At 66.6% G+C, this 51,841-nt stretch carries 60 protein-coding genes (2 of these 60 cut by a window edge); 29 read left to right on the forward strand and 31 right to left on the reverse strand.

The features are described from left to right. The 5 genes from HMPREF3014_RS16475 to HMPREF3014_RS35155 all read left to right on the forward strand — a co-directional run. Positions 1 to 198 carry the 3' end of an N-6 DNA methylase gene (locus HMPREF3014_RS16475; RefSeq protein WP_017001536.1) on the forward strand. It extends 1,278 nt beyond the left edge of the window, so only the last 198 of its 1,476 coding nucleotides appear in the window; its start codon lies beyond the left edge, outside the window; the stop codon is at positions 196 to 198. Positions 199 to 463: 265 nt separating this feature from the next. Beyond that, entirely contained in the window at positions 464 to 1,453 is a 990-nt protein-coding gene (locus HMPREF3014_RS16480) for an Abi family protein (protein WP_017001537.1), read from the forward strand. A 467-nt stretch (positions 1,454 to 1,920) separates the two neighbouring features. Then, positions 1,921 to 3,042, forward strand: a complete 1,122-nt coding sequence (locus tag HMPREF3014_RS16485; RefSeq protein ID WP_003113218.1) for a Fic family protein — start codon at positions 1,921 to 1,923, stop codon at positions 3,040 to 3,042. 127 nt (positions 3,043 to 3,169) lie between these two features. Beyond that, entirely contained in the window at positions 3,170 to 3,469 is a 300-nt protein-coding gene (locus HMPREF3014_RS16490) for a nuclease-related domain-containing protein (RefSeq protein ID WP_003113219.1), read from the forward strand. After that, positions 3,466 to 3,591, forward strand: coding sequence for a hypothetical protein (locus tag HMPREF3014_RS35155; protein ID WP_003160853.1), 126 nt, complete (start codon positions 3,466 to 3,468; stop codon positions 3,589 to 3,591). Before HMPREF3014_RS16490 ends, HMPREF3014_RS35155 begins: the two co-directional genes overlap by 4 nt. A gap of 204 nt (positions 3,592 to 3,795) precedes the next feature. Here HMPREF3014_RS35155 and HMPREF3014_RS34670 read toward each other — a convergent pair whose 3' ends face one another. Further along, positions 3,796 to 3,939, reverse strand: a complete 144-nt coding sequence (locus HMPREF3014_RS34670) for a hypothetical protein (RefSeq protein ID WP_152959728.1) — start codon at positions 3,937 to 3,939, stop codon at positions 3,796 to 3,798. 99 nt (positions 3,940 to 4,038) lie between these two features. Between HMPREF3014_RS34670 and impA the strand changes: the two genes are divergently transcribed. The 5 genes from impA (at position 4,039) to HMPREF3014_RS16515 (ending at position 8,910) form a co-directional block, all read left to right on the forward strand. Further along, a complete protein-coding gene (gene impA / locus HMPREF3014_RS16495) occupies positions 4,039 to 6,810 on the forward strand; it encodes an ImpA family metalloprotease (RefSeq protein WP_025982301.1) in 2,772 nt (923 codons plus the stop codon). A gap of 190 nt (positions 6,811 to 7,000) precedes the next feature. Further along, positions 7,001 to 7,615 carry a DMP19 family protein gene (locus HMPREF3014_RS16500; protein WP_016852402.1) on the forward strand — a complete coding sequence of 205 codons (615 nt, stop codon included), beginning with the start codon at positions 7,001 to 7,003 and terminating at the stop codon, positions 7,613 to 7,615. Beyond that, positions 7,605 to 7,952, forward strand: a complete 348-nt coding sequence (locus HMPREF3014_RS16505) for an SMI1/KNR4 family protein (protein WP_009875770.1) — start codon at positions 7,605 to 7,607, stop codon at positions 7,950 to 7,952. The genes HMPREF3014_RS16500 and HMPREF3014_RS16505 overlap by 11 nt, the downstream gene beginning before the upstream one ends. A gap of 13 nt (positions 7,953 to 7,965) precedes the next feature. Beyond that, complete coding sequence (locus HMPREF3014_RS16510) at positions 7,966 to 8,436, forward strand: hypothetical protein (protein ID WP_003084993.1); 471 nt, start codon at positions 7,966 to 7,968, stop codon at positions 8,434 to 8,436. A gap of 15 nt (positions 8,437 to 8,451) precedes the next feature. Continuing rightward, complete coding sequence (locus tag HMPREF3014_RS16515; protein ID WP_003084991.1) at positions 8,452 to 8,910, forward strand: DUF6985 domain-containing protein; 459 nt, start codon at positions 8,452 to 8,454, stop codon at positions 8,908 to 8,910. Positions 8,911 to 8,919: 9 nt separating this feature from the next. Here HMPREF3014_RS16515 and HMPREF3014_RS16520 read toward each other — a convergent pair whose 3' ends face one another. Then, on the reverse strand, positions 8,920 to 9,078 hold the full coding sequence (locus HMPREF3014_RS16520; protein WP_003084988.1) for a YqaE/Pmp3 family membrane protein: 159 nt from the start codon (positions 9,076 to 9,078) through the stop codon (positions 8,920 to 8,922). Between the two features lie 187 nt (positions 9,079 to 9,265). Here HMPREF3014_RS16520 and HMPREF3014_RS16525 point away from each other — a divergent pair, with 187 nt between their 5' ends. Next, positions 9,266 to 9,781 (forward strand): hypothetical protein, encoded by a 516-nt coding sequence (locus HMPREF3014_RS16525; protein ID WP_009875769.1) that lies wholly within the window; start codon positions 9,266 to 9,268, stop codon positions 9,779 to 9,781. Here HMPREF3014_RS16525 and HMPREF3014_RS16530 read toward each other — a convergent pair. Further along, positions 9,771 to 10,109, reverse strand: coding sequence for a carboxymuconolactone decarboxylase family protein (locus HMPREF3014_RS16530; protein ID WP_003084980.1), 339 nt, complete (start codon positions 10,107 to 10,109; stop codon positions 9,771 to 9,773). The genes HMPREF3014_RS16525 and HMPREF3014_RS16530 overlap by 11 nt on opposite strands. 117 nt (positions 10,110 to 10,226) lie before the next feature. On the opposite strand from HMPREF3014_RS16530, the gene HMPREF3014_RS16535 reads away from it, so the two are divergent. The 3 genes from HMPREF3014_RS16535 (at position 10,227) to HMPREF3014_RS16545 (ending at position 12,493) form a co-directional block, all read left to right on the forward strand. Beyond that, positions 10,227 to 11,138 (forward strand): AraC family transcriptional regulator, encoded by a 912-nt coding sequence (locus tag HMPREF3014_RS16535; RefSeq protein WP_009875768.1) that lies wholly within the window; start codon positions 10,227 to 10,229, stop codon positions 11,136 to 11,138. 177 nt (positions 11,139 to 11,315) lie between these two features. Beyond that, a complete protein-coding gene (locus HMPREF3014_RS16540; protein WP_003084974.1) occupies positions 11,316 to 11,669 on the forward strand; it encodes a DUF805 domain-containing protein in 354 nt (117 codons plus the stop codon). A gap of 128 nt (positions 11,670 to 11,797) precedes the next feature. After that, on the forward strand, positions 11,798 to 12,493 hold the full coding sequence (locus HMPREF3014_RS16545) for an HAD family hydrolase (protein WP_009875766.1): 696 nt from the start codon (positions 11,798 to 11,800) through the stop codon (positions 12,491 to 12,493). A gap of 7 nt (positions 12,494 to 12,500) precedes the next feature. Here HMPREF3014_RS16545 and HMPREF3014_RS16550 read toward each other — a convergent pair whose 3' ends face one another. Continuing rightward, the gene (locus HMPREF3014_RS16550) at positions 12,501 to 12,989 is read right to left on the reverse strand and encodes a M48 metallopeptidase family protein (RefSeq protein WP_003084971.1); all 489 of its coding nucleotides are present in this window, start codon (positions 12,987 to 12,989) and stop codon (positions 12,501 to 12,503) included. A 112-nt stretch (positions 12,990 to 13,101) separates the two neighbouring features. Here HMPREF3014_RS16550 and HMPREF3014_RS16555 point away from each other — a divergent pair, with 112 nt between their 5' ends. After that, positions 13,102 to 14,280 (forward strand): BaiN/RdsA family NAD(P)/FAD-dependent oxidoreductase, encoded by a 1,179-nt coding sequence (locus HMPREF3014_RS16555; protein WP_023083929.1) that lies wholly within the window; start codon positions 13,102 to 13,104, stop codon positions 14,278 to 14,280. Here HMPREF3014_RS16555 and HMPREF3014_RS16560 read toward each other — a convergent pair. Then, positions 14,277 to 15,044, reverse strand: a complete 768-nt coding sequence (locus tag HMPREF3014_RS16560) for a class I SAM-dependent methyltransferase (RefSeq protein WP_009875764.1) — start codon at positions 15,042 to 15,044, stop codon at positions 14,277 to 14,279. The genes HMPREF3014_RS16555 and HMPREF3014_RS16560 overlap by 4 nt on opposite strands. Before the next feature lie 229 nt (positions 15,045 to 15,273). Between HMPREF3014_RS16560 and HMPREF3014_RS34675 the strand changes: the two genes are divergently transcribed. Continuing rightward, entirely contained in the window at positions 15,274 to 15,699 is a 426-nt protein-coding gene (locus tag HMPREF3014_RS34675) for a YybH family protein (protein ID WP_003084968.1), read from the forward strand. Between the two features lies 1 nt (position 15,700). Here the strand turns inward: HMPREF3014_RS34675 and HMPREF3014_RS16570 are convergent, their stop codons facing one another. The 6 genes from HMPREF3014_RS16570 to epd form a co-directional block, all read right to left on the reverse strand. Beyond that, entirely contained in the window at positions 15,701 to 16,183 is a 483-nt protein-coding gene (locus tag HMPREF3014_RS16570) for a hypothetical protein (protein WP_009875763.1), read from the reverse strand. Positions 16,184 to 16,248: 65 nt separating this feature from the next. Then, entirely contained in the window at positions 16,249 to 17,313 is a 1,065-nt protein-coding gene (fba, locus tag HMPREF3014_RS16575; RefSeq protein WP_003084964.1) for a class II fructose-bisphosphate aldolase, read from the reverse strand. Positions 17,314 to 17,432: 119 nt separating this feature from the next. Next, the gene (locus HMPREF3014_RS16580; RefSeq protein WP_003113229.1) at positions 17,433 to 17,774 is read right to left on the reverse strand and encodes an MliC family protein; all 342 of its coding nucleotides are present in this window, start codon (positions 17,772 to 17,774) and stop codon (positions 17,433 to 17,435) included. Between the two features lie 159 nt (positions 17,775 to 17,933). Beyond that, positions 17,934 to 18,134, reverse strand: coding sequence for a hypothetical protein (locus HMPREF3014_RS16585; protein ID WP_003084961.1), 201 nt, complete (start codon positions 18,132 to 18,134; stop codon positions 17,934 to 17,936). A gap of 72 nt (positions 18,135 to 18,206) precedes the next feature. Then, positions 18,207 to 19,370, reverse strand: coding sequence for a phosphoglycerate kinase (locus HMPREF3014_RS16590; protein ID WP_003084960.1), 1,164 nt, complete (start codon positions 19,368 to 19,370; stop codon positions 18,207 to 18,209). A gap of 5 nt (positions 19,371 to 19,375) precedes the next feature. After that, complete coding sequence (gene epd, locus HMPREF3014_RS16595; protein ID WP_003084958.1) at positions 19,376 to 20,437, reverse strand: erythrose-4-phosphate dehydrogenase; 1,062 nt, start codon at positions 20,435 to 20,437, stop codon at positions 19,376 to 19,378. A 202-nt stretch (positions 20,438 to 20,639) separates the two neighbouring features. Between epd and otnI the strand changes: the two genes are divergently transcribed. Beyond that, positions 20,640 to 21,437 carry a 2-oxo-tetronate isomerase gene (otnI, locus tag HMPREF3014_RS16600; protein ID WP_003113230.1) on the forward strand — a complete coding sequence of 266 codons (798 nt, stop codon included), beginning with the start codon at positions 20,640 to 20,642 and terminating at the stop codon, positions 21,435 to 21,437. Here otnI and HMPREF3014_RS16605 read toward each other — a convergent pair. Further along, positions 21,418 to 22,482 carry a hypothetical protein gene (locus tag HMPREF3014_RS16605; protein ID WP_003101600.1) on the reverse strand — a complete coding sequence of 355 codons (1,065 nt, stop codon included), beginning with the start codon at positions 22,480 to 22,482 and terminating at the stop codon, positions 21,418 to 21,420. The two genes, otnI and HMPREF3014_RS16605, sit on opposite strands and share 20 nt — an antisense overlap. Continuing rightward, positions 22,482 to 24,479, reverse strand: coding sequence for a transketolase (gene tkt / locus HMPREF3014_RS16610; protein ID WP_023086923.1), 1,998 nt, complete (start codon positions 24,477 to 24,479; stop codon positions 22,482 to 22,484). Before tkt ends, HMPREF3014_RS16605 begins: the two co-directional genes overlap by 1 nt. A gap of 246 nt (positions 24,480 to 24,725) precedes the next feature. Between tkt and HMPREF3014_RS16615 the strand changes: the two genes are divergently transcribed. Both HMPREF3014_RS16615 and metK read left to right on the forward strand, forming a co-directional pair. Then, a complete protein-coding gene (locus HMPREF3014_RS16615; RefSeq protein WP_003113231.1) occupies positions 24,726 to 25,727 on the forward strand; it encodes an ArsR/SmtB family transcription factor in 1,002 nt (333 codons plus the stop codon). A 15-nt stretch (positions 25,728 to 25,742) separates the two neighbouring features. Continuing rightward, positions 25,743 to 26,933, forward strand: coding sequence for a methionine adenosyltransferase (metK, locus tag HMPREF3014_RS16620; RefSeq protein WP_003084948.1), 1,191 nt, complete (start codon positions 25,743 to 25,745; stop codon positions 26,931 to 26,933). Positions 26,934 to 26,989: 56 nt separating this feature from the next. Here metK and HMPREF3014_RS16625 read toward each other — a convergent pair whose 3' ends face one another. Further along, a complete protein-coding gene (locus tag HMPREF3014_RS16625; protein ID WP_009875759.1) occupies positions 26,990 to 28,294 on the reverse strand; it encodes a ferredoxin reductase family protein in 1,305 nt (434 codons plus the stop codon). A 204-nt stretch (positions 28,295 to 28,498) separates the two neighbouring features. Here HMPREF3014_RS16625 and HMPREF3014_RS16630 point away from each other — a divergent pair, with 204 nt between their 5' ends. Beyond that, on the forward strand, positions 28,499 to 29,242 hold the full coding sequence (locus HMPREF3014_RS16630) for a metallophosphoesterase (RefSeq protein ID WP_009875758.1): 744 nt from the start codon (positions 28,499 to 28,501) through the stop codon (positions 29,240 to 29,242). Between the two features lie 3 nt (positions 29,243 to 29,245). Here HMPREF3014_RS16630 and HMPREF3014_RS16635 read toward each other — a convergent pair whose 3' ends face one another. Beyond that, positions 29,246 to 30,214 carry a CE1 family esterase gene (locus HMPREF3014_RS16635; protein WP_003084939.1) on the reverse strand — a complete coding sequence of 323 codons (969 nt, stop codon included), beginning with the start codon at positions 30,212 to 30,214 and terminating at the stop codon, positions 29,246 to 29,248. Between the two features lie 249 nt (positions 30,215 to 30,463). On the opposite strand from HMPREF3014_RS16635, the gene HMPREF3014_RS16640 reads away from it, so the two are divergent. Next, entirely contained in the window at positions 30,464 to 30,883 is a 420-nt protein-coding gene (locus tag HMPREF3014_RS16640) for a DUF1090 domain-containing protein (RefSeq protein ID WP_009875757.1), read from the forward strand. Between the two features lie 191 nt (positions 30,884 to 31,074). On the opposite strand, the gene HMPREF3014_RS16645 is transcribed toward HMPREF3014_RS16640, so the two are convergent. The 3 genes from HMPREF3014_RS16645 to HMPREF3014_RS16655 all read right to left on the reverse strand — a co-directional run bounded on the left by HMPREF3014_RS16645 (position 31,075) and on the right by HMPREF3014_RS16655 (position 32,932). Continuing rightward, positions 31,075 to 31,533: a c-type cytochrome gene (locus HMPREF3014_RS16645; protein ID WP_009875756.1), complete on the reverse strand. Its 459-nt coding sequence runs from the start codon at positions 31,531 to 31,533 to the stop codon at positions 31,075 to 31,077. 112 nt (positions 31,534 to 31,645) lie between these two features. Further along, positions 31,646 to 32,032 carry an MAPEG family protein gene (locus HMPREF3014_RS16650; protein WP_003101585.1) on the reverse strand — a complete coding sequence of 129 codons (387 nt, stop codon included), beginning with the start codon at positions 32,030 to 32,032 and terminating at the stop codon, positions 31,646 to 31,648. A 69-nt stretch (positions 32,033 to 32,101) separates the two neighbouring features. Beyond that, on the reverse strand, positions 32,102 to 32,932 hold the full coding sequence (locus HMPREF3014_RS16655) for a DMT family transporter (protein WP_009875755.1): 831 nt from the start codon (positions 32,930 to 32,932) through the stop codon (positions 32,102 to 32,104). A 228-nt stretch (positions 32,933 to 33,160) separates the two neighbouring features. Here HMPREF3014_RS16655 and HMPREF3014_RS16660 point away from each other — a divergent pair, with 228 nt between their 5' ends. The 3 genes from HMPREF3014_RS16660 (at position 33,161) to HMPREF3014_RS16670 (ending at position 35,395) form a co-directional block, all read left to right on the forward strand. Beyond that, positions 33,161 to 33,670 carry a disulfide bond formation protein B gene (locus HMPREF3014_RS16660; protein WP_003121803.1) on the forward strand — a complete coding sequence of 170 codons (510 nt, stop codon included), beginning with the start codon at positions 33,161 to 33,163 and terminating at the stop codon, positions 33,668 to 33,670. Between the two features lie 87 nt (positions 33,671 to 33,757). Continuing rightward, on the forward strand, positions 33,758 to 34,366 hold the full coding sequence (locus HMPREF3014_RS16665; RefSeq protein ID WP_003084923.1) for a LemA family protein: 609 nt from the start codon (positions 33,758 to 33,760) through the stop codon (positions 34,364 to 34,366). Between the two features lie 3 nt (positions 34,367 to 34,369). Further along, a complete protein-coding gene (locus HMPREF3014_RS16670) occupies positions 34,370 to 35,395 on the forward strand; it encodes a TPM domain-containing protein (RefSeq protein ID WP_009875753.1) in 1,026 nt (341 codons plus the stop codon). Between the two features lie 110 nt (positions 35,396 to 35,505). Here HMPREF3014_RS16670 and HMPREF3014_RS16675 read toward each other — a convergent pair whose 3' ends face one another. The 3 genes from HMPREF3014_RS16675 to HMPREF3014_RS16685 form a co-directional block, all read right to left on the reverse strand. Beyond that, positions 35,506 to 36,060, reverse strand: a complete 555-nt coding sequence (locus tag HMPREF3014_RS16675) for a helix-turn-helix domain-containing protein (RefSeq protein WP_003101576.1) — start codon at positions 36,058 to 36,060, stop codon at positions 35,506 to 35,508. Between the two features lie 17 nt (positions 36,061 to 36,077). Next, a complete protein-coding gene (locus HMPREF3014_RS16680; protein ID WP_023086922.1) occupies positions 36,078 to 37,367 on the reverse strand; it encodes an NAD(P)/FAD-dependent oxidoreductase in 1,290 nt (429 codons plus the stop codon). A 337-nt stretch (positions 37,368 to 37,704) separates the two neighbouring features. Beyond that, entirely contained in the window at positions 37,705 to 39,195 is a 1,491-nt protein-coding gene (locus tag HMPREF3014_RS16685; RefSeq protein ID WP_003084906.1) for a helix-turn-helix transcriptional regulator, read from the reverse strand. Between the two features lie 285 nt (positions 39,196 to 39,480). Here HMPREF3014_RS16685 and HMPREF3014_RS34805 point away from each other — a divergent pair, with 285 nt between their 5' ends. Then, positions 39,481 to 39,744: a hypothetical protein gene (locus HMPREF3014_RS34805; protein ID WP_003084903.1), complete on the forward strand. Its 264-nt coding sequence runs from the start codon at positions 39,481 to 39,483 to the stop codon at positions 39,742 to 39,744. A gap of 74 nt (positions 39,745 to 39,818) precedes the next feature. Here HMPREF3014_RS34805 and HMPREF3014_RS16695 read toward each other — a convergent pair whose 3' ends face one another. From HMPREF3014_RS16695 to HMPREF3014_RS16710, 4 genes are read right to left on the reverse strand one after another with little or no spacing between them, the layout of a single operon-like run. Then, positions 39,819 to 40,535: a type 1 glutamine amidotransferase gene (locus HMPREF3014_RS16695; RefSeq protein WP_023086921.1), complete on the reverse strand. Its 717-nt coding sequence runs from the start codon at positions 40,533 to 40,535 to the stop codon at positions 39,819 to 39,821. Next, entirely contained in the window at positions 40,535 to 41,716 is a 1,182-nt protein-coding gene (locus HMPREF3014_RS16700; RefSeq protein ID WP_003459342.1) for an aspartate aminotransferase family protein, read from the reverse strand. The genes HMPREF3014_RS16695 and HMPREF3014_RS16700 overlap by 1 nt, the downstream gene beginning before the upstream one ends. Further along, entirely contained in the window at positions 41,709 to 41,945 is a 237-nt protein-coding gene (locus tag HMPREF3014_RS16705; RefSeq protein ID WP_003101561.1) for a hypothetical protein, read from the reverse strand. Before HMPREF3014_RS16705 ends, HMPREF3014_RS16700 begins: the two co-directional genes overlap by 8 nt. Then, positions 41,942 to 42,643, reverse strand: a complete 702-nt coding sequence (locus HMPREF3014_RS16710) for an MOSC domain-containing protein (protein WP_003084895.1) — start codon at positions 42,641 to 42,643, stop codon at positions 41,942 to 41,944. Before HMPREF3014_RS16710 ends, HMPREF3014_RS16705 begins: the two co-directional genes overlap by 4 nt. Before the next feature lie 101 nt (positions 42,644 to 42,744). On the opposite strand from HMPREF3014_RS16710, the gene HMPREF3014_RS16715 reads away from it, so the two are divergent. From HMPREF3014_RS16715 to HMPREF3014_RS16725, 3 genes are all read left to right on the forward strand, one after another. Continuing rightward, positions 42,745 to 43,623, forward strand: coding sequence for a LysR family transcriptional regulator (locus HMPREF3014_RS16715; protein WP_003084893.1), 879 nt, complete (start codon positions 42,745 to 42,747; stop codon positions 43,621 to 43,623). A 353-nt stretch (positions 43,624 to 43,976) separates the two neighbouring features. Then, a complete protein-coding gene (gene dnr, locus HMPREF3014_RS16720; protein ID WP_016263892.1) occupies positions 43,977 to 44,660 on the forward strand; it encodes a transcriptional regulator Dnr in 684 nt (227 codons plus the stop codon). An 83-nt stretch (positions 44,661 to 44,743) separates the two neighbouring features. Continuing rightward, positions 44,744 to 44,938, forward strand: coding sequence for a hypothetical protein (locus HMPREF3014_RS16725; protein WP_003101553.1), 195 nt, complete (start codon positions 44,744 to 44,746; stop codon positions 44,936 to 44,938). 6 nt (positions 44,939 to 44,944) lie between these two features. On the opposite strand, the gene HMPREF3014_RS16730 is transcribed toward HMPREF3014_RS16725, so the two are convergent. The 6 genes from HMPREF3014_RS16730 to nirQ all read right to left on the reverse strand — a co-directional run bounded on the left by HMPREF3014_RS16730 (position 44,945) and on the right by nirQ (position 50,321). Continuing rightward, positions 44,945 to 46,783: a nitric oxide reductase activation protein NorD gene (locus HMPREF3014_RS16730; RefSeq protein ID WP_003117939.1), complete on the reverse strand. Its 1,839-nt coding sequence runs from the start codon at positions 46,781 to 46,783 to the stop codon at positions 44,945 to 44,947. 1 nt (position 46,784) lies between these two features. Then, on the reverse strand, positions 46,785 to 48,182 hold the full coding sequence (gene norB / locus HMPREF3014_RS16735; protein ID WP_003084883.1) for a nitric-oxide reductase subunit NorB: 1,398 nt from the start codon (positions 48,180 to 48,182) through the stop codon (positions 46,785 to 46,787). Continuing rightward, complete coding sequence (norC, locus tag HMPREF3014_RS16740) at positions 48,182 to 48,622, reverse strand: nitric oxide reductase subunit NorC (RefSeq protein WP_003084881.1); 441 nt, start codon at positions 48,620 to 48,622, stop codon at positions 48,182 to 48,184. Before norC ends, norB begins: the two co-directional genes overlap by 1 nt. 89 nt (positions 48,623 to 48,711) lie before the next feature. Further along, positions 48,712 to 48,969 carry a cytochrome C oxidase subunit IV family protein gene (locus HMPREF3014_RS16745; RefSeq protein ID WP_023086920.1) on the reverse strand — a complete coding sequence of 86 codons (258 nt, stop codon included), beginning with the start codon at positions 48,967 to 48,969 and terminating at the stop codon, positions 48,712 to 48,714. 7 nt (positions 48,970 to 48,976) lie between these two features. Next, positions 48,977 to 49,504 carry a cytochrome c oxidase subunit 3 gene (locus tag HMPREF3014_RS16750; protein WP_003118864.1) on the reverse strand — a complete coding sequence of 176 codons (528 nt, stop codon included), beginning with the start codon at positions 49,502 to 49,504 and terminating at the stop codon, positions 48,977 to 48,979. A gap of 34 nt (positions 49,505 to 49,538) precedes the next feature. Beyond that, positions 49,539 to 50,321 (reverse strand): transcriptional regulator NirQ, encoded by a 783-nt coding sequence (gene nirQ, locus HMPREF3014_RS16755; RefSeq protein ID WP_003113240.1) that lies wholly within the window; start codon positions 50,319 to 50,321, stop codon positions 49,539 to 49,541. A 215-nt stretch (positions 50,322 to 50,536) separates the two neighbouring features. On the opposite strand from nirQ, the gene nirS reads away from it, so the two are divergent. Next, positions 50,537 to 51,841 carry the 5' portion of a nitrite reductase gene (gene nirS / locus HMPREF3014_RS16760; RefSeq protein ID WP_003111532.1) on the forward strand. The gene runs 402 nt beyond the window's last position, so 1,305 of the gene's 1,707 nt are visible here — the first part of the coding sequence; it begins with the start codon at positions 50,537 to 50,539; its stop codon lies beyond the right edge, outside the window.

A 51,841-nucleotide genomic window follows, 5' to 3' on the forward strand; every position in this document is an offset into this window, starting at 1 on the left:
TATTCGAAGCTGGCGTCTCAGACTGAGGTAGCTGGCAACGACTACAACCTCTCAGTCGCGCGCTACGTAGAGATTCTTGAGGAAGAAGAAGAACTTGATCTTGCGAGTTTGAGGGCTGAGCGCGCCGTACTCAGATCTGAGTTGGAGCGCCTGGAAGAAAAGCTTGCGATCCTGCTGAAGGAGATCGGCCATGCCTAGAGCACAGGCAATTGGTCGCTGCCACGATCGCTTCCACTTGTGTGTGTCTCGACGCCTGATCTCCGTCCAAACCTGGCGTCACGAACCATCTAGCCCAAGCGCCTGCGAGGCAAATACAACAAGCATGCTCGATCAGAACCTCACCAATACAGCCGCGACTCAAACGTGCACTCAGGCCCCGTCAAAGCTGTCCCCAGGCAACAATCGAAGCTTCTTCGGTGCTGCCGATAGTGCTGTGGAAGAAGTAGGCAAAAGGAAGTAGTTAATGGCGGGATACCTCAAACCCTGGATGAGCTTCGAAGACCAGTTGAACCAGTTGATTCAGCGAGGCATGACCATCACCGACCGGGCGCTGGCACTGGAATGCCTTAGCCGAATAGGCTACTACCGGCTGAGCGGGTACTGGTATGCCTTCAGAGAGCGAAACGACGTGATCATGCTCGATGGCGGGAAGAAACCGAGCAAGCTGAAGGTAACGAAAGTCCCCACGGACGATTTCAAGCCGGGCGCTACCTTCCAAAATGCCGTGGACCTTTACGTCTTCGATAAACAGCTGCGCCTCCTAGCAATGGATGCCCTGGAGCGAATCGAAATCGGCTTGAGGGTAGATATTACCCACGGCCTCGGCGTCCTGGATCCGTTCGCCTACATGCAACCTGGTCTGCTCCATAAGGACTTTTGCGGGAGGATCCTTGCGAGTACGGGAATCAGCCGGCATCAAGATTGGCTGACCCGCCATAACCAGCTGATCTCCCGCTCCAAAGAGGACTTCATTCAGCACTGCAAGGCAAAGTACGGACTTCCGCTACCGCTCTGGATTGTTGCGGAGGTCTGGGACTTTGGCACGATGTCCACTCTGTTCAGCGGGATGCGAGAAGCCGACCAAGATGCAATCTCGGCAAAGTACGGCATCTCAAACGGGCGAACCTTTGCGTCCTGGCTGCGAAGCCTTAACTACCTTCGCAACGTCTGTGCTCACCACAGTCGGCTATGGAATAGAAACATTATCGACCAGCCGAAGCTGCCGCCGGTGGGAGAGGTTCCCTGGGTCGCTCCCTTTGTAGGGAACGCCCATGCCCTGGCACGGTGCTACCTGCTACTTTGCATAACGCGCCATCTGTTGCGAACGGTAAATCCTCGTTCCACTTGGCCGCAGCGGATGAAGCAGCACCTGCAGCAGTTCCCACAGTTGTCCCACTTGGGGCTCAACGATGCTGGTATGGGGACGCACCCAGGCTGGGACACCGCCTGGTGAAAATCTCAGGCAATAAAAAACCCCTCAGCAGCTTCATCACCAAAGTGAGTCAGCCGAGAGGGGCCGTGTTGGGTTCAATACTAGAGATCGAGTTAGGTGACGTCAACTCCATTGACAGCCTGCCAAATCGATTGCGCCCCAAAGCGTAGCGGCTTTGCGCGAGTGGTAAGACGACCTAGAGGCTTATGCTAGAGCTGCTTTCAAGGTGACCTGCCCCCATTTTGTAGCCCGAGAGCTACATGTCCCTGCATCAAATTTTATCGATGCCCAAGGGGTACGGCCGACCTCTGTCCACAAGGTTTTTGACGTGCTGAAACAGGCGCTTTAGCTGACTCAGTCACCCTGAACAGGCATGCTCATCAAGCTATCAACCCAGCTTGAGAATTAGACAGTGAGCCGAATAGTTGCCATTATCGGCTCACAAAATGAGCCGAATAGGCTCTCTAATCGGCTCATGAATATCCCTTATGAACGACCCACTTTGGATCTGGCAGCAGCCCGACTGGCCGCAGTTCAACTGGCAAGCCGAAGCGCTTGCACCACTGCTGCGCTCCTGTAGCCAGGCTCAGGGTCGTTTGTTAGGAATGCTCGGTGCCGTGGGGAGTGACACCGAAGTGCAGAGCAGCCTGGATGCCATGCTGCAGAACATCGTCACCTCTTCAGCCATTGAGGGAGAGCAACTGAATGTCGGTTCGGTGCGCTCATCACTGGCACGGCGACTGGGATTGCACGAAGAAGGTCGAACCACCTCTCGCTCCGAAGGCCTGGCGGAACTGCTGCTCGATGCCACCCACGCACATCAAGAGCCGCTAGACGAACAGCGACTGTTCACCTGGCACCGTTGGCTATTCCCCACTGATGAGCAACTGCTGACTCGACCGCTACACATCGGTGCACTGCGTGGCGAAGAGCCCATGCAGGTGGTTTCCGGTCGCATCGACCGCCCGACAGTCCATTTCGAAGCCCCTCCCCGCGCGGGGCTGGAAGCGCAACTGGCGGACTTTCTCGCCTGGTTCGAGAGCAGCCGCCGCGATGCCAGCCTCGATCCCTTTCTGCGCGCCGGCATCGCCCATTTCTGGTTCGTGACCCTGCACCCCTTCGACGACGGCAACGGTCGCCTCACCCGCGCTATCACCGATCTGGCATTGGCTCAGGGTGAGCAGCAAGCCATTCGCTTCTACGCCATGTCTGCGAGCATCCTCGACGACCGCGCCGGTTACTACCGCATTCTCGAAGCAAGTCAGAAAAGCACGCTGGATATCACCAACTGGCTGCAATGGTTTCTCGCGACGTTGCTCAACAGCCTGGAGCAGGCTCTTGCTCGTATCGACCGCGTGCTGGTCAAGGCGCGCTTCTGGCAGGCACACCGCAGCCAAACCCTATCGGCGGAGCAAGTCAAAGTGCTTAACCGCCTGCTCGATGGCGGCGAAAGGGGGTTCGAGGAGGGCATCAGTGCGGCGCAATACCAAGCTGTGGCCAAGGTTTCCAAAGCCACCGCGACCCGCCACCTGAGCGACCTGCTGGAAAAGGGCTGCATCGAGCGACTGCCCGGCAGAGGGCGTAGCACCCGTTACCAGATAGCACGCTGAGCGCCTGCACCGGGCTCATCAGTCCTTGATGCGTCATCGCGCCATAGGACAATGGTCGCCTCTCCATTAAGCAGCTCGGCTCAAGGAAGAAAGTGGATTACAGCCGATAGTCGCCCAGGTCTGGGGCATGCTGACCTGGTTTATCCCGGCAGCCCTGCTGATCGGCCTGCTCAAATCGCCTTGGGCCAAGGGGCAGATCGGTGAACTGCTGGTGCGCCTGTTCGCCCATTGGCAACTGGACAGGCACACCTACCGCCGCCTGCACAACGTCACCCTGAACACGCCGGACGGCACGACACAGATCGACCACGTATTTCTCTCACCCTACGGCATCTTCGTGCTGGAAACGGCAGGTTTCCAGCACCTGCCGATAGGTCTCTACCGTTGCATCGGCGAGCCGTGCTGCAGGTCACAGGCTTTGGCATGAATCGCCCGCCACTGCGCGATCAATCGCAGGGTGTCGGCGGCAGCAGCGCAAGTTTCGGCGAAGGCGAACTGGCGCTGGCGGAGCGGAATCCGATGGACGTGGCGGCTCTGTTCGCCGCCTGAGCGTGGGAAGGCACTTATCAGGCACTTCCGAAGGCACTACCGGACGATATCGATTCCATTGCCAACGCGGTAACTTCGAAGTACCTAAACCTTCATGAAACTGCAACTTCCAACTCCATCGACAGCTCTGGAAGTACATCCTCGGTATTTTCCAAGCCCCTAACCAAAGTCTGGATCGTTTCGTCACAGGAAACGCTGGAGCGCCTATTCCAGAGCGCTTCGAACAATCGGTAAAAATAAAATCAAAATAATCAGACGCAGTTCAAAAACAACCAGAACAGATAGTTTTTCCGCCTTTCCCAACATGCTCCTCTCGCCTTGACTCGTTCGATGCAGCGGATCGCCCATGCGTATTTCCGGCATTGTCCGAGGCCCATTCCCTGTTCGACGCGATACCCGGCGCACCCATAACAATATGCCGCCCTCCACGGGCCGATAGCGCCAGTTGTGAGCCTGTCCACCACTGCATTTCCCTCACTGCAAGGAGAGAACATGAGTCGCTCACCCATCCCTCGCCACCGAGCGTTGCTGGCCGGTTTCTGCCTGGCTGGCGCGCTGTCCGCCCAGGCGGCCACCCAGGAAGAAATCCTCGATGCGGCACTGGTCAGCGGGGATTCCTCGCAACTGACCGACAGCCACCTGGTCGCCCTGCGCCTGCAGCAGCAGGTCGAGCGCATCCGCCAGACCCGCACCCAGTTGCTCGACGGTCTCTACCAGAACCTCAGCCAAGCCTATGATCCTGGCGCCGCCAGCATGTGGGTCCTGCCGGCCAACCCGGACAATACCCTGCCCTTCCTCATCGGCGACAAGGGGCGCGTGCTCGCCAGCCTGAGCCTGGAGGCCGGCGGCCGCGGGCTGGCCTATGGCACCAACGTGCTCACCCAGTTGAGCGGGGCCAATGCCGCCCACGCGCCGCTGCTGAAGCGGGCGGTGCAGTGGCTGGTGAACGGCGACCCGGGCGCGGCCACTGCGAAGGACTTCAAGGTCAGCGTGGTCGGGGTGGACAAGACCGCCGCCCTCAACGGCCTGAAGAGCGCCGGCCTGCAACCGGCGGACGCCGCCTGCAACGCGCTGACCGACGCCAGTTGCGCCAGCACCAGCAAATTGCTGGTACTGGGCAACGGCGCCAGCGCCGCTAGCCTGAGCGCCACGGTGCGCGCACGGCTACAGGCCGGGCTGCCGATCCTCTTCGTGCACACCAATGGCTGGAACCAGAGCAACACCGGCCAGCAGATCCTCGCCGGCCTGGGCCTGCAGGAAGGCCCCTACGGCGGTAACTACTGGGACAAGGACAGGGTGCCATCCAGCCGCACCCGGACGCGTTCGGTCGAGCTGGGCGGCGCCTATGGCCAGGACCCGGCGCTGGTGCAGCAGATCGTCGACGGTAGCTGGCGCACGGACTACGACTGGTCGAAATGCACCTCCTACGTCGGTCGCACCACCTGCGACGACGTGCCGGGACTGAGCGACTTCAGCAAGCGCGTCGATGTATTGAAAGGCGCCCTCGACGCCTACAACCAGAAGGCGCAGAACCTCTTCGCCCTGCCCGGCACCACCTCGCTGCGGCTCTGGCTGCTGTGGGCCGACGCGGTGCGGCAGAACATCCGCTACCCGATGGACAAGGCCGCCGACACGGCGCGCTTCCAGGAAACCTTCGTCGCCGACGCCATCGTCGGCTACGTGCGCGAGGCCGGCGCGGCGCAGAAGGAACTGGGCAGCTACGCCGGCCAGCGCCAACAGTCGATGCCGGTATCGGGCTCGGAGGAAACCCTGACCCTCACCTTGCCGTCGGCCCAGGGCTTCACCGCCATCGGCCGCATGGCGGCGCCGGGCAAGCGCCTGAGCATCCGCATCGAAGACGCTGGCCAGGCCAGCCTGGCGGTCGGCCTGAACACCCAGCGCATCGGCTCGACGCGGCTGTGGAATACCCGCCAGTATGACCGCCCGCGCTTCCTCAAGAGCCCGGACATCAAGCTCCAGGCAAACCAGTCGGTGGCGCTGGTATCGCCCTACGGCGGCCTGTTGCAACTGGTCTACAGCGGCGCCACGCCGGGTCAGACGGTAACCGTCAAGGTAACCGGCGCGGCCAGCCAGCCGTTCCTCGACATCCAGCCGGGCGAGGACAGCAGCCAGGCGATTGCCGACTTCATCCAGGCGCTGGACGCCGACAAGGCCGACTGGCTGGAGATCCGCAGCGGCTCGGTGGAGGTCCACGCCAAGGTGGAGAAGGTCCGTGGCTCGATCGACAAGGACTATGGCGGCGACGTCCAGCGCTTCATCCGTGAGTTGAACGAGGTGTTCATCGACGACGCCTACACCCTGGCCGGCTTCGCCATTCCCAACCAGGCGAAGACTCCGGCAATCCAGCAGGAATGCGCGGTGCGCGGCTGGGACTGCGACAGCGAGACCCTGCACAAGCTGCCCGGCACCCAGCACATCAACGTCGACCAGTACGCCCAGTGCGGCGGCGGTTGCAGCGGCAACCCCTACGACCAGACCTGGGGCCTGAACCCGCGTGGCTGGGGCGAAAGCCATGAGCTGGGCCACAACCTGCAAGTGAATCGACTGAAGGTCTACGGCGGGCGCTCGGGCGAGATCTCCAACCAGATATTCCCGTTGCACAAGGACTGGCGCGTGCTCCGCGAGTTCGGGCAGAACCTCGACGATACGCGGGTCAACTACCGCAACGCCTACAACCTGATCGTCGCCGGACGCGCCGAGGCCGATCCGCTGGCAGGCGTATACAAGCGCCTGTGGGAAGACCCGGGCACCTACGCGCTGAACGGCGAGCGGATGGCCTTCTATACCCAGTGGGTGCACTACTGGGCCGACCTGAAGAACGATCCGCTGCAGGGTTGGGATATCTGGACCCTGCTCTACCTGCACCAGCGCCAGGTGGACAAGTCCGACTGGGACGCCAACAAGGCCGCTCTCGGCTACGGCACCTACGCCCAGCGCCCGGGAAACAGCGGCGATGCCAGCAGCACGGACGGCAACGACAACCTGTTGCTCGGCCTGTCCTGGCTGACCCAGCGCGACCAGCGGCCAACCTTCGCGCTATGGGGCATCCGTACCTCGGCAGCGGCCCAGGCGCAGGTGGCGGCCTACGGTTTCGCCGAGCAGCCGGCGTTCTTCTATGCCAACAACCGGACCAACGAATACAGCACGGTGAAGCTTCTGGACATGAGCCAGGGGTCGCCGGCGTGGCCGTTTCCGTGAGTCGTAGCTGAGGGGGCTGGCGCGGGGTGATGCTTCTCGCTCCGCGCCGGTCCTCATGCCCCTCTCCCCGACGGGAGAGAGGGTCGGCCATGCCAGCGGGCAATGCCGTGCCAGGCTGGCAAGCCAAACTGTCGTTCAAGCTGAACGATCCTGCGCAATAATGAGCCCCTTCCACCAGCAAGGACCGCTCATGACCGACCGCCTTCCCTGCCGCGCCTGCGGCCATCTCATCCTCGCGACCACGGCGGCGAGGAACGACGGACTGTGCATGCCCTGCAAGGGCGGCTACCGGCAGAACATCGAGGATGGCAAGCGTTTCCACACGGAGCGACGGCGCTACCTGGCGAGTCCGCAGGCGCTGTACTGGAGCGCGCTGGTGAATCGCGTCTACGATGGCCGCGAGGGATTCGCCGGGCTGTCGCCGGCCGAACGGAGCTACTACGCAGTGAGCGTGCTCAGCGGCGAAGTGCACAACGGCGGCTTCGACCAGTACTTCGGCAACTCCTCCGGCGACCAGTACCAGGCGGCGCGCGCGGGTCTTCGCGAGTTGGAGGCGGAGGACGCCCTGGCCCTGCTGGAGCGAGCCGCCGCCCTGCTGTTCGGCGACGGTCCGGTGCCAGTCTCCCAGGCCGAACGCCAGTTGCGCATGCCGACCTGGGCCGATGAACCCGACCGCGACTGCGAAGCGGCCCTGGATGCGCTGGACACGCGCTTCTACGCCCTGGCCGACGCGCTGGGCGAACGCCTGCTGGCCCATGCCCGCCACCATGCATTGTTCGCCCTGGACGAGCCCGATGAAGCCTGAATTGGATGCCCTAGAGGCCTGGCTCGGACAACCGCTGCCGGCTGCCTTCGTCGCCGCTCTGGAGCAGCACGGCGGCCGCCTCGTCGAGCCGGACCTGCTGCTCTACGCCGCCGACGAGTTGCTGGAACGCAACCGGGCCTTCGAAACCTCTCTCTACTGCCCCGGTTACCTGGCCATAGGCGACGACAGCGGCGGCCGCGCCGTGGTGATGGCCCTGGACGACCACTGGCAGGCGCTGTTCCTGGTCGACCATGGCGCGATGACGCCGGACTGCTTCGAACCCCTGACACCCAGCCTGGAGGCCTGGCTGGAAGCCGGGCCCTGCCTGCCCGAATGACGGAGAAACGCCCATGATTCCTTTCGGCCTCAGCCCCGAACAATTCCGCGAGCGCTACCGCCGCGACCTGCAACGCGCCGCGCCGGGCGTGATCCAGCACCTGCGCGAGCTGCTCCGGCAACCCTTGGAGGAAGGACTGCGCGACGGCGAGATCCAACTGTTCCTCGGCGAGGACGGACGCGACGCAGCGGAAGCGTGGTTGTACCTGAATGGCGCCAGCAACCGGGTGGACGCCAGCGACCCGCGCCTGTTTCCCGGCAAGGCGCTGGACCTGGCGCTCGGCCTGGGACATGCCCCGGATTTCGACGAAGCCTATTTCGCCGACGGCTTCGGCGGCGTCGATCTGCTCGCCGATACGCTGCAAGCCTGGTTCGCCGAGTGCTGGTGGAAGGCCGGCGGCTGGGCCTGGCCGATCCCGCTATGGCTGCACGTACACGATGGCTTCGGCGACGGCCGTGGCATCGCCCTCACCGAACGCTGCTGAACAGGGAGACCACGCATGGAACTGATCCGCAACCTGGACGATGCGAACATGGGCGAAGTGTATTGGCGCCTGTACCGGCGCTACATCAGCCTGTTCATCGAGAACGAGGCCGACGACGCCTACGCCTGGCGCTGCGCCCGAGCCCTCGACGAACTGGATGACGCCGTGGTCGAGCGGCTTTGTGCCGCCAGCCTGCGCTACCGCGCCGCGCGCCTGGAGCGGCTGGGCGAGTCTGCGGAGGAAGTCGCGCCGGCGCGCGGGGTGCTGGAACGGATCGAACCGGGCGAGCTGATCGTGCCCGACCCGGAACAGGGCGACGAAGCGGTGATCCACCTGTCGCTGAACTGCGAATGGGACCGCGAACACGGTATGGAATGGATCGTCCGGGGCGGCGAGGTGCTCTATGTCGGCCCCTTCCACGGCGAAGACCCGTGGCGGGACTTCACCGTGAAGGAACCATGGAACTACGCCTGAGCAGGGGCCTCAACGCTTGGCGATGATGTACACCGCGTGGACGATGCCCGGGATGTAGCCGAGCAGGGTGAGCAGGATGTTCAGCCAGAAGGCGCCGCCGAAGCCGACTTGCAGGAACACGCCCAGCGGCGGCAGGAGGATGGCGATGAGGATGCGGATCAGGTCCATGAACGGAACTCCTTGGTCCAGGGTCGATACGGTGTCCGGCGCGTGAGCCGGCGTTTTTTCGCGTCACCCTATGACTGACTCCCGCCATTCGCGGAGGGTTCAACCGCAACGGTACTCGCCGCCTGTCACGCGCAGCGGTACGCTTGAGCCTACGCTCATGCGAGCGGACAACCCGCAAGGAACATCCATGTCCGACCTGCCCCCGCGTCCCGCCTTCTGGCCGTACCTGCCGGGCTACGCCCTGTTGCTGCTTTCGGTGCTGCTCTGCGCCAGCGGCAGCTACCGTTTCGTCACCCCGATGGCGCTCGCCGACGGCGTCGACCTGGTCTACCTCAGCCAGGGCCTGGCGCTGCTACCGCTGGGTACCGGGCTGGTCGGCCTGCTCGCGGCCTTCCTCCTGCATGTCCGCGGGCGCTGGCTCGGCGCGCTCCTGGCGCTGCTGCCGGCGGCGCTGATCTGCGCCTGGAACCTGTACAACTATGCCGCCCACGGCGACGAGGCGTTGTCGCCGAGTTTCGCCCAGTACACCCAGGCGCTGCTCGGCCTGCTGCTGCTCGGCGGCGTGCTGAGCCTGGTCGACCTGCTCCACGGCAGGCCCTCGACGCTGCTGCGCAAGGGCCTGCTGGGGCTGGGCTGGCTGGCCCTGGTGGCCTGGCTGGGGTTGCTGTTCTACCTGCAGCGCCTGTACGGCCTCACTTCTTGAACTGGTCGTAGGCTTCCAGCGCGCGCAGCGAATAGACATAGGCGGCGCCGGCATTCAGGGAGATGGCGGTAGCCAGGGTCTGGGCGATTTCCGCCTCGCTGGCGCCGGCCTTCAGCGCGGCCTCGGTGTGCACGCCGATGCAACCGTCGCAACGGGTGGTAATGGCCACGGCGATGGAGATCAGTTCGCGGGTCTTGGCATCCAGGGCGCCCTCGGCGCTGGCTTCCTCCAGCGCGCCATAGGCGGCGAGCATCTTCGGGTGTTGCTTGCCCAGGGCACCGAAGGCTTTTTTCACGGCGGGGACGAACTCGGTCCAGTTGTTCAGCATGGTGATATTCTCCGTTGCTTTCGCGCCGGGAGTGGCGCGTCGGGTTACCAGTCTCGACCAGTCTGGACCGCGCCGCCTGCCCATGCGTCTCTACTTTCGACCTGATCGGCTCATCCCATGGACCCACTCGACCGGCTCATCCAGCTCGCCAACCTGCAGGGCCGCCTCGACCAGCGCTGCCAGCTACAGGGCAGCTGGGCGCTGGAGCACCCGCAAGCGGTGCCCGGCGAGGCGACCTTCCATATCGTCATGGCCGGCACCTGCTATTGCGAATTCCTCGATGGCGCTCGCCTCGACCTGCATCCCGGCGACCTGATTCTGTTGCCACGCGGCACCCCGCACCTCCTGCGCAGCGACAGCCCGGCGCAACCCTGCGAACCCACCGTGGAGCACCGCGGCAGCATCCCGCTGTACCAGTTGAACGGCCCCGGCGAGGCCCTCGACATGCTTTGCGGCAGCTACCGCTATCACGCCGGTGCCAGCCTGTTCGGCGCGCTCCCCGAGCGCCTGCTGGTGCATATGGACGAGTCGACCCAGCAGCCCCTGCGCGCGCTGATCGGGTTGATGCGCGAGGAAGCCGAGAGCACCCGCAGCGGCGCCCGCTCGATCATCGACGCGCTGGCCACCGCGCTGTTCGCCCTGGCCCTGCGCGCCTACCTGGACCGCCAACCGCTGGGCGACGGCCTGTTCGGCCTGCTGGGCGACGCCCGCCTGGGACGAGCCCTGCGGGCCATGCTGGAACGCCCGGAGCATGCCTGGACCCTGGAACAGCTTGCCCAGCAGGCGGCGATGTCGCGGGCCAGTTTCGTCCGCGCCTTCTCCGCCCTCGGCGGGACCTCGCCGTGGAACCTGCTGACCCGCATCCGCATGGAGAAGGCTCGCGGCCTGCTGCGGCAAACGCAGAAGAGCCTGCTGGATATCGCCGCCGAGACCGGCTACCAGTCGGAGGCAGCGTTTTCCCGCAATTTCCGCCAGGCCTTCGGCGAATCGCCCGGCCGTTTCCGCCGCCAGGCCGACCCCGCTCGCTGAAAGCGCTACCGGCGCACATTTCGGCGATCCGCTGCTATGCAATGTGAATGATTTTCGCAACATCCTGTACGAATTCACTGACAGTACGGCTACACTGTGCTTTCCCGGCAAGGAGGCGCGGGGGTACTTGTCGCGGCACCCACTCTCCCGCTTTACCAGTACGCCCAGGAGGCAAACATGGAATGGTTTCTGAAATGCGTGAAGGAACACTACTTCGACTTCAACGGGCGTGCCCGTCGCAAGGAATACTGGATGTTCACCCTGGTGAACATCATCATCTCCGTCGCGCTGAGCGTCGTGCTCGGCCTGATCAGTGAAAAGCTCCTGCCGATCGCCAATCTCTACTCGCTCGCCGTGCTGCTGCCGGCCCTGGGCGTCACCGCCCGGCGTCTGCACGACATCAACAAGAGCGGCTGGTGGATGCTGATCGCGCTGATCCCGATCGTCGGCCTGTACCTGATCTACCTGCTGGCCAAGGACAGCGACGCCGGCCAGAACCAGTACGGCCAGAACCCGAAGGGCATCGCCTGATTCCTTCCCGCCGGGCCGCACGGCCCGGCGTTCTCCCTCTCCCTGTTTCCCTTCCCGCCCCTGACCGGGGTTAGAATGCCTCGCTCCCACTCCGGCGCCCTGCGCCAACGCCCGCAGCGAGGTAGCCCATGCCCCACCCCATCGACGCACTGATTTCCGACTGCGACGGCGTCCTGGTCGACAGCGAGGTCATCGCCGAGCGCGTGATGTACGAGGCGCTCAGCGCCTACGCGCCGCTGGAGGAGCTGCAGCGCCTGCTGGAAGGCACCTTCGGCCTGACCAGCCGCGACATCCTCGATCGCGTCGAGAAGCACTTCGGCCTGCGCATCCCCGACAGCTTCAACCGCGAGGTGCGCCAGCGCAGCGAGGAGATGGTCGCCCAGGTCCAACCCATTCCCGGCGCACGCGAGGCGCTGCTGGCCCTGGACCTGCCCGTCGCGGTGGCCTCCAACAGCCGCCGCCACAGCCTGGAGCGCTCGCTGGCGCGCGCCGGGCTCAGCGAACTGATCGGCGAACGCCTGGCCAGCGCCGATATGGTCGCCCTGCCCAAGCCCGCACCCGACGTCTACCTGCACGCCGCCAGCCTGCTCGGCGTCGCCCCCGAGCATTGCCTGGTGGTGGAAGACAGCAGCACCGGCACCCGCGCCGCCCTCGCCGCGGGGATGCGGGTGATCGGCTTCGTCGGCGCCGGGCACATTCCCGCCGGGCACGCCGAGGTACTGCGCGAGCTGGGCGCCATCGCCATCGTCGAGCACATGCGCGAACTGCCGGAGACCGTGGCGCGCCTGCGCCGCGAGAGCCGAGTGGCGCTGGGAACGCCGTAACCGGGCGTCAGAGACTCTTCCAGGTCAGGTACACCCGCAGGTCGAACTCCAGCTGGTGATAGTCCGGCAGCATGTACTGGCAGAGCTGGTAGAACGCCTTGTTGTGCTCGCTCTCCTTCAGGTGGGCGAGTTCGTGGACGACGATCATCCGCAGGAACTCCGGGGCGGCGTCCTTGAACAGGGAAGCCACGCGGATTTCCTTCTTCGCCTTGAGCTTGCCGCCCTGCACCCGCGAGATCGCGGTGTGCAGGCCGAGGGCACGCTGGACCACGTCGAGCTTGTTGTCGTAGAGCACCTTGTCCAGGCCCGGCGCGTTGCGCAGGTGTTCCTGCTTGAGGTTCATGGTGTAGGCGTACAGCGCCTTGTCACTCTGCACATCGTGACGCCCCGGGTAGCGGCGCTCGAGGTACTCGCCCAGGCGGTTCTCGGCGATCAGCTGGCGGACCTGGTCCTGCAGCGATGCGGGATAGGCCTGGAGGTACTTGAGGGGGATCATGCACGGGTCCGGCGGTTCGCGGAAAACGCCCAGTGTACCGCGTCGGGAGCTCCGGCGGCCGACCGCCGCTTCGGGTAATATGCGCGCCGTTTCCGATGAGCGGAGTGGGACAGTGGCAAGTACAGATGTGCTGATCGTTGGCGCCGGGGCGGCCGGGCTGATGTGTGCGATGACGGCGGCCGGGCGCGGGCGCCGCGTGCGGGTACTCGACCACGCCAACAAGGCCGGCAAGAAGATCCTCATGTCCGGCGGCGGGCGCTGCAATTTCACCAACCTGTACACCGAGCCGGCCAACTTCCTTTCGCGCAACCCGCACTTCTGCAAGTCGGCGCTGGCCCGCTACACCCAGTGGGACTTCATCGGCCTGGTGGCCAAGCACCAGGTGCCGTACCACGAGAAGAAACTCGGCCAGCTGTTCTGCGACAACAAGTCCAGCGACATCCTCGAGATGCTGCTGCGCGAATGCGCCGAGGCCGGAGCGGAAATCCTGCTGGACACCTCGATCGAAGAGATCGCCCGCGACGACGACGGCTACCGCCTGCGTACCAGCGCCGGCGAGATGCGCTGCGAGTCGCTGGTGATCGCCAGCGGCGGCCTGTCGATCCCGACCCTCGGCGCCAGCGGTTTCGGCTACCAGGTGGCGCGCCAGTTCGGCCACGAGGTGCTGCCGACCCGCGCCGGGCTGGTGCCGTTCACCATCACCGACCAGCTGAAGGAGCTGTGCGCCGAGCTTTCCGGCACCTCCGTGGATTGCCGGGTGAGCTGCAACGGCCAGGCGTTCCGCGAGAACCTGCTGTTCACCCATCGCGGCCTCAGCGGCCCGGCGATGTTGCAGATTTCCTCCTACTGGCAACCGGGCGATACCCTGGAAATCGACCTGCTGCCGGACCACGACGCCAACGAATGGCTGGCGCAGCAACAGCGCGAGCGTCCCAACAGCGAGCTGAAGACTTTGCTCGCCGAGCTATTCACCAAGAAGCTCGCCGGACTGCTGGCCGACCGCTGGTTCGTCTCCAAGCCGATGAGGCAGTACACCCCGGCCGAACTGGCGGGTATCGCCGGGCAGCTTTCGGCCTGGCGGGTCACGCCCTCGGGCACCGAGGGCTACCGCACCGCGGAAGTGACCCTGGGCGGGGTGAGCACCGACGAAGTGTCGTCGAAGACCATGGAGTCGCAGCGCTCGCCGGGGCTGTATTTCGTCGGCGAAGTACTGGACGTCAGCGGCCACCTCGGCGGCTTCAACTTCCAGTGGGCCTGGGCCTCGGGTTATGCGGCGGGACAGTACGCCTAGCGCGCCTCGGCCAGATAGACCTCGGTGCGATAGGGCAGCGCTACCTGCTCCTTCCCCTTGAGCGCCGGGTGGCTGGCGACCAGCTCGCGCAATTGCGCCGCCACGGCGTTCTTTTCCGTCTCCGGCAAGGCGGCGATGAAGCTCACCGAAAGGAAGCGCGAGACGATCACCTGCTCCGGCGGGCCGACATGCTCGTAGGCGAAGGTGGAAAGTCGCAGCGGTCCGAAGGGCGCGCGCTCGAACGGCCGACGCCAGTCGCCCTTGTAGAAACGCGGCGCATCGCCTTCGTAGGGGGTGATGATGCGGGTGATCTCGGCGACCCAATCCAATGACTCGTCACGCACGTTCCACACCAGCCCCAACCTGCCTTCCGCCGTCAGCACGCGGCGCATTTCCTCCAGCGCCTCCACGGTGGCGAACCAATGGAAGGCCTGTGCGCACACCAGGGCGTCGGCGAAGCCGTTGGCCAGCGGAATCGACTGGGCGCTACCGGCCAGCGCCTGGACCTGCGGCAAGGCTTCGGCAAGCTGGGCGCGCATCGCATCCACCGGTTCCACCGCGACCACTCGCGCGCCGGTACGGGCCAGCAGGCGGGTGAACTTGCCGGTGCCGGCGCCGAGGTCCACCGCGACGGTCTGCGGACGCAGGCCAAGGGCATCGCGCAGCCAGTCGGAGAGCGCTTCCGGGTACTCGGGCCGGCCCTGGGCGTAACGCTGGGCCTCGGCGCTGAAACCTTGCTGGGCGGCGCTGTGTACGGACGACATGAGGGACCTCCTGGGCGGCAGGGAAAGCCCGAGGTATAGCACAGCGGTTTTCCTCCGAATTCCAGACGAACGGTTCAAAGCCTTGCGCGGCGTGGCTCGCAGCCATTGGTCAGGGGCTTCGTGGACCTCTCGGGGAAGAGGCTATTGTCGATCCGAAGGCCCACCCGACGACCAGGGTAAAAGCATTCCGGCACACGCCGGCATCCCCCGCCACAACCAGGAGTCAGCCATGAGCAGCGAAGTCAGCGCCATCCGCCAATTGATCGAAGACTGGCGAGCCGCCGTCCGCGCCAGCGACGTTCCGCGCATCGTCTCGTACTACGCGGAGGACATCGTCGCCTTCGACGCCATCCTGCAATTGCAATTCAAGGGGCGCGACGCCTACCAGAAGCACTGGCAGGCCTGCACCGAGATGTGCAAAGGACCGATGACCTTCGATATCGCCGAACTGCAGATCCATGCCGACCAACAGGTCGCCTTCGCCCACTACCTCTGCCACTGCGGCGGCACCGGCCCGGACGGCAAGCCGCACTCCTCGTGGATGCGGGTCAGCGCCGGCTACCGCAAGCAAGGCGACGGCTGGAAGGTGATCCACGAGCATTTCTCGGCGCCGTTCGACATGGACGGCAAGGCGCTGTTCGACCTGCAGCCCTGACTCAGCGCCGCGCGGCGGTCGTCGCCGGGTCGCCGCAGCGTTTCACTGCGCGAGGGCTGAGCAGCGAGCAAGGCTTGCCGACCAGGTAGCTGCGGTAGACCTTCAGCAGCATAGCCTGGCTGTAGCGGCAACCCTTGCCGCTCTTGCGCAGGCAGGGGCTCTCGAACTCGAAGCGACCGTTGACCGGCTCGGCCAGCTGGATGCGCAACGCCGGCCAGGTGGAGCGTTGCGGCGCCGGCGGGGTTTCCAGTTGGCGGCCGTCGCGCACCACCAGTTCGCCGCCGGCCTCTGCATAGTCGAAGACGAACAGCAGGGTGCGCGAAGTCTTGGTCGTGCAGTCGCTGCGCGCCAGGCAATCCTGCGGGTCGGCGGGATCGCGCGCTACGCTCGGCGACGCGGCCTCCTCGACGTCGCGGGACGGCGCGTGCAGGCCAGCGCAACCGGCCAGCAGCAGGAACGGCAGGGTAAGGAGCCAGCGGCGCATCGGATTTCCCCGGGGCGGATCTGCAAGAGCCCCGACCAGCGGGGCTCCCGTTCGAACGAAGGCGCTTAGTTGACCTTCGGATCCAGCTCGCCGCGAGCGTAGCGCTGGAACATGCCTTCCAGGGAGATCGGCTTGATCTTGGAAGCGTTGCCGGCGGTGCCGAAGGCTTCGTAGCGAGCGATGCAGATGTCGCGCATGGCCTCGACGGTCTTGGAGAAGTATTTGCGCGGGTCGAACTCGCTCGGGTTCTGCGCCAGGAAGCGGCGGATGGCACCGGTGGAAGCCAGGCGCAGGTCGGTGTCGATGTTCACCTTGCGCACGCCATACTTGATGCCCTCGACGATTTCCTCGACCGGCACGCCGTAGGTCTCTTTGATCTCGCCGCCGTACTCGTTGATGATCGCCAGCCAGTCCTGCGGTACCGAGGAAGAGCCGTGCATCACCAGGTGGGTGTCCGGGATGCGCGCGTGGATTTCCTTGATGCGCTGGATCGACAGGGTGTCCCCGGTCGGCGGCTTGGTGAACTTGTAGGCGCCGTGGCTGGTGCCGATGGCGATGGCCAGGGCGTCGACCTTGGTCTTCTTCACGAAGTCGGCGGCTTCTTCCGGATCGGTCAGCAACTGGCTGTGGTCCAGCACGCCTTCCGCGCCGACGCCGTCTTCCTCGCCGGCCATGCCGGTTTCCAGGGAACCCAGGCAGCCCAGCTCGCCTTCCACGGACACGCCGCAGGCATGGGCGAACGCCACGGTCTGCTGGGTCACGCGGACGTTGTAGTCGTAGTCGGCAGGGGTCTTGCCGTCTTCACGCAGGGAGCCGTCCATCATCACCGAGCTGAAGCCCAGCTGGATGGAACGCTGGCAGACGTCGGGACTGGTGCCGTGATCCTGGTGCATGACCACCGGGATGTGCGGGAATTCTTCGATCGCGGCGAGGATCAGGTGGCGCAGGAAGGGCGCGCCGGCGTATTTGCGAGCACCGGCGGAAGCCTGGACGATCACGGGCGAATCGGTCTTGTCGGCCGCTTCCATGATGGCGCGCATCTGCTCGAGGTTGTTGACGTTGAAGGCCGGCACGCCGTAGCCGAATTCGGCGGCGTGATCCAGCATCTGGCGCATGCTGATGAGTGCCATGGTTCTCGTATCTCCCAATCGCGGGGTCGTTCAGTGATTCAGAAGCCTGCCGCAGGGGCAGGCCCGGTTCAAGTTCCTTGCGAGGAGCGGTCGCGGCGCCGCGCCCCTGCCGGCGCGACTCAGCGCGCCTTGCAACCGCGACCGATGAGGTCGTCGGTTTCGACCCAGTACACCAGGCCTTCGTCGTTCTCCAGGTGGAAGCCCAGGCGTCCGTCGCTATAGAAAGCGCCGACGGCCGCAGGTTCCTGCTCCAAGTGGTGGACCACGTCGTCCTCGTCCTTCAGGCGCAGGTCGACGATGTTCTTGCTGCCGTCGATATAGCGCCATTCGATCACCGCCTTGCTGTCGCAGGTCCAGCGGGTCCAGTCCTTGCCGCCCGGCTTGCCGGAGGAAGCGGAGCAGCCGGCCAGCAGCGCCGCGGCGGCGAAGCCGCCGAACAGGGCGATACGCGAGTAGTTCATGTCCATCCTCCATCCGTGCGGAACGCTCCACCGCACCTCGCCGGGCCGCAAGCGGCCCGCGCGGCGGCCGGCTGGCCTTGCCTGTCACAGGAAAGGCGCAATGCTACTGCGTACGCTGGCGAATCCCCAGCCCTTTCCGTAGAAACTGGCAGAAAAGCACTACGGGCATTCCACCGGCTTTTGTCCGGCGGTCGGATCGCCGCTGCTCTGCTGCTCGACCCGCTGGCGGTTCTGCTCGGTCGGCACCATCACGTCCGGCGGACTGATCACCTCGCAGGTGCTCGGGCGTCGACCGCCATCGCCGCTACAGGCGGCCAGGCCCAGGCAGAACATCAGGAGTGGCAAGGTTACGGAACGCATGGGGCACCTCCTTTTTTCGTCGTCCTCAAAGGTGTGACCCCCGAGGACGGCGAATGGTTTGCCCCGTCTGCGTCAGCCCTTGGCGCGCTGCTCCAGGATTTCCACGGCCGGCAGGACCTTGCCCTCGACGAACTCGAGGAACGCGCCGCCACCGGTGGAAATATAGGAGATCCGCTCGGCGATGCCGTACTTGTCGATCGCCGCCAGGGTATCGCCGCCGCCGGCGATGGAGAACGCCGCGCTATCGGCGATGGCATTGGCCAGGGTACGGGTGCCCTCGCCGAACTGGTCGAACTCGAACACCCCGACCGGACCGTTCCACAGGATGGTCTTCGAGGTCTTCAGCAGCTCGGCGAACTGCGCGGCGGTCTGCGGGCCGATGTCGAGGATCATGTCGTCGTCGGCGACCTCGGCGATGGCCTTGACGGTCGCCACGGCGCTCTCGGCGAATTCCTTGGCCACCACCACGTCCACCGGCAGCGGCACCTTGACCTTGGCGGCGATAGCCTTGGCGGTCTCGACCAGGTCGGCCTCGTACAATGACTTGCCGACCTTGTGTCCGGCCGCGGCGAGGAAGGTGTTGGCGATGCCGCCGCCGACGATCAGTTGGTCGCAGATGCCGGCCAGGCTGTTCAGCACGTCGAGCTTGGTGGAAACCTTGGAGCCGGCGACGATCGCCGCCATCGGCCGCGCCGGGTTGCCCAGCGCCTTGCCCAGCGCGTCCAGTTCGGCGGCCAGCAGCGGGCCGGCGGCGGCGACCTTGGCGAACCTGGCCACGCCGTGGGTCGACCCCTCGGCGCGGTGGGCGGTACCGAAGGCATCCATCACGAACACGTCGCACAGTGCGGCGTACTTCTGCGCCAGCTCGTCAGCGTTCTTCTTCTCGCCCTTGTTGAAGCGCACGTTCTCGAACAGCACCAGGTCGCCCGCCTTGACCTCGACGCCGTCGAGGTAGTCGGCCAGCAGCGGCACTTCGCGGCCCAGGGCCTTGGACAGGTACTCGGCCACCGGCTTCAGGCTGTTCTCGGCGGAGAACTCGCCCTCGGTCGGACGGCCCAGGTGCGAGCAGACCATCACCGCCGCGCCCTTCTCCAGGGCCAGCTTGAGGGTCGGCAGGGCGGCCTTGATCCGTGCATCGCTCTGCACCTGGCCGTCCTTCACGGGCACGTTGAGGTCCTCGCGGATCAGCACGCGCTTACCTTTGAGGTCGAGGTCAGTCATCTTCAACACGGTCATGACAATCAGTCCTTGGGTACTTGTTGATCAGGCACGGCGGCGCGCAGGTAGTGTCCGGCGACGTCGAGCATACGGTTGGCGAATCCCCATTCGTTGTCGAACCAGGCCAGCAAGTTGACCAGGCGAGGCCCGGAAACGCGGGTCTGGCTGCCATCGACGATGGCCGAATGGGGGTCGTGGTTGAAATCGCAACTGGCGTGCGGCAGCTCGGTATAAGCCAGCAGTCCGCGCAGCGGGCCGCTTTCGGCAGCCTCGCGAAGCACCCGGTTGATCTCGGCGGCGGAGGTGTCGCGGGAAGTCTGCAGGGTGATGTCCAGCGCCGAGACGTTCACCGTGGGCACGCGTATGGCTTTGGCCTGGATGCGCCCGGCAAGTTCCGGCAACAGGCGTTCGATGCCGCGCGCCAGACCGGTGGACACCGGGATCACCGACTGGAACGCCGAACGGGTACGGCGCAGGTCCTCATGGTGGTAGGCGTCGATCACCGGCTGGTCGTTCATCGCCGAGTGGATGGTGGTGATCGACACGTATTCCAGGCCGATCGCCTCGTTCAGCAGCTTGAGCAGCGGCACCCCGCAATTGGTCGTGCAGGAGGCGTTGGAGACCAGCGTTTCGCGGCCGCTGAGGTCCTGCTGGTTGACCCCATAGACGATGGTGGCGTCGATGTCCGCCTCGCTCGCCATCGGCTGCGAGAACAGCACCCGCGGCGCGCCGGCGCGGAGGAAACGCTCGGCCTGGGCGCGGTTGGTGTACTGGCCGGAGCACTCCAGCACCAGGTCGACCCGCAGCGCCTGCCAGTCGATGGCCTCCGGAGTCGGGCTACGCAGCACCTTCACGCAATCGCCGTTGATGTGCAGGCAGTCGCCGTCGACCTTCACTTCGCCGGGAAAGCGGCCATGGGTGGAGTCGAAGCGGGTCAGGTACTCGACGCTGGCCTGGTCGGCCAGGTCGTTCAGCGCGACGATCTCGAAGCCCAGTTGCTCCGGGCGCTCGTGCAGCGCGCGCAGGACGCAGCGGCCGATACGGCCATAGCCATTGAGCGCGACGCGAAAAGGCGGGGTGGACATCGGCAGGGATAGCTCCGGCAAGGGGCCAGTGAAAGGCGCCAATTATGCGGGGGATGGGCCCGCCTGGGAACCGTCCGCGACCCGCGCGCCGCGGCGACGGCTCGCGTGCAGGCGCTGAAACGATTCATGCGACACCTGGCTGGCGCGACCGCGTTCCGTTGTGCAAGGCTCGCCCGCATCTACCGACCGCCAGGAGCGCCAGATGCCCCGCTTCGCCGCCAACCTCAGCATGCTCTACCCCCGCCACGACTTCCTCGAACGCTTCGCCGCCGCCGCGGCGGACGGCTTCGAGGGCGTGGAGTACCTGTTCCCCTATGCCTACCCTGCGGCCGAACTGAAGGCCCGGCTGGACGACCACGGCCTGCGCCAGGTGCTGTTCAATGCCGCACCCGGCGACTGGGACAAGGGCGAGCGCGGCCTGGCCAGCCTGCCGGGGCGCGAGGCCGAATTCCGCCGCGCCATCGCCCAGGCCATCGACTATGCCCAGGTCCTCGGCAACCGCCACATCCATGTCATGGCCGGACTGCTGCCGGCCGGCGCCGACCGCATCCGCCACCGCGAGACCTACCTCGACAACCTCGCCCATGCCGCCCGCGAGGCCGCCGGTGCCGGGCTGACGGTGCTCATAGAGCCGATCAACAACCGCGACATGCCGGGCTTCTTCCTCACCCGCCAGGACGACGCCCAGGCCATCTGCCGCGAGGTCGGCGCGGACAACCTGCAGGTACAGTTCGACTGCTACCACTGCCAGATCGTCGAGGGCGACCTGGCCACCACCCTGCGTCGCGACATCGGCAATATCGGCCACGTCCAGATCGCCGGGGTACCCGACCGCCACGAGCCGGATGACGACAACGAAGTGAACTACCCCTACCTGTTCGAGCTACTCGACCGGCTCGGCTACCAGGGCTGGATCGGCTGCGAGTACCGTCCGCGCGGCGACACCTCGGCAGGCCTGGAATGGCTGCGGCGCTGGCGCGCTACTCGACGCGACGGATGATCGGCTCCAGCGCGTCCAGACGCTCGCGGGCGGCCAGCCAGTCGCGCACTTCCGCGCACCACTGTTCTTCCTTCAGCACCGCGCGGGCACGGGTCAGCACTCGCGGCCAGGGACGGTCGTCGAACAGGCGCAACAGCACCTGGTTGAGCTGTTCGCTATCCAGCGGCCGGCGTCCACGGCGCACCGGCGCGTCGACCCGCTGCGCCAGCGATTGCAGCACCCGTTCGCGCTGCGCCGTATCCACCGGCATCGGCTGCTCGTCGTAGGCACAGAGCACCAGGATCTCCGGCGCGACGTTCTCCAGCAGGCCGGCGCGCAGCCGGCAGTGGCCATCGAGGATCACGCAGGCATCCAGGCAGTTCAGGCGCAGCGCCAGCACCGGCGGCAGCTCGCCTTCGCGGGCCTTCTTGCGCCACCACTTGACCCGCCCCTCGTCATCCTCGACCCGGCGCAGGGCGATCAGGGCGTCGTTGTCGCGCCCCCACCAGTCGAGCCACTGCACCCAGTCGTCGTCGAGGACCTTCTCCAGGCTGTAGAAGCGCCAGTCCGGCAACAGTGCGTCGCGCCCGACGCTGCGGTAGCGCCAGCGTTCCAGCACCCGTTCGCGCGGATCGTGGCTCTGCGGTGGCTGCCAGGCGGGCACCTGCTCGGCGAGCGACAGGCGCAGCAACCAGCGCCCGGCCTCCAGGCAACTGCCCGGGCTGGTACGCAGGGTCTCGACGAAATAGCGGCTCCAGGCCTTGTAGCGGGCCTCGCCGCGCAGGCCGCGCAACGCTTCCAGGGTCGGCGAGTCGATGGGCGGCACGCTGGCCTGCGCCGGGCTCGCCGCGACCAGGCTCTTCACCAGCCAGATGCCATCGTGGTACGGCAACTGGGTGGCCCAGAGCAGCGGCTGATCGCCACGCATCAGGCGAATGCGGGCCTGGCCGCCGGATTGCAGATGAAGGAAAGAGGGCGCCCGATGGGCGCCCTCCACCTGGACCGCGAGGCCCAGCCATTCGCCATTGGCGGGGCTTTCGAGGTCCCGCCAGTAGAGCGTGTGCATCAGTCTTCCAGCAGCTCCTCGGCCACCGCCAGGACGTTGTCCAGGGTGAAGCCGAAGTGCTCGAACAGCGCCGGGGCCGGCGCCGACTCGCCGAAGCTGGTCATGCCGATGATGCGCCCGTCGAGACCGACGTACTTGTACCAGTAGTCGGCATGGGCGGCCTCGATGGCGATGCGCGCGCCGACTTCCACCGGCAGCACGGACTGCTTGTAGGACTCGTCCTGCTGCTCGTAGACGCTGGTGCATGGCATCGATACCACGCGGACCTTGCGGCCCTGCTCGCTGAGCTTGTCGTAGGCCTGCACGGCCAGGCCGACTTCCGAACCGGTGGCGATCAGGATCAGTTCCGGCTCGCCTTCGCAGTCCTTCAGCACGTAGCCGCCGCGGGCGATGTCGGCCACCTGGGCGACGTCGCGCGCCTGGTGCGGCAGGTTCTGGCGGGAGAAGATCAGCGCGGACGGACCGTCGGCGCGCTCGATGGCATGCTTCCAGGCCACCGCCGACTCGACCGCGTCGGCCGGGCGCCAGGTGTCCAGGTTCGGGGTCAGGCGCAGGCTGGCCAGTTGTTCGATCGGCTGGTGGGTCGGGCCGTCCTCGCCGAGGCCGATGGAGTCGTGGGTGAACACGTAGAGCACGCGCTGCCTCATCAGTGCGGACATGCGCACGGCGTTGCGCGCGTATTCCATGAAGATCAGGAAGGTCGCACCGTAGGGAATGAAACCGCCGTGCAGGGCGACGCCATTCATGATCGCGCTCATGCCGAATTCGCGCACGCCGTAGAACACGTAGTTGCCGGCAGCGTCGTCGGCGCTGACGCCCTTGCAGCCCTTCCACAGGGTCAGGTTGGAGCCGGCCAGGTCGGCGGAACCGCCGAGCAGCTCCGGCAGCAGCGGGCCGAAGGCGTTCAGCGCGTTCTGGCTGGCCTTGCGGCTGGCGATGGTCTCGCCCTTGTTGGCGACGTCGGCGACGTAGGCCGCGGCCTTCTCGGCGAAGTCGGCCGGCAGCTCGCCCTTCAGGCGGCGCAGCAATTCGGCGGCCAGTTCCGGATGGGCAGCCTGGTAGGCGGCGAAACGCTTGTTCCACTCGGCTTCCTGGGCGGCGCCGGATTCCTTGGCGTCCCACTCGGCGTAGATCTGCGCCGGGATCTCGAACGGAGCGTGCTCCCAGCCCAACGCGGCGCGGGTCGCGGCGATCTCGTCGGCGCCCAGCGGCGCGCCGTGGCACTCTTCCTTGCCCTGCTTGTTCGGCGAGCCGAAACCGATCACGGTCTTGCAGCAGATCAGGGTCGGCTGGTCGCTCTTGCGCGCGGTATCGATGGCGGTCTTGATCTCGTCGGCGTCATGCCCGTCGACGTTGCGGATCACTTGCCAGCCATAGGCCTCGAAGCGCTTCGGGGTGTCGTCGGTGAACCAGCCGTGGACCTCGCCGTCGATGGAAATGCCGTTGTCGTCGTAGAAGGCGATCAGCTTGTTCAGGCGCAGGGTGCCGGCCAGCGAGGCGACCTCATGGGAAATGCCTTCCATCATGCAGCCGTCGCCGAGGAAGGCGTAGGTGTAGTGGTCGACCACCGCGTGGCCGTCGCGGTTGAACTGGGCGGCCAGGACCTTCTCCGCCAGCGCCATGCCCACCGCATTGGCGATGCCCTGGCCGAGCGGACCGGTGGTGGTCTCGACGCCGGCGGTGTAGCCGTACTCCGGGTGGCCCGGGGTGCGCGAGTTGAGCTGGCGGAAGTTCTTCAGGTCCTCGATGCCGAGGTCGTACCCGGTGAGGTGCAGCAGGGAGTAGATCAGCATCGAGCCGTGGCCGTTGGACAGCACGAAGCGGTCGCGGTTGGCCCACTGCGGGTTGCTCGGGTTGTGCTGCATGTAGTCGCGCCAGAGGACCTCGGCGATATCGGCCATGCCCATCGGGGCGCCCGGGTGGCCGCTGTTGGCTTTCTGCACGGCATCCATGCTCAGTGCACGGATGGCATTGGCTCGCTCACGACGGCTGGGCATCGCAATTCTCCTACGGGGGTTGCTGGTCGGAAAACCAGGAGTGAAAAAAAGGGCGCCATTTTCGCCCACCGAAGGCCCAAGGGGCAATGACAGATCGGCAGGGGGACAGTATGTCGCTGCCGACCGGTTTTGCCAGAAGCCTGGCGCAGCCGGATTGCAATTGCGCGACGGCCACCCGTCATCAATATCAAAAATTTTTGATACAGGCATTGCCGGGGTTCGGACCCGGTACTAGACTGCGCCTCCATGAGCCTTCGCGTGCCTTCGATACGACCAGACGACTACGACCCGCTCGCCGCGCTGTGCAAGGCGGCTGGCGACTCGCTGCGACTGAATGTGTTGCGCGCCCTGGCCAACGATTCGTTCGGCGTGCTGGAGCTGGCGCAGATCTTCGCCATCGGCCAGTCGGGCATGAGCCACCACCTCAAGGTGCTGGCCCAGGCCGGGCTGGTGGCGACGCGCCGCGAGGGCAACGCGATCTTCTACCGACGTTCGCTGCCCCTGGCCGAACGCACCGGCGGCGCGCTGCACGCGGCGCTGCTGGAGGAAGTGGACGAACGGGCGCTACCCGACGACGTGCGGGCGCGGATCGATGCCGTGCACGCCCAGCGCGCGGCGGTCAGCCAGGACTTCTTCGCCCGCGCGGCGGACAAGTTCCAGGCCCAGCAGGACCTGATCGCAGGACTGCCGCAATACCGTGAGAGCGTGTTGGCCTTGCTCGACGCACTGGCCTTCGCCCCCGGCGCCACGGCGCTGGAGGTCGGCCCGGGGGACGGCGGATTCCTGCCGGAACTCGCCAGGCGTTTCCGCCAGGTCACGGCGCTGGACAACAGCGCGGCGATGCTGGAACTGGCGCGCCAGCGCTGCAAGGAAGAAGGATTGGGCAACGTCCGCCTGGAATTGGCCGATGCCCTGCAGGACGCCGCCGAACCGGCCGATTGCGTGGTGCTGAACATGGTCCTGCACCACTTCGCCGCGCCGGCGGAGGCGCTGAAACAGTTGGCCCGCCTGGTCCATCCGGGCGGCAGCCTGCTGGTGACGGACTTGTGCCGGCACAACCAGGGCTGGGCCAGGGAGGCCTGCGGCGACCTCTGGTTGGGTTTCGAACAGGAGGACCTGGCCCAGTGGGCCGACGCCGCAGGGCTCACGCCCGGCGAGAGTCTTTACATTGGTTTACGCAATGGCTTCCAGATCCAGGTCCGGCACTTCGCCAGGGATGCATCCGAAAGCCGCCTCACCCACCGGTAATGTAGGAACCGATTGATGAGCGAATATTCCGTTTTCACCTCCGAGTCCGTGTCCGAAGGCCATCCGGACAAGATCGCGGACCAGATCTCCGACGCGGTGCTGGACGCCATCATCGCCAAGGACAAGTACGCTCGCGTGGCATGCGAAACCCTGGTCAAGACCGGCGTGGCGATCATCGCCGGTGAAGTCACCACCTCCGCCTGGGTCGACCTGGAAGAGCTGGTGCGCAAGGTCATCATCGACATCGGCTACGACAGCTCCGACGTCGGCTTCGATGGCGCCACCTGCGGCGTGCTGAACATCATCGGCAAGCAGTCGGTGGACATCAACCAGGGCGTCGACCGGGCCAAGCCGGAAGACCAGGGCGCCGGCGACCAGGGCCTGATGTTCGGCTACGCCAGCAACGAGACCGACGTGCTGATGCCGGCGCCGATCTGCTTCTCCCACCGCCTGGTCGAGCGCCAGGCCGAGGCGCGCAAGTCCGGCCTGCTGCCATGGCTGCGCCCGGACGCCAAGTCCCAGGTGACCTGCCGCTACGAAGGCGGCAAGGTGGTCGGCATTGATGCGGTGGTGCTGTCCACCCAGCACAACCCGGAAGTCTCCTATAACGACCTGCGCGACGGCGTGATGGAGCTGATCATCAAGCAGGTGCTGCCGGCCGAGCTGCTGCACAAGGACACCCAGTTCCACATCAACCCGACCGGCAACTTCGTGATCGGCGGCCCGGTCGGCGACTGCGGCCTGACCGGACGCAAGATCATCGTCGACTCCTACGGCGGCATGGCCCGCCACGGCGGCGGCGCGTTCTCCGGCAAGGACCCGTCCAAGGTCGACCGCTCCGCCGCCTACGCCGGCCGCTACGTGGCGAAGAACATCGTCGCCGCCGGCCTCGCCGAGCGTTGCGAGATCCAGGTTTCCTACGCCATCGGCGTGGCCCAGCCGACCTCGATCTCGATCAACACCTTCGGCACCGGCAAGGTCAGCGACGAGAAGATCGTGCAACTGGTCCGCGAGCACTTCGACCTGCGCCCGTACGCGATCACCAAGATGCTCGACCTGCTCCACCCGATGTACCAGCCGACCGCGGCCTACGGCCACTTCGGTCGTCATCCGTTCGAGCTGACCGTGGACGGCGATACCTTCACCGCGTTCACCTGGGAGAAGACCGACAAGGCCGCTCTCCTGCGCGACGCCGCCGGCCTCTGAGCGACCGCGCGATGAAAAAGCCCCGCTTCGGCGGGGCTTTTTCGTTTCCGGCAGGCTCAGCGCATGCGGAAGGCTTCCTGGTGGAACAGCCGCAGCGGCATGCCCTGCCGGCGCAGATCGCGGCGCAGGCTGTCGGCCAGCCCCTGCGGACCGCAGAACCAGACGCTCGGCCAGCGTCCTTCGGCGCTCTTCAGCACGCCCAGTTGCGCCGCCTGCGGCTTGCCCTGCTCGTCGCTATAGCGGATGTGCAGGGTCACGCTGGGCAAGCGTTCGCAAAGCTCGCGCAAGCGCCCGGCGAACAGCGCTTCCTGGGAATTGCGCACGCAATAGTGCAGCTCCACCGATGGCGCGCTTTCCGGCGCGGCCTGCAGCGACTCCAGCCAGGCGATGAACGGCGTCACGCCGATCCCGGCGGCGACCCAGACCTGCCGCCCGGCCAGGCCACGGCGGAAGTCGAAGCAGCCGTATGGCCCCTCCACCTCGACCCTGGCGCCGACCTCCAGGTTGTCCTGCAGGCGCCGGGTGTAGTCGCCCAACGCCTTAATGCTGAAGCGCACCTCGCCGCAGCCGCGGTCGGCGCTGGCGATGGTGAACGGATGGGCACCCTCCAGGCGGTCGCAGGTGAGAAAGGCGAACTGCCCGGCCCTGTGCGACCAGTCGCCCTGCAGCCGGCAGGTCACCTCGAGCAGGCTTTCGCCGCGCCGCTCGACGGCGGTGACCACGCCCGCATGGCGGCGCGCGCGACCGATCCGCCCGCTCAGAGACAACAGTGCGCAGGCCGAACCGAGCAGTGCGCAGGCCGCCACCAGCCAGCCGGCCGGCTGGCTCCAGTAGCTGGCCGGGGCGAGCACCACGGAATGGAAGGCCAGTACCAGGTAGACCAGGGCCAACGCCTTGTGCACATAGCGCCAGAGGTGATACGGGAAGCGCTGCCAGAGAGTGATCAGCAGCATCCCGCCGAGAATCCACGCCGACCATTCACCCAACTCCTTGGCCGAGCCACGGAAGACATCGAGGAAGGTTTCCACCCGCGGGCCTTTCACCGGTTTGCCGACGATACCCGCCAGCCAGGGGCCGGCCAACTCCAGCAGGTAGTGCAACAGGCCGAGGACGATGGCCAGGATGCCCGCCCACTTGTGCAGGCGGTACATGCGGTCGAGCCCGTCCAGCGGCTTCTCCAGCCAGACCGGACGCACCGCCAGCAGCATGATCAACGACATCAGGGCGAAGGACGCTACCCCGGTAAGCAGGATCGCCTGCTTGCGCACCACCCAGATATCCAGGCTCGCCGGCGGATCGACGGCCAGCGTCAGGCCCCAGGCCGCCAGCGCGGCGGCGAGAACTCCCCATAACAGTTTCATTGGCACCACTCCCCGACAGAACGCGCGAATCGCTGGAATGAACCCTGCGCGTCCAGTCTTAATTGTCCCTTAACTTCATGGGGGAATTAGCGAGGCCAGCGAGGTTTTCCCGCACAGCCATGACCTGCGTCAATCGTTGTCGGCCTTCAACCCCGGGGTGGGCGGAGCTATGCTGGTCCGCCGCGCCTACCGCCGAGCCGTGCCATGAAGATCCGCCTGCTGTCCGACCTCCACCACGAACATTTCGACGGGCGACGCCAACTGCCAGAGGTCGAGGCCGACGTGGTGGTGCTGGCCGGCGATATCCACAGCCATCTGGAAGGCCTGCACTGGGCCCGCGAGACCTTCGCCAACAGCGAGATCGTCTACGTCGCCGGCAACCATGAGTTCTACTCCTCGGAAATGACCGACCTGACCCAGGCGATGCGCAATATCGCCCGGGCGCTGGAGATCCACTTCCTGGAAAACGACGAAGCGCGGATCGGCCCGGCGCGCTTCCTCGGCGCCACCCTGTGGACCGACTTCCAGCTCTATGGCGCTGACGGCTATGCGCCCGCCCATGAGCTGGCCCTGCAATCGATGCCGGACTTCAGCTGCATCGACTGGTTCGGCGGCGACTTCACCCCCGAGCAGAGCATCGCCCTGCACCGGGCCTCGCGCGACTGGCTCGCCGAACAACTGGCGCGGCCCCACGACGGCCCGACGCTGGTGGTCAGCCACCACGCGCCCAGTGCGCTGTCGATCCCGCCCCAGTTCGCCGGCAACCCGCTGTCGCCAGCCTTCGCTTCCAACCTCGACGAACTGGTGGCGCAGGCCGACTACTGGCTGCACGGTCACGTCCACGATGCCCTCGACTACCGCATCGGCCGGGCACGGGTGCTGGCCAATCCGGGCGGCTATCCCCACGAGAGAGGCGGGTTCCGTCCGGAATTCGTCTTCGAGGTCTGAGCCTCAGCGCGGCAACTGGCTGAAGAAGCGCCAGATTTCCGCTGGCGCGTCCAGTTCCGGGTCGCTCTTGCCGAGAATCCGCGGGAAGCGATAGTCCGGCTGCGCCAGCACGTGGCCGCCGCCATGCACGCTGAGCAGCTCCACCGGCGGATGGCCGTCTTCCTGCCAGCGCTGGCGCTCGGTCCAGACCGGGCCGGGACGGGTCAGCGGCGCCACGTCCGGCGGCGCGGCGATGCCGTTCAGGCCGGCCCACCAGCGTGCCGAGTCCAGGGTCGAGCGTACCGCGCCCCGGTCGCCGAAGCCGAACAGGCTGACCTTGCCGCCGAGATAGGGATTGATCGGATCGCGCGTACCGTTGATCAGCAACGCCGCGGTCGGCCGCTCGACCGGCCGACAGGCATCATTCTCCGTGGTCGGCAGGCTCGCCGCCACCGTTGCGATCGCCGCCGGCAACCCCGGTGCTTCGGCGGCCAGGCGGAAAGCCATCTGGCCGCCATTGGAGTAGCCGGCGACATATACCCGCTGCGGATCGACGCGGTATTCCTGGGCCAGCCGCGCCACCAGCGCGCGGAGGAAAGCCACGTCATCGACGTCACGCAGCCGCGCCGAATAGCTGGCGGCCTTGCGGCAATCGTTCCAGTGGCCCTCGAAGCCGTCCGGGTAGGCCACCAGGAAACCTTCTTGCGCCGCCAGCCGGTCGAAGCCGTAGCCGCTGATGCGGCGCATCTGCGCGCCGTCGCCCCGTGAGCCGTGCAGCACCACCAGCAACGGCGCTCCCTCGGACACGCCCGGCGGCACGTAGAGCAGGTAATGCCGGCGCAGGCCCGCGACCTTCAGGCTCGAGTCCTCGCTGTGGCCGGCCAGCGCGGGGGGGCGCAGGGCCTCGTCCTGCAACCACCACCAAGCGCCGGCGAGCAGCGCCAGGACCAGCAGCAGGATAAGCGTGCGAACCAGGCGGATCAGCGTACGCATCGCGGTTCTCCCGTTCTCGGTGTCTTCGGACAACGTTAGGCCGGGTTGTGCCGGAATGCCCGAACCATGGCCCTTCTCCAGAGACCCCGGGGCGGCGTACTTTGCTCCCGGACAACCACAACCGTGCCGTTTGCTGGCACACTTGCGCCTTTGTCACGCCGGCTGCCGCCTGCCTCATCCGCCTGCCAGGACGCTCGGCCGAGCCGTCGTCCGGCAACCGCACCGGCCGTTCGATCAAGGAGCCAACCGATGTCCATTCGTCCTTCACTGCCGCTGGCCGGGCTGCTGCTCGCCGTCGCCCTGCCGCTCTCTGCCGCCCAGCCGGGCGCAGCCAAAGGCGCCCCACTCAGCGGTTGCGCCGCCAAGCAGGCCGCCATCGAGGCGAAGCTGGAAACGGCCCGCTCGTTCTCCAACGAAGGCCAGGTGGCCGGCTTGGAAAAGGCCCTCTCCGAGGTCAAGGAACACTGCACCGAAGCCGGCCTGCTGAGGGAGAACAAGCAGAAGGTGATCGACAGCGAGCGCGAGGTCAGCGAACGCGAGAAGGATTTGCGCAAGGCCATGGGCAAGGGCGATCCGGAGAAGATCGAGAAACGCAAGGCCAAGCTGGCCGAGGCCCGCGCCGAACTGGAAGAGGCCAAGAAAGGCCTGGAACAGGCCCAGGCGCAGTAGGACACCAGGTACCGCCCTACGCCTCGCGCCTCCCACGCAAGGCGTATGACGCCCATGGTGTTATCCGCCATCCGCGCCGCAGCGGGACACCAGGTGCCGCCCAGCGCTGCCGCAACGGCGGATGAGCGCCAGCGCTCATTCGCCCTACCCCTCGCGCCTTCCAGGTACGGCGTATGACGCCCGGTCCGGCCTCAGAGCGCGCGGAATTTCTTGTGGCAGGCTTCGCAGGCGTCTTCCACCGCGGCGAAGTCCTTGCGCACGCCATCCGGGGTCGGCGTGGCCTGGCGGGTGTTGTCCTGAAGACGGTTCATCGCGTCGATGAAGACCTGGGTGGCGGCCTTGAACTCCTGCTGGCGCTGCCAGACCTCGTCCTTGGCGCGGGTGTCCTCGCCCTCCTCGCCGGCCTTGGGACTGGGGAAGTACTGCCAGGGCTGGTCGGCCAGTTGGTGCAACTTCGCCGATCCGACGCGGAACTTCTCCGCGTCGAAGGGCAGGCGTCCGCGGAGCATCCCGCCCATGTCCTCGCTGGTCCGTAGCATTTCCTTGAAGATCGCCTGGCGCTTGGCCTCGGGCGAATTGGGATCCATACGGTGACAGCCGCTCAGGGCGACGCCGGCCAGCAGCACGACGAGCAGGGACTTCAGCTTCATGGCAAGGCTCTTTTTTCAGGGTCGATCACGGAAGCGGCGGATTATCCGCCGCCACCGCCGATTGATCCAGAGCCGCGCGCCCGCACTGCGGCCATAGGCCGCAGCGGGCTGCTCAGGCGGAAACCACGAAGAACGCGGCGATGAGCAGCATGCCGACGAACCAGACCAGCGAGCGCAACGGCCCCCAGTCGGCGAGGTAGCAGATGACGTAGAGCAGGCGACTGGTGATCCAGGCAATGGCCAGGCTATCCAGGGTCGCCTGCGAAGCGTTGCCGACCAGATGGGCGATGATCACCGCCGCGGCGAACGCCGGGGTCACTTCGAAAGCGTTCAACTGGGCGTTGTTGGCACGCCGGCGAAAGCCTTCGAGCGAACCGAGGAACGCCCGCGGGTCGGCGTTGGCCCGACCGCCGTAGCCCTCCCCGCCGAACTTGGCGATGGAGGTACAGACGTAAGGCAGGAAGATCGCGATCAGCACGCACCAGAAAGCGATGGTCATGGCAGTTCCTTGTAGTTGTGGAACTGCAACTCAAGCTGGCGCCGCTCGTTCTGTAAAGGCACAGCCCCTTCAGAGCTTCATCAGCAGCATTCCGGCCAGCACCAGGCCGCACGCCAGCAGGCGTGGCAGTCCGAACGGCTCGTTGAGGAAGCGCATGCCGAACAGCACCGCCAGCAGCACGCTGGTCTCGCGCAACGCTGCCGCTTCGGCGATCGACCCCAGCTGCATGGCCCACAGCACCAGGCCGTAGCTGGCCAGCACGCAGACCCCGACCGCCAGGCCGAGCTTCCACTCCAGCGCCCAGAAGCGGGCGAAGGCGCGGGTTCGCGCGCCGACGGCGATCAGCGGGAACGGCAGGCCGGAAAGCAGCGTCAGCCAGACCAGGTAGTCAAGCGCCAACGGCCAGCGCTTCAAGGCGTTGCCGTCGCTCCAGGTGTAGCCGCCGATGCACAGGCCGATCAGCAGCACCACCGGCAGGGTCCGCCAGGGCAGCCGCGAACCGCCGCCGCCCCAGAGCAGGCAAAGCATGCCGAAGGGGATCAACAGGATGCCGAGGATCTGCCGGCCGCTGAGCTGCTCGCCGCCGAACGCCAGGGTCAGGCCCAGCACCACCAGCGGCGACAGCCCGCGCATCAGCGGATAGACCAGGCCCAGGTCGCCGACCTTGTAGGCCTCGATCAACAGTACCCGGTAGAGCAGTTGCAGGACGGTGGCGCCGAGCAGCCAGAGCCAGACTTCGGCCGGCGGCAGGCTGACGAAGGGCAACAGCAGGATGGCGCAGAGCACGCCGACCACGTCCATGCAGGCGACCACCAGCAAGCGGTCGCTGCTGAACTTGACCAGGGTGTTCCAGGTGGCGTGGAGAACGGCGGCGCATAGCACCAGGCTGGTGGCTAGCATGACGGGCCTTATTGGTATAGACCAGGATAGTCTATCCCGGCGGAGGCTCCAAATGCTCGCCTCGTTGCGGCGTTTTTCCCTGAAAGCTCCTACGAAAGCGGAGAAACATGCAGCAGACATCGTTACGTCAAACGGCTTAATCTTCGGACAATCCTGATGGACTACCATCGGCCAGCGCCGCACAGTGCCGGCCCGGCCTCCCTTATCAACGACACAGGAATCCCTGCCTTGAGCGCTCTCCTCAAGCCCCTCGACAATCGCTTGTTCTGGCCCGCGGTCGCCATCGGCGGCCTGCTGATCCTCGCTTTCGTCCTCTACCTCCAGCACGTGCGCGGCTTCGCGCCCTGCTCGCTGTGCATCTTCATTCGCCTGGACGTGCTCGGCCTGGTGCTCGCCGGGATCGTCGGCAGCCTCGCCCCGCGTTCGCGGATCGCCGGCGGCATCGCCGCGCTGGGCATGCTCGCCGCCAGCCTGGGCGGGATCTACCACGCCTGGTCGCTGGTCGCGGAAGAGAAACTGGCTGCCCAGGGCATGGGCAGTTGCAAGATGTTCATGGGCTTCCCCGAATGGATACCGCTGGATAGCTGGCTGCCGCAGGTCTTCCAGCCCGAGGGGCTGTGCGGCGAAGTGGTCTGGACCCTGCTCGGCCAGTCCATGGCGGTCTGGTCGCTGGCGCTGTTCGTGTTCTGCCTGCTGGTCCTGGCGGCCAAGCTGGCGTTCGGCCGCCGCACCGCCTGACAGAGCCGATATCCGTGCCGGCACAAGGAACGTGCTGGCCATTGGCTGGTCTACAATCGAGCTTTCTCAACCCGGATGAGTACCACCATGCCTCGATTCCTCAGAAATGCCCTCCTTCCCGTCCTCGCCCTGCTGCTCAGCGGCTGCGGCTACAACGCCATGCAGGCCGGCGACGAACAGGTGAAAGCCGCCTGGTCGGAAGTGCTCAACCAGTACCAGCGGCGCGCCGACCTGGTACCCAACCTGGTCAGCACGGTGAAGGGCTATGCCTCCCATGAGGCGTCGGTCCTGACCCAGGTCACCGAGGCCCGGGCCAAGGTCGGCAGCGTGCAACTGAACGCCGACCAACTGGACGACGAGCAGGCCGTGCAGCGCTTCCAGAAGGCCCAGGGCGAACTGAGCTCGGCGCTTTCGCGCCTGCTGGTAGTCACCGAGAACTACCCGCAACTGAAGGCCGATGGCTTGTTCAAGGACCTGCTGACCCAACTGGAAGGCACCGAGAACCGCATCGCCGTCGCTCGCGGCCGCTACGTCAAGTCGGTACAGGAATACAACGTGCTGCTGCGCCAGTTCCCCGGCGTGATCACCGCCAAGCTGTTCGGCTACAAGCCCAAGGCGAACTTCAGCGTGGAAAACGAAGCGGCCATCTCCACCGCGCCGAAAGTCGATTTCGGCAACCCGCAACCGGCGCAGTAAGCCATGCGCCGGCTGCTACTGGGCGCCGGGCTGCTGCTCGCCAGCCTGGTCGCCTGGGCCGATGTGCCACCGATACCCGCGCTGACGGCGCGGGTCACCGACCTCACCGCGACCCTTTCCGGCGACCAGCGCCAGCACCTGGAGCAACAGCTCGCCGCCCTGGAAGCCAAGAACGGCGCGCAGCTCGCGGTGCTGCTGGTCCCGACCACCGGCGACGATTCCATCGAGGAGTACGCGGTGCGTACCTTCGAGAAATGGAAGCTGGGCCAGAAGAAGGTCGACGACGGCGTCCTGCTGCTGGTGGCGAAGAACGACCGCACCCTGCGCATCGAGGTCGGCTACGGCCTGGAAGGGGCCATCACCGACGTCCAGGCCGGGCGGATCATCAGCGAGCGGATCACGCCGCAGTTCCGCCAGGGCAATTTCTATGGCGGAATCCAGGCCGGCGTGGACAGCCTGGTGCAACTGATCGATGCCGAGAAGAACCCGGAAAGCGCTACCGCCAGCGCTCCCGTCGACGCCTTGCCGGCGGTTCCCGAGGCCACGCCGCCGCGGGCCCTGCCGCCACCGGTCGACGAGGGTGAGGTGTATGACAGCGCCCCGCCGGAGCCGAAAAAGAAGAGCGGCCTGAGCGGACAGCTCTGGGGCAACCCGGTCTACCTCGGTGTCTATGTGGCGGTCCTGCTCGCCGTGGCCCTACTCGGACGCCTGCTGCCGTTGCAGTGGATGCGGCGGCGCAGCATCGGCCGCTTCCTGCTTTGCAGCGCGGCGGTCGCCGGCCTGGCCTGGCTGTTGAGCATGGGCCTGTGGCAGAACGTCGACCGCGCGGCGGACGACAGTCTCGGCGTACTGGCGCCGACCCTGTTCATCTACGCCCTGTTCCTGCTTCCCGGCGAAGTGCTGATGGCCATCCTCAGCGCCATCCTCAATAGTCGCGGCGGCGGTGGGGGAGGCGGCAGCGGCGGTGGCAGCATCTTCCGCGGTGGCGGCGGCTCCAGCGGCGGCGGCGGCGCCTCCGGACGCTGGTGACGAAAAGCCCGAGGCCTGTGCCTCGGGCTTTTTTCATCGGTCGGCGACGGTTCTCGCCGATGCCGGAAGTCTTCGCCGCTATCCGGCAAACGACCGGGTAACGCGCTTCGTCAGGCGTATACCCAGAGCACCCTGACCGGCGCCTGGCTGCGGTTGGCGTAGCGGCTGCGCATATGGCTGGGAATCTGGAAACCGTCGCCGGCCTGCAGGCGCAGCTCCTCGTCCTCCAGCCACAGGGTCAGCTCGCCTTCGAGCACGTAGCCGCCCTGCTCCGAGCTGTCCAGCAGGTCGCGCTCGCCGCTGTCGGCACCCGCTTCAAGGCAGGTTTCGAGCATGAAGAAGGCGCCGCCGAGACGCGGCGATACCAGGTTGTCGCTGGCGCCACGAGCGTAGGCCAGGGTCCGACGCTCGCCCGGGCGGGTCACCCAGGGCGAGGCCTGGATCTTCGGCGAGCAGAAGAAGTAGGTCGCCGGCACCCCGAGCACCTGGCTGATGGCGACCAGGTCGTCCACCGCCGGCCGCGAAAGGCCGCGCTCGACCTGGGAGACGAAGCCCACCGAACGGCGAATGCCGTCGGCCAGCGCCTGCAGGGTGATGCCCTTGCGCTTGCGCAATTCGCGCACCAGGCTGGCGATCTCCGCCAGGTCGTCGGCTACTTCGCTCATCTCGGCTCCGGGCCCTCTCAGAACAGGTCGCGCAAACGGTAATACGCTTTGCCCAGGGCTTCCAGCGGCGCGGCGAAGCGCTGGCCGCCGGGAAACTTCGGATTGCGCAGGCGCTGGTAGAGCGCCAGGGTCTCGTCGTCGCCGAGCAGCGCGTCGCTGACCGCCCTGGCCGCCGCCAGACTCGGCAGCACGCCGTGGCCGGAGTAGCCTTGCAGCCAGTAGCGGTTGCCCTGCCGGCCGATGTCCGGGGTACGCCGCATGCTGCAGTCGATATGCCCGCCCCAGGCATACTCCAGCGCCACCCCGCGCAACTGCGGGAACACCCTTTCGAGATAGGGCCGGGTGGCGGCGCAGATGTCGCTGGGCATGCCGCCCAGGTAGGTGCAGCCGCCGCCGAACAGCAGGCGGTGGTCCGGGGTCAGGCGGAAGTAGTCGAGGACGAACTGGTTGTCGGTCACGCAGCAGTTGCGCGGCAGCAACGACTTCGCCCGTTCCTCGCCGAGCGGCTCAGTGGCGACCTGATAGGTGCCCACCGGCAGCATCCGTTGCGACAGCTCGCTGTCCAGCCCGTCGATGTAGGCGTTGCAGGCCAGCACCAGCGCCGCGCAGCGGATCTCGCCGTGCTCGGTACGGACCCGGTAGCCGTCGCCCTCCTCGCGATAGTTCAGGGCCCGGGTCCGCTCGTGGATACGCCCGCCGGCGCGCTCGATGGCGGCGGCCAGGCCGAACGCCAGCTTGAGCGGATTCAGGTGTGCGGCGTGGGGATCGTAGAGACCGGCAAGGTAGCGCTCGCTGGCGATCCATTCGGGCAACTCGTCCTTCGCCACGAAGCGTAGCCCCTCGTAGCCCCAGCGACGGTTGGCCTCGGCCTGCCAGTCGTAGAGCAGGCCGACCCGGCGCGGCAGGATCGCCGTCCATAGGTGACCGACCCGGTAGTCGCAGTCGAAGCCATGTCGCTGCGGCAACTCGCGCATCTCGCCGGCCGCCCAGAGCATGCCGTCCCAGAGACGGCGTGCGCCTTCGTAGCCGAGGTCGGCCTCCAGCGGCGGCAGGTCGCTGGACCAGCCGGGCAGCGCCTGCCCACCGTTGCGCCCGGAGGCCGCCCAGGCGATCCGGCTGGCTTCGATGACGCATACCTGGCGTCCGCCTTCGACCAGCCGCAGCGCCGTGTGCAAGCCGCTGAAACCGGCGCCGACCACCAGCACCTCGCAGTCGAGGTCACCCTCCAGGGCCTGGCGCGGCTGGATCAGTTCGGGATTGACGGCGGCGTAGTAAGTGCCGACATGCTCGTTGGATTGCAGGAACATCGCGACCTCCGTGAAATTATATTGGTTATTTTTCATGAAAAATAACACTTAAAATTTCACGACACCAGTCCCGAGCATTCGCAAACGGCCGGCAGGATGCCGTCGCGCACCAGCAGAGGCAGAGGGGCAAATATTCGAAAGGAGGCGGGAAGCCCCCCGCCAGAGCGAAACTGGCGAGGGGAACAGACGTGCGGACGGCGCGGCTCGCGCCGCGGAGAAAAGGTGCACGACCACGGGCGGGGGCATGCCGGGCGTGCTGCGCCAGTGTCGGCGCCGACGGGAGCGGGCGACAGGTACGAATGCACCAGCCGCCCTGGTGCATTCGTACCCTCTTCGTTTATTTGCGCCCGTTGCCGTTGCGCGGCTCCGGCGCGAATCCGCGTTCGCGTGCCCAGACGATGGCCTCGCCACGGCTGTGGACATCGAGCTTGGCGTAGATGGTCGCCACGTGGTTGCGCACGGTGTTCGGCGCCAGGCCCAGTTCCTTGGCGATCTCCTTGTCCGCCAGGCCCTGGCAGATGAGGTCGAACACCTCGCGCTCGCGCGCAGTCAGGTCGGCCAGTTCGGCGCCGGTGCCCGGCGCGTTGGCGCGGCGCACGTTGGCGAGCTTTTCGATCAGGGTGCGGCTGAACCAGGAAGCGTCCTGCATCACCGTCTCGATGGCGTGCACCAGCTCCATTTCGGTGCGCCGCCGGTCGCTGATGTCCAGCAAGGCCACCAGCACGCAGTCCTGCTCGTTGAGGCTCACCGCCTCGGCCGAGACCAGGCAGTCCAGGCCGTTGCGATCCTTGTGCTGCAGGCGCAGCTGGACGTTGCGCACGCTGCCGCTCTGCGCCAGCAGCTCGCCCAGGCGCTCGGCGCCGCCGTCCTGCCACAACCCGCAGGCGACGGTGGACTCGCCGAGCAGTTCCTCGGCCTGGTAGCCGAAGGTTTCGCTGAAGGCCTGGTTGATGTCCAGCGCCTGCAGGTCGTCGCCGTACAGCACCAGGCTCGGCACCGGTGCCATGCGGAAGGCCTTGGCGAAGCGCTCCTCGCTCTTGCGCAGGGCCTCCTCGGCCTTCTTCCGCGGTTCGAGATCGGTGAAAGTGAAGAGCATGCAGGCCTCCTCGCCGACCTCTATCGGCTGCCCGGCGACCACCACGCACTTGCGTCCGCCCTCCGCCACCCGCAGGCTCGCCTCCATCTGCGGGATGGTCTCGCCGGCGCCCAGGCGCTCCACCGCCAGTTCGCGGCGCTCGGCCTGGTCGAGTACGTCCAGCTCGTACACCGAACGGCCGATCACCTGGTCGCGGGCATAGCCGGTCATTTCCAGGAAACCGACATTGACCTTCACGTAGCGGTAGTCGCTGAGCCGGCAGATCACCGCCGGCGCCGGGTTGGCATTGAAGGTCTTCTCGAAGCGCTGCTCGGCGCTGGCCCACTCGGTGGCGTCGTGGAGGATCAGCACCAGGCAGTCGGGCTTGTCCTCGGGGGTGGTCAGCACCAGCCCGCGCACGCGGTGCACCCAGCGGGTGTCCTCGTCGGCGGCGGGAAACACTTCCACCACCACGTCGCTGAAGCACTCGCCAGCCACCAGGCGCTCGGCCGGGTACTGCCCCTCCTGCAGCGGATGATTGTTGCGGTAGCGCAGACGAAAGCGTTCGCGATACTCGCCGGTATCGGCGCCCAGGCCTTCCAGCGAATCGACGCCGTGCATCGCCAGGGCCGCCTCGTTGGCCCAGAGGATGCGCTGGTCCGGCTCGATCAGGATCACCCCTTCGGTAAGACCGGCGATGATCTGCTGCAACTGGCGGCGGTCGGTCTGGGTACGCAGTACCTGGTCGTTCATGCTGTTCCTCTTGGATGGAGCGATTTTCCGGGGGCAGCAAGGATGCCCGCCCGCCCTGACCGCGCACGCGTGACGATTGCACTAGCGGTGCTAGTGCATTTGCATCGCGAAACGATAGCGGAGGCACCCCTACCCTGGCGATACAGGAAGCAATGTCCGGGCGGGAAGCCCAGACGCCGCGCCGGCCGGGAGGCTACGCCGCCCCTCGGTCCCGAGGTCGTCGACGCATCCACCCGACTCGCCCTGCACGAGAAGAAAGCCCCATCCCCTTGCATGAGCGATGCGATGAGCAAGAACAAGCACCCCGATCTCGGCGAGATCCAGCGCAGCCTGAACCAGGCGCTGGAAGGCTACGACTGCCAGTGCCGGATGCACTACGACGGCACCGTCAGTATCAATGTCGCCGCCCGAGAGCACGACGAAACCTTCACCTTCGTCGGCATCCAGCCCGGCGAGCTGGACAACCCCACCCGCCTGCACCTGTTCGCCGAAAGCCTGCGTCGCGACCTGGCACTACTGGAGCCCTGGTTGGGAAAGCACGCAGCCTAGAATAAAAAAAGCGCCCCACAGGACCAAAACGACGTCCGGAGGCGCATGCGAGGACAGAGGAATCTTTCTGGCGATCAGGCCCGGCGTGCGATCTCCGCCGGCCGATGCGCCAGGTAATCGAGCAACAGGAACAGCACCGGCGCCACCTCGCGGCAATGCGCGACACCCTGGCGGATCCTCCCGGCGCTCTGCACCGCCCCTTCCCGTTGCAGGTCCTGCGGGCAGGCATTGAGCAGCGCCTCGATGCTCTCCGCGGTGCTTTCCAGGTGACATTGCAGGCCGATAGCCTGCTCGTTCCAGATGAAGCCCTGGTTGGCGCAGGCAGCCGAACCATAGAGCGGCACGCTGCCGGCTGGCAGGTCGAAGGTCTCGCCGTGCCAGTGGAACGCCATCAGCCGTTCCGGCAGGCGCTCGCCCAGCGGCGAGCCCAGCGCCTGGCTGTACCTGTGCAGCGGCCACCAGCCGATCTCCGCCTGGCGTCCCGGGCGTACCGCAGCCCCCAGCGCCTGGGCCAGCAGCTGCGCGCCGAGGCAGATGCCGAGGACCTTCTTGCCGGCATCCAGCGCCGCGCGGATCAAACGCTTCTCCACCACCAGCCAGGGATATTGCGCTTCGTCGTGGACGCTCATCGGCCCGCCCATCACCACCAGCAGGTCGAAGCTGTCCAGCGCAGGCAGGTGGGCGTCGGCGTAGAGGTAGCAGACGTGCTCGTGCTCGCAGTGGCGGCCGATCCAGTCGCCGATCCGCGCGCTGCCTTCGAAGGGAACGTGTTGCAATACCAGGGCGCGCATCAGGCCACCTCCTCGTGTCGGTTGGCGACCCGGGCCAGGGCCCGCTCCAGTCGCCGCAGCATTTCGTCGACGTTGGCCCGGCTCACCGTCAGCGCCGGGGAAAAACGCAGGCAGTGCGGCTGCGGCGCGTTGATCAGCAGGCCTTCGCCGAACGCCGCGCGAACCACCGCCGGCGCGCGCTGGCCGATCAGCGGCAGCCCCCAGAACAGTCCCTGGCCGCGCAGCGGACCATGCCCATAGCGACGCGCGACACGGGCCAGGCCATCGCGCAGGTGGGTGCCCTGCTCGCGCACCTGCTCCAGGAAACCCGGCTCCAGCACGGTATTCAGTACCGCCAGCCCGGCAGCGGTCATCAACGCGTTGCCGTGGTGGGTGCCAAGCTGGTCGCCCGGTTCGAAGCAGCAGGCGTTGCCACGCGCCAGCAGCGCCGACAGCGGCACCCCGGCGCCGAGGCCCTTGCCGAGGGTAACGATGTCGGCGCGTACCCCGTACAGTTCCTCCGCCAGCAGCGCGCCGCAGCGGCCGATGCCGGTCTGCACCTCGTCGAGTATCAACAGGACGCCACGCTGTCGGCACAGCCGCTCGATGCCACGCAGGTAGTCGAGGGTCGCCGGGATCACCCCGGCATCGCCCTGCACCGGCTCCAGCATCACCGCCACCGTCTCTTCGTCGATGGCCGCAGCCATCGCGTCGAGGTCGTTGAACGGCACCCTGGCGAATCCCTCCAGGCCATGCTGCGCCGGCTTGCCACAAGCCGTCAGGGTGCCCGGGGTGCGTCCATGGATGCTGTTGACAGTGCTGACGATCCGTTGCGCGCCGCCGCGATGCAGGCGGCCCCACTTGCGCGCCAGGGCGATGGCCGCTTCGTTGGCCTCGGCGCCGCTGGTGAGGAAGTAGGCCTGGTCGCTGCCGGTCGCCAGGCACAGGCGCTGCGCCAATGCCAGCACCGGCCGGTTGAGCAGGCAGGGGCCGGCGCTGACCAGCTCCCGCGCCTGCCGGGCCAGGGCCTGGACCAGCACGCTGGGACTGTGGCCAAGGCAGTTCACCGCCAGGCCCTGGGTGAAGTCGAGGAAGGCGCGTCCGTCGCTGTCCCACAGCCACGAGCCCTGGCCACGGACGAACACCTGTTCGGGCCGTTCCTGGGTGCGCATCAGGCGCAGGCTATCCAGCGCATCAGCCATCTTTCAGTTCCTCGGTCATGTACTCCACCGCCAGCAAGCGCACGCCCTGCGGCCCCTGTTCCAGCAGCCGGCGGCTTTCCCGGCGCGTTTCGATGCGCAGTTCGAAGCCGTCGCCGGCGGGGAAGCGCTGGCGCATCAGCTCGCGCACCTCGGCAAAGCGCGCGGCGCTCACCGTCATGCTGGCCAACAGCCGGCCGGACTGGCTCAGGGTGATCAGGTAGTCGCTCAAGAGGCATGCTCCCGGTAATCCGACGGTCCGCGCAGGCGCGGCCCCCAGTCTTCCACCACGCCGCTGGACAGGCGTTTCGCCGCTGTCTTGCGCCAACGCTGGGATAGCGCGTCGCAGGCCATCATCTGGCGCAACCCGAGAGGCTCCAGGGGATCGCCGAAATACCACTGCAACAGGCGGGCGACGGTCAGTTCAGGGTAATGCCGCTGGACCAGCTTCAGCTCGTCCCCGGGAGTCACCATGCCGCTGCGCAGGACCCGATAGAACCAGCCGCAGCGGCCGCCGCTCTGCAATTCGTCGGGCAGCTCGGGAAGATTCCAGCGCTGGCCCTGGCGATAGCAGGGCGAACGCGGCTGGCTGACTTCCAGCAGGGCATCGCCCCAATGGAACTGGTCGCCGATGCAGACCTCGGCTTCGGTGATGCCGTAGGTCGAGATGTTCTCGCCGAACGCCGGCAGTTGCCAGCGGTTCAGCGGGTGGCGCTTGCGCCAGTAGCGGTAGTGCTCGGCGGGATAGTGATGAAGAGCGCGCTCGAGGCCGCCGTGGTGGCGGATGTCGGCCTGTTCGTCGCCGGGCAGGCCATCGTGGCCCAGCCAGAACTCCTGCTCGACCGGCAGCTTGTCGATCGCGCTGACCAATCCGCCCCAGGTTTCTTCGACTTTACCTATGAAAACACCGTTTACGACTATCTGCTCCATTGCTCCGCGACCACCCGATGTACCGCCAATGCAGCTAGACTATTGCCTCACGCGGGACCCACTCCATTTCGATTTTCCAGTTTCATCGATAAGAACAGCTTATGGATTTTCGCCAACTCCGCTATTTCGTCGCGCTCTACGAGGAAGGCCACGTCGGCCGCGCCGCCGAACGCCTGGCCCTGTCGCAACCGGCCCTCTCGCAGCAGATCCGCCAGTTGGAGCAGAACCTCGACGTCTCGCTGTTCCAGCGCAGCGGCAAGCGCCTGCTGCCGACCGTCGCCGCCCACACCCTGTACAACCATGCGGTACCGCTGCTGGAGGGATTGGAAAGGGCCCGCGAGGCGATGCGCGTATTCCGCGGGCAGACCCCGCGCAGCCTGGCGATCGGCGTACTGCAGACGGTCAACGCCAGCCTGGTGCCGTACATGGTCGAACGCCTGCATGCCGCGCAGCCGCACCTGCGGGTGCAGATCTACGAACTGTCGGGAATCGACATCGAGCGGCGCCTGCTCACCGGCAACCTGGACATCGGCATCGGTTTCCTGCCGCCGCGCCAGCCGGGCCTGCACAGCGTCGAGCTGTACGAGGACGAATTGCAGCTGGTGATCCCCGAGGAACACCCGTTGAAGGAATTCAGGAAGGTGTCCCTGGCCCAGGCCGCGGAGTTGCCGATGCTGCTGCTCGGCGAGGAGTTCCGTGCGCGCCAGATCTGGCAGGAGCAACTCGCCGCGATCGGCCGGCGGCCGCGGGTGCAGGCGGAACTGAACCACATGAGCGGGATTCTCGACAGCCTGCCGCAGACCCGCTTCGCCACCGTTCTACCGGGAAAGGCACGGCAGATGCACTCGAACCAGCGGCTGCTGTGGAAACCGCTCAGCGAACCGCGCATCCCGCTGAAGGTCGGCCTGGTCTACCGCGACGCGCAACGCCAGCACGCCAGCGTCGAGCTGCTGCGCTCGCTGCTGGAAGGCGTGGTCTGAGCGACGCGGTTTTCCTCGGGCAATAAAAAACCCCGCCTTTTGGGCGGGGTTTTGCAGACCTCTATCCTGACATCCGTGCTACGCCACCATCCATGGTGGATTCCCTGAGTTTCCGTATTGTCTTTGGCGCTTCCTGCGCAATGTCCTGACGGTTTGAAGATTACGCATCTCCGCGAGGGGGAGAAAGCAGCCAAAACCACCGCCGTTTGTAAGCCTTGGCTTACACGCTGTAATAGTTCCGCTCGCCGGACCGACGGCAACACCCAGCCGCCGGGAGCTTGCCGTGCGTCAAGATGATCTGCGCCGGGCCCGCTACAGTGGGCAGTCCCCTCATCATCGCGAGCCTTCCCAGCATGGAATTTCAGCGCGTCCACCAGCAGTTGCTGCAAAGCCACCACCTGTTCGAACCGCTTTCTCCCGTCCAGCTCCAGGAACTGCTCGCCAGCAGCGACCTGATCAACCTCGACAAGGGCGCCTACGTGTTCCGCCAGGGCGAGCCGGCGCACGCCTTCTACTACCTGATTTCCGGCTGCGTGAAGATCTACCGGCTGACCCCGGAAGGCCAGGAGAAGATTCTCGAAGTGACCAACGAACGCAACACCTTCGCCGAGGCGATGATGTTCATGGACACCCCGAACTACGTGGCCACCGCCCAGGCCGTGGTGCCCAGCCAACTGTTCCGTTTCTCCAACAAGGCCTACCTGCGCCAGTTGCAGGACAACACCCCGTTGGCCCTGGCCCTGCTGGCCAAGCTCAGCACCCGCCTGCACCAGCGCATCGACGAGATCGAGACGCTTTCCCTGAAGAACGCCACCCACCGCGTGGTGCGCTACCTGCTGACCCTCGCCGCCCACGCGCCGGGGGAGAACTGCCGGGTGGAAATCCCGGTGGCCAAGCAACTGGTGGCCGGTCACCTGTCGATCCAGCCGGAAACCTTCTCGCGGATCATGCACCGCCTCGGCGACGAGGGCATCATCCGCCTCGACGGCCGCGAAATCAGCATCCTCGACCGCGAACGCCTGGAGTGCTTCGAGTGAACAGCGCCGCCGCTTGATCGCGGTCAAGCGCGCCACGGCCCGTCCGCCGGCAAGCTGGCGGGGTCGAGCCCGCGAGAACGCCCATGCGCCAATGCCTGTATTGCCTCCATGAAACCGAAGGCGCGGAAAGCGCCTGCGAACAGTGCGGCATGCCGCTGCCCAGCGCTTCCCAGCGCCAGCTCCAGGGTCGCCGGCAGCGGCGCTTCGCCTGGTTCTGCGTCGGGCTGGCGCTGTTCTGCCTGGGCATGATGCTCTGGTTGCCGCGCGATGCTCCCTGAGGCATCTCAGCGGCGCAGGCGCCGATAGAGCTGGAGCAGGCGCTCGGGCAACTGCCCGGCGCGCTCGACCAGCGCGAAGCCGTCGGCGCCGAACAGGTAGGGCAGGTAGTCCGCCGCCTCCTTGTCGATGGTGATGCAGAACGGCACCAGTCCCTGGCTGCGCGCCTCGATCACCGCCTGGCGGGTGTCCTCGATGCCGTAGCGGCCCTCGTAGCGGTCCAGGTCGTTGGGCTTGCCGTCGCTCAACAGCAACAGCAGGCGACGCTTCTGCGGCTGCCCGCCGAGCACCTGGCTGGCCCGGCGGATCGCCGCGCCCATCCGCGTGTAGTAGCCCGGCGAGAGCGCCAGCACGCGACCGCGGACCTCGCCGCCGTAGCCTTCGTCGAAGTCCTTCAGCACCTGCCAGCGCACCTGCTGCCGGCGCACCGAGGAAAACCCGTACAGCGCGAAGGGGTCGCCCAGTGCCTGCAAGGCCTCGCCGAACAGCAGCAGGCTGTCGACGATGCTGTCGATCACTCGCCGCTGGTCGTCGAGGTAGGCTTCGGTGGACATCGACAGGTCCGCCAGCAACAGGCAGGCGAGGTCTCGCCGGCGCGGCCGCTGTTCGAGGAACAGGCCTGGCTGGGTGGAACCGCCGCGCCGCCGCTCGACCTGGAAGTCGAGCCAGGCATCGAGGTCGATCTCGTCGCCTTGCGGCTGCTGGCGCAGGCGTTGGCGGCCGTCGCGCAGGCAGGCGAACTGGCGGCGCAGATGCAGCGCGGTCTTCTCCAGGTGCGCCGGCAGGCTGGCGCTGGTCGCGCCGCGCGGCCGCATCGGTTGCAGCAGCACGTGGTCGCTCAGCAGGCGCTGCTGCCGATAGTCCCACTCGGGCAGCTTCAGTCCGGGGCCGAGCGGCAGGTCATCGTAGTCGGCGGCCGGCAGGTCGAGATCCAGGCGCAGGCCGCCGCCCTTCTGCGTGCGCTGGCGCGACAGCGACAGGTAGTCGAGGTCTTCGGCGACGCGCGCGCCGTCCGGGTCGTCCTCGTCGTCGCTACAGCGGTCCAGGGCCAGGTGCTCCGACCAACTGAGCAGGCTTTCCAGGCGGAACAGCAGCAGGTTGCGCTCGCTGTCGCGCTCCTCGACGCGCTCGGCGCGCTTGCGCGCTCCGCTGCGGGCGACCTGGCGCTTGCCGGCGCCGGCGGCCGCTTCCTCGCCGTCCTCCGCGCTGGCGGAAGGCGTCCAGCGCTCGCCGGGATACAGCCACAGCGGCACCGGCCAGGGCGCCCGCTCGACTCGCGGGAAGCGCTCGACGCTGCCCGGCTCGGCAAGCGCGCGGCGCAGGGCGATTTCCAGTTCGGCGTCTGCCGCCGGGCAATCGTCCAGCGACGGGCGCTGGCGCAGATGCGCGGCGACCAGCCGGGCGTAGCGCGGGCGCAGCGCCGGATAGGCATCGAGCAACTGCCGCGCCCAGCGCTGGTTGTCCTGGGCCCAGTGCCGCAGCGGCCCGGCGCTGGCCGCCAGCAGCGCCAGCCAGCGATACAGTTCGCGGTTCAGCTCGGCCTGCGGATAGACCGCGAGGGATTCCGGCAGGCGCAGGCTGTCGCCGTTGAACCAGGACACCGGGGCCTGCTCGCAGGTCCCGGCGACCCGCTGCAACCAGGTGCGGCGTAGCAGCAGGCGGCGCGCCGGGGTCGCCTCGAGGGCTACCCCCGGTGCGCCGCCGAGCGCCCGGAAGAGCATGCCGAGCGGACGCCGCATGCTCTCCAGGGTCACCCGCGCCGCCTCGAACTCGCCGCTGGCATGGCGGGTGATGAAGCGGTGCCAGTGGGCGCCGACCCATTCCTCCAGCTCGACGGCGAAGGCCATCTCAGGCGGCCGCCTTGCCGCGCCGGAAGCTCAGCAGGTAGGCGACCAGGCCGATGAGGAACACCACCCCGGCGCCTTCGCGCAGCCAGTAGAAGATCGCCAGCTGGTCCTGGGTGGCCATGAAGGTCATCGCCGCGCCGTCCGCCGGCATCCGTTGCAGCCAGACCTGCAGCACCCCGGCCGCGGAGAGGAACAGGGTGATGAACACCATCGCCACGGTCATCAGCCAGAAGCCCCACATCTCCAGGACCTGCGAGCGGTTGTCCATCGCCTCGCCGATCCCGCGCAGGCGCGGCATGGCGTAGGAGATGATGGTCATCACGATCATCGCGTAGGCGCCATAGAAGGCCATGTGGCCGTGGGCGGCGGTGAGCTGGGTGCCGTGGGTGTAGTAGTTGACCGGCGCCAGGGTATGCATGAAGCCCCACACTCCCGCGCCGAGGAAGGCCATCACCGTGGTGCCCATGGCCCACAGCGCGACCGCGCGGTTCGGATAGTCGCGGCGGCGGCGGTTGATGGTGTTGAAGGCGAACAGCACCATGGCGAAGAACGGCAGCGGCTCCAGCGCCGAGAATACCGAGCCGAGCCACAGCCAGTAGCCGGGCACGCCGATCCAGAAGTAGTGGTGGCCGGTGCCGATGATGCCGCTGATCAGCGCCATGGCGATGATCACGTAGAGCCACTTCTCGATCACCTCGCGGTCGACCCCGGTGATCTTCACCAGCACGAAGGCGAGGATCGCACCCATGATCAGTTCCCACACGCCTTCCACCCACAGGTGCACCACCCACCACCAGTAGAACTTGTCGCGGGTGAGGTTTTCCGGGTTGTAGAAGGAGAACAGGAACAGCAGGGCGAGGCCGATCAGGCCGGTCATCAGGACCATGCTGATGGCGGTCTTGCGCCCGCGCAGCACGGTCATGCCGACGTTGAACAGGAAGCCCAGGGCGACGATCACGATGCCCGCCTTGCTGATGGTCGGCTGTTCGAGGAACTCGCGGCCCATGGTCGGCCACAGTTCGTTGCCGGTGAGCCTGGCCAGGCCGGCGTAGGGCACCAGCAGGTAGCCGAGGATGGTCAGCACGCCGGCGGCGGCGAATACCCAGAACAGGATCCAGGCCAGCTTCGGGCTGTACAGCTCGCAGTCGCTCTCCTCCGGCACCAGGTAGTAGGCAGCGCCCATGAAGCCGAACAGCAGCCAGACGATCAGCAGGTTGGTGTGCACCATGCGCGCGACGTTGAAGGGGATCGCCGGGAACAGGAAGTCGCCGACCACGTACTGCAGGCCCATGATCAGGCCGAACAGGATCTGCCCGACGAAGAGGATCAGGGCGAACACGAAGTAGGGTTTGGCGACCGCCTGCGAGGCGAATTTCAGGGAGCCATTGGGCGACATCATCAACCCTCCTTGTTCGGCGGCCATTGGTTGGTATCGATCTTCGAGCTCCACTTGAGGAACTCGGCCAGGTCGTCGACCTGGCCCTCGCTGAGATGGAACTGCGGCATGGCGCGGCGGCCCGGCACGTTCAGCGGCTGGATCTTCATCCAGGCCTGGAGGAAGGTGTTGAAGCCCTCCTCGCCGCCACGGCGTCCGACCACGTTGCCCAGCTCCGGCGCGAAGTAGGCGCCCTCGCCGAGCAGGGTGTGGCAGCCGACGCAGTTGTTCTGTTCCCAGACCAGCTTGCCGCGCACCACCGCGGCGCTCATCGCGGCCTCGTTGGTGCGCTCGGGCAGGGTCTTCTCGGTGTGGTAGGTCAGGGCCAGGAACAGCAGGATGAAGAACACACTCCCGCCGAAATAGATGTTCCTGGCCATGCCTTTGGTAAAGGTCTCGGACATGCGGCCTCCTGGAATGGGTGGTGCGGCGATTCTAGGAAGCGGCGGCGGCGAACCCGCTTGATGGCAATCAAGATTCCCGAACGATTTACTCAGTTATTCATCCGCGCCAGGTACAGCGCAGCGCCCACCGCCAGGGCCATCAGCAGCGGCCAGGCCAGCAGCAGGCGGCGCCATAGCGCCGGGGCATGGGCCAGCTCCATGAAGCGCTCGCCGATCAGCCAACCCTTGGCCACCGCGCAGGCCAGCACCGCCGCCAGCAGCCAGGGAGAGTAGCCGGCGCCACCCAGCAGCACACCGGTCACGGCCAGCGCCAGCAACGCCAGCCAGCAGAGGGTCAGGGTTCGCATCGGCACCTCATTGCAGGACGTAGACCAGCGGGAACAGCAGCACCCAGACCAGGTCGACCATGTGCCAGTAGAGCACTCCCGACTCCAGTCCCGAGCAAGCCTGCGGCGTATAACACCGGCGCCAGCAGGCCTGCGCCAGCCAGCCGAGGATCAGCAGGCCGAGCAGGACGTGGAGGAAATGGAAGCCGGTCAGGCACCAGTAGAGGGTGAAGAAAGTGTCGTGCTCGATGTCCAGGCCGAGATCGGCGAGCCGCCCGTACTCGTGCAGCTTCAGGCCGACGTAGACCAGCGCCAGCAGCAGCGCCGCCAGCAACCAGCCGCTCGCCTGGCGCGGCCGTCCGCGGCGCACCGCATGCACCGCCAGCGCGGCGAGCCAGCCGGAGCTGAGCAGGGCCACGGTCAGCAACAGGCCCCAGCGGCTATCCAGTTGCTCCCGGCCGGCACGGAACAGCTCCGGCTGCCAGGCCTGGGCGCCGGCGAACGCCAGCAGCAGCAGGCTGAACACGCTGAGTTCGGCGAGGATGAAGAACCACATCGCCAGGTCGCCGGGCAGGCGCCGCTCGACGGTATCAGGCGACATGGAGATCGACGATGTCCATCAGCGCCGCCACCGTCGCCGGGTCGTCCGAGAGCGGTTCGGCCAGCGCCACCCGGCACGCCTCGCGCGGGTCCATGCCGTCGCCGATGAGGCGCGCGGCGAAGATCAGCAGGCGGGTCGAGGCGACTTCCTCCAGGTCGTGCTGCTCCAGCCGCCGCAGCGCCTGGCCCAACTGCACCAGGCGCTGCGCCAGGGTCTCGGCACAACCGCTCTCGCCGACCAGGATGCGTGCCTCCTGCTGCGCCGCCGGGTAGTCGAAGCGCAACGCGACGAAACGCTGCCGGGTGCTGGGCTTCAGGCCCTTGAGCAGGTTCTGGTAGCCGGGGTTGTAGGACACCACCAGCATGAACGAAGGCGGCGCCTGCAACGTCTCGCCGGTGCGCTCCAGGTACAGCTCGCGGCGGTCGTCGGCCAGCGGGTGGATGGCGACCGTGGTGTCCTGGCGCGCCTCCACCACTTCGTCCAGGTAGCAGATACCGCCTTCGCGCACCGCGCGGGTCAGCGGGCCGTCCTGCCACCAGGTGCCGTCGGCGCCGATCAGATGGCGGCCGAGCAGGTCGGCGGCGCCCAGGTCGTCGTGGCAGGCGACGCTGTACAGCGGCAGTTCCAGGCGCCGCGCCATGTACTGGACGAAGCGGGTCTTGCCGCAACCGGTGGGGCCCTTGAGCAATACCGGCAGGCCGTGCCGCCAGGCGCGCTCGAAGACTTCGATCTCATGGCCGGTGGCCTCGTAGAAGGGTGTCGCGTCCCGCATGTCCTACTCCTGCGCTAGGGATTAGGACCGCACGCTATTCACAGTTGGAAGGTGCCACAAGCGCAAAGCAACGCAATCTTGATTCCGGTCAAGCAAGGGTAAAGACCCTGCTTTCTATGATCCTTTCGCGCCATGAATTCCCGGGAGTTCCCGACGCAGCCACCCCCAAAACACTGCTAAGGGAGCGCCTCGCAGGGCTCCTGAGGAGATAGACCATGCCATTTGGCAAGCCACTGGTGGGCACCTTGCTCGCCTCGCTGACGCTGCTGGGCCTGGCCACCGCTCACGCCAAGGACGACATGAAAGCCGCCGAGCAATACCAGGGTGCCGCTTCCGCCGTCGATCCCGCTCACGTGGTGCGCACCAACGGTGCCCCCGACATGAGTGAAAGCGAGTTCAACGAGGCCAAGCAGATCTACTTCCAACGCTGCGCCGGTTGCCACGGCGTCCTGCGCAAGGGCGCCACCGGCAAGCCGCTGACCCCGGACATCACCCAGCAACGCGGCCAGCAATACCTGGAAGCGCTGATCACCTACGGCACCCCGCTGGGCATGCCGAACTGGGGCAGCTCCGGCGAGCTGAGCAAGGAACAGATCACCCTGATGGCCAAGTACATCCAGCACACCCCGCCGCAACCGCCGGAGTGGGGCATGCCGGAGATGCGCGAATCGTGGAAGGTGCTGGTGAAGCCGGAGGACCGGCCGAAGAAACAGCTCAACGACCTCGACCTGCCCAACCTGTTCTCGGTGACCCTGCGCGACGCCGGGCAGATCGCCCTGGTCGACGGCGACAGCAAAAAGATCGTCAAGGTCATCGATACCGGCTATGCCGTGCATATCTCGCGGATGTCCGCTTCCGGCCGCTACCTGCTGGTGATCGGCCGCGACGCGCGGATCGACATGATCGACCTGTGGGCCAAGGAGCCGACCAAGGTCGCCGAGATCAAGATCGGCATCGAGGCGCGCTCGGTGGAAAGCTCCAAGTTCAAGGGCTACGAGGACCGCTACACCATCGCCGGCGCCTACTGGCCGCCGCAGTTCGCGATCATGGACGGCGAGACCCTGGAACCGAAGCAGATCGTCTCCACCCGCGGCATGACCGTAGACACCCAGACCTACCACCCGGAACCGCGCGTGGCGGCGATCATCGCCTCCCACGAGCACCCCGAGTTCATCGTCAACGTGAAGGAGACCGGCAAGGTCCTGCTGGTCAACTACAAGGATATCGACAACCTCACCGTCACCAGCATCGGTGCGGCGCCGTTCCTCCACGACGGCGGCTGGGACAGCAGCCACCGCTACTTCATGACCGCCGCCAACAACTCCAACAAGGTTGCCGTGATCGACTCCAAGGACCGTCGCCTGTCGGCCCTGGTCGACGTCGGCAAGACCCCGCACCCGGGGCGTGGCGCCAACTTCGTGCATCCCAAGTACGGCCCGGTGTGGAGCACCAGCCACCTGGGCGACGGCAGCATCTCGCTGATCGGCACCGATCCGAAGAACCATCCGCAGTACGCCTGG

Origin of the sequence: Pseudomonas sp. HMSC065H01 (assembly GCF_001815235.1) — a bacterium.
Taxonomy (GTDB): Bacteria; Pseudomonadota; Gammaproteobacteria; order Pseudomonadales; family Pseudomonadaceae; genus Pseudomonas; species Pseudomonas aeruginosa.

Excerpts from the sequence above, each read along its gene's own strand:
- HMPREF3014_RS16480 (WP_017001537.1), top strand. The coding sequence starts at position 464 with ATGGCGGGATACCTCAAACCCTGGATGAGCTTCGAAGACCAGTTGAAC.
- HMPREF3014_RS16485 (WP_003113218.1), top strand. The coding sequence starts at position 1,921 with ATGAACGACCCACTTTGGATCTGGCAGCAGCCCGACTGGCCGCAGTTC.
- HMPREF3014_RS16490 (WP_003113219.1), top strand. The coding sequence starts at position 3,170 with ATGCTGACCTGGTTTATCCCGGCAGCCCTGCTGATCGGCCTGCTCAAA.
- HMPREF3014_RS35155 (WP_003160853.1), top strand. The coding sequence starts at position 3,466 with ATGAATCGCCCGCCACTGCGCGATCAATCGCAGGGTGTCGGCGGCAGC.
- HMPREF3014_RS34670 (WP_152959728.1), bottom strand. The coding sequence starts at position 3,939 with ATGGGCGATCCGCTGCATCGAACGAGTCAAGGCGAGAGGAGCATGTTG.
- HMPREF3014_RS16500 (WP_016852402.1), top strand. The coding sequence starts at position 7,001 with ATGACCGACCGCCTTCCCTGCCGCGCCTGCGGCCATCTCATCCTCGCG.
- HMPREF3014_RS16505 (WP_009875770.1), top strand. The coding sequence starts at position 7,605 with ATGAAGCCTGAATTGGATGCCCTAGAGGCCTGGCTCGGACAACCGCTG.
- HMPREF3014_RS16510 (WP_003084993.1), top strand. The coding sequence starts at position 7,966 with ATGATTCCTTTCGGCCTCAGCCCCGAACAATTCCGCGAGCGCTACCGC.
- HMPREF3014_RS16515 (WP_003084991.1), top strand. The coding sequence starts at position 8,452 with ATGGAACTGATCCGCAACCTGGACGATGCGAACATGGGCGAAGTGTAT.
- HMPREF3014_RS16520 (WP_003084988.1), bottom strand. The coding sequence starts at position 9,078 with ATGGACCTGATCCGCATCCTCATCGCCATCCTCCTGCCGCCGCTGGGC.
- HMPREF3014_RS16525 (WP_009875769.1), top strand. The coding sequence starts at position 9,266 with ATGTCCGACCTGCCCCCGCGTCCCGCCTTCTGGCCGTACCTGCCGGGC.
- HMPREF3014_RS16530 (WP_003084980.1), bottom strand. The coding sequence starts at position 10,109 with ATGCTGAACAACTGGACCGAGTTCGTCCCCGCCGTGAAAAAAGCCTTC.
- HMPREF3014_RS16535 (WP_009875768.1), top strand. The coding sequence starts at position 10,227 with ATGGACCCACTCGACCGGCTCATCCAGCTCGCCAACCTGCAGGGCCGC.
- HMPREF3014_RS16540 (WP_003084974.1), top strand. The coding sequence starts at position 11,316 with ATGGAATGGTTTCTGAAATGCGTGAAGGAACACTACTTCGACTTCAAC.
- HMPREF3014_RS16545 (WP_009875766.1), top strand. The coding sequence starts at position 11,798 with ATGCCCCACCCCATCGACGCACTGATTTCCGACTGCGACGGCGTCCTG.
- HMPREF3014_RS16550 (WP_003084971.1), bottom strand. The coding sequence starts at position 12,989 with ATGATCCCCCTCAAGTACCTCCAGGCCTATCCCGCATCGCTGCAGGAC.
- HMPREF3014_RS16560 (WP_009875764.1), bottom strand. The coding sequence starts at position 15,044 with ATGTCGTCCGTACACAGCGCCGCCCAGCAAGGTTTCAGCGCCGAGGCC.
- HMPREF3014_RS34675 (WP_003084968.1), top strand. The coding sequence starts at position 15,274 with ATGAGCAGCGAAGTCAGCGCCATCCGCCAATTGATCGAAGACTGGCGA.
- HMPREF3014_RS16570 (WP_009875763.1), bottom strand. The coding sequence starts at position 16,183 with ATGCGCCGCTGGCTCCTTACCCTGCCGTTCCTGCTGCTGGCCGGTTGC.
- fba (WP_003084964.1), bottom strand. The coding sequence starts at position 17,313 with ATGGCACTCATCAGCATGCGCCAGATGCTGGATCACGCCGCCGAATTC.
- HMPREF3014_RS16580 (WP_003113229.1), bottom strand. The coding sequence starts at position 17,774 with ATGAACTACTCGCGTATCGCCCTGTTCGGCGGCTTCGCCGCCGCGGCG.
- HMPREF3014_RS16585 (WP_003084961.1), bottom strand. The coding sequence starts at position 18,134 with ATGCGTTCCGTAACCTTGCCACTCCTGATGTTCTGCCTGGGCCTGGCC.
- HMPREF3014_RS16590 (WP_003084960.1), bottom strand. The coding sequence starts at position 19,370 with ATGACCGTGTTGAAGATGACTGACCTCGACCTCAAAGGTAAGCGCGTG.
- epd (WP_003084958.1), bottom strand. The coding sequence starts at position 20,437 with ATGTCCACCCCGCCTTTTCGCGTCGCGCTCAATGGCTATGGCCGTATC.
- otnI (WP_003113230.1), top strand. The coding sequence starts at position 20,640 with ATGCCCCGCTTCGCCGCCAACCTCAGCATGCTCTACCCCCGCCACGAC.
- HMPREF3014_RS16605 (WP_003101600.1), bottom strand. The coding sequence starts at position 22,482 with ATGCACACGCTCTACTGGCGGGACCTCGAAAGCCCCGCCAATGGCGAA.
- tkt (WP_023086923.1), bottom strand. The coding sequence starts at position 24,479 with ATGCCCAGCCGTCGTGAGCGAGCCAATGCCATCCGTGCACTGAGCATG.
- HMPREF3014_RS16615 (WP_003113231.1), top strand. The coding sequence starts at position 24,726 with ATGAGCCTTCGCGTGCCTTCGATACGACCAGACGACTACGACCCGCTC.
- metK (WP_003084948.1), top strand. The coding sequence starts at position 25,743 with ATGAGCGAATATTCCGTTTTCACCTCCGAGTCCGTGTCCGAAGGCCAT.
- HMPREF3014_RS16625 (WP_009875759.1), bottom strand. The coding sequence starts at position 28,294 with ATGAAACTGTTATGGGGAGTTCTCGCCGCCGCGCTGGCGGCCTGGGGC.
- HMPREF3014_RS16630 (WP_009875758.1), top strand. The coding sequence starts at position 28,499 with ATGAAGATCCGCCTGCTGTCCGACCTCCACCACGAACATTTCGACGGG.
- HMPREF3014_RS16635 (WP_003084939.1), bottom strand. The coding sequence starts at position 30,214 with ATGCGTACGCTGATCCGCCTGGTTCGCACGCTTATCCTGCTGCTGGTC.
- HMPREF3014_RS16640 (WP_009875757.1), top strand. The coding sequence starts at position 30,464 with ATGTCCATTCGTCCTTCACTGCCGCTGGCCGGGCTGCTGCTCGCCGTC.
- HMPREF3014_RS16645 (WP_009875756.1), bottom strand. The coding sequence starts at position 31,533 with ATGAAGCTGAAGTCCCTGCTCGTCGTGCTGCTGGCCGGCGTCGCCCTG.
- HMPREF3014_RS16650 (WP_003101585.1), bottom strand. The coding sequence starts at position 32,032 with ATGACCATCGCTTTCTGGTGCGTGCTGATCGCGATCTTCCTGCCTTAC.
- HMPREF3014_RS16655 (WP_009875755.1), bottom strand. The coding sequence starts at position 32,932 with ATGCTAGCCACCAGCCTGGTGCTATGCGCCGCCGTTCTCCACGCCACC.
- HMPREF3014_RS16665 (WP_003084923.1), top strand. The coding sequence starts at position 33,758 with ATGCCTCGATTCCTCAGAAATGCCCTCCTTCCCGTCCTCGCCCTGCTG.
- HMPREF3014_RS16670 (WP_009875753.1), top strand. The coding sequence starts at position 34,370 with ATGCGCCGGCTGCTACTGGGCGCCGGGCTGCTGCTCGCCAGCCTGGTC.
- HMPREF3014_RS16675 (WP_003101576.1), bottom strand. The coding sequence starts at position 36,060 with ATGAGCGAAGTAGCCGACGACCTGGCGGAGATCGCCAGCCTGGTGCGC.
- HMPREF3014_RS16680 (WP_023086922.1), bottom strand. The coding sequence starts at position 37,367 with ATGTTCCTGCAATCCAACGAGCATGTCGGCACTTACTACGCCGCCGTC.
- HMPREF3014_RS16685 (WP_003084906.1), bottom strand. The coding sequence starts at position 39,195 with ATGAACGACCAGGTACTGCGTACCCAGACCGACCGCCGCCAGTTGCAG.
- HMPREF3014_RS34805 (WP_003084903.1), top strand. The coding sequence starts at position 39,481 with ATGAGCAAGAACAAGCACCCCGATCTCGGCGAGATCCAGCGCAGCCTG.
- HMPREF3014_RS16695 (WP_023086921.1), bottom strand. The coding sequence starts at position 40,535 with ATGCGCGCCCTGGTATTGCAACACGTTCCCTTCGAAGGCAGCGCGCGG.
- HMPREF3014_RS16700 (WP_003459342.1), bottom strand. The coding sequence starts at position 41,716 with ATGGCTGATGCGCTGGATAGCCTGCGCCTGATGCGCACCCAGGAACGG.
- HMPREF3014_RS16710 (WP_003084895.1), bottom strand. The coding sequence starts at position 42,643 with ATGGAGCAGATAGTCGTAAACGGTGTTTTCATAGGTAAAGTCGAAGAA.
- HMPREF3014_RS16715 (WP_003084893.1), top strand. The coding sequence starts at position 42,745 with ATGGATTTTCGCCAACTCCGCTATTTCGTCGCGCTCTACGAGGAAGGC.
- dnr (WP_016263892.1), top strand. The coding sequence starts at position 43,977 with ATGGAATTTCAGCGCGTCCACCAGCAGTTGCTGCAAAGCCACCACCTG.
- HMPREF3014_RS16725 (WP_003101553.1), top strand. The coding sequence starts at position 44,744 with ATGCGCCAATGCCTGTATTGCCTCCATGAAACCGAAGGCGCGGAAAGC.
- HMPREF3014_RS16730 (WP_003117939.1), bottom strand. The coding sequence starts at position 46,783 with ATGGCCTTCGCCGTCGAGCTGGAGGAATGGGTCGGCGCCCACTGGCAC.
- norB (WP_003084883.1), bottom strand. The coding sequence starts at position 48,182 with ATGATGTCGCCCAATGGCTCCCTGAAATTCGCCTCGCAGGCGGTCGCC.
- norC (WP_003084881.1), bottom strand. The coding sequence starts at position 48,622 with ATGTCCGAGACCTTTACCAAAGGCATGGCCAGGAACATCTATTTCGGC.
- HMPREF3014_RS16745 (WP_023086920.1), bottom strand. The coding sequence starts at position 48,969 with ATGCGAACCCTGACCCTCTGCTGGCTGGCGTTGCTGGCGCTGGCCGTG.
- HMPREF3014_RS16750 (WP_003118864.1), bottom strand. The coding sequence starts at position 49,504 with ATGTGGTTCTTCATCCTCGCCGAACTCAGCGTGTTCAGCCTGCTGCTG.
- nirQ (WP_003113240.1), bottom strand. The coding sequence starts at position 50,321 with ATGCGGGACGCGACACCCTTCTACGAGGCCACCGGCCATGAGATCGAA.